General features: G+C 43.7%; 45 protein-coding genes and 2 pseudogenes (1 of these 47 running past the window's edge). 32 read left to right on the top strand and 15 right to left on the bottom strand.

Annotation, left to right across the window (positions count from 1 at the left end):
* Together hutH and hutG are read left to right on the top strand one after the other, a co-directional pair.
* A protein-coding gene (gene hutH / locus A0765_RS05330) for a histidine ammonia-lyase (RefSeq protein WP_062005144.1) crosses the window boundary here: on the top strand, positions 1-797 show its 3' portion. Its footprint begins 745 nt before the window's first position; 797 of the gene's 1,542 nt are visible here — the last part of the coding sequence; its start codon lies off the left edge, out of view; its stop codon occupies positions 795-797.
* Positions 798-938: 141 nt separating this feature from the next.
* Positions 939-1,928 (top strand): formimidoylglutamase, encoded by a 990-nt coding sequence (gene hutG, locus A0765_RS05325; RefSeq protein ID WP_062005115.1) that lies wholly within the window; start codon positions 939-941, stop codon positions 1,926-1,928.
* A 78-nt stretch (positions 1,929-2,006) separates the two neighbouring features.
* On the opposite strand, the gene A0765_RS05320 is transcribed toward hutG, so the two are convergent.
* The 9 genes and pseudogenes from A0765_RS05320 to A0765_RS05285 all read right to left on the bottom strand — a co-directional run bounded on the left by A0765_RS05320 (position 2,007) and on the right by A0765_RS05285 (position 15,393).
* Positions 2,007-5,036: an ATP-binding protein gene (locus A0765_RS05320; protein WP_062005113.1), complete on the bottom strand. Its 3,030-nt coding sequence runs from the start codon at positions 5,034-5,036 to the stop codon at positions 2,007-2,009.
* Between the two features lie 165 nt (positions 5,037-5,201).
* On the bottom strand, positions 5,202-6,080 hold the full coding sequence (gene metF, locus A0765_RS05315) for a methylenetetrahydrofolate reductase [NAD(P)H] (protein ID WP_045497984.1): 879 nt from the start codon (positions 6,078-6,080) through the stop codon (positions 5,202-5,204).
* A 103-nt stretch (positions 6,081-6,183) separates the two neighbouring features.
* Positions 6,184-8,436 carry a 5-methyltetrahydropteroyltriglutamate--homocysteine S-methyltransferase gene (gene metE, locus A0765_RS05310; RefSeq protein WP_062005111.1) on the bottom strand — a complete coding sequence of 751 codons (2,253 nt, stop codon included), beginning with the start codon at positions 8,434-8,436 and terminating at the stop codon, positions 6,184-6,186.
* Between the two features lie 377 nt (positions 8,437-8,813).
* Complete coding sequence (locus A0765_RS05305) at positions 8,814-9,899, bottom strand: HigA family addiction module antitoxin (protein ID WP_062005109.1); 1,086 nt, start codon at positions 9,897-9,899, stop codon at positions 8,814-8,816.
* Positions 9,892-10,002 (bottom strand): annotated as a pseudogene (locus A0765_RS09970) (addiction module toxin RelE); the annotation flags it as partial. The pseudogene A0765_RS09970 and the gene A0765_RS05305, both read right to left, overlap by 8 nt.
* A gap of 61 nt (positions 10,003-10,063) precedes the next feature.
* A complete protein-coding gene (locus tag A0765_RS05300) occupies positions 10,064-10,768 on the bottom strand; it encodes a DUF2290 domain-containing protein (RefSeq protein ID WP_062005107.1) in 705 nt (234 codons plus the stop codon).
* Entirely contained in the window at positions 10,761-12,782 is a 2,022-nt protein-coding gene (locus A0765_RS10630; protein ID WP_062005105.1) for a DEAD/DEAH box helicase, read from the bottom strand. Before A0765_RS10630 ends, A0765_RS05300 begins: the two co-directional genes overlap by 8 nt.
* Positions 12,783-13,836: 1,054 nt before the next feature.
* Complete coding sequence (locus A0765_RS05290; protein ID WP_062005103.1) at positions 13,837-14,934, bottom strand: AI-2E family transporter; 1,098 nt, start codon at positions 14,932-14,934, stop codon at positions 13,837-13,839.
* A gap of 87 nt (positions 14,935-15,021) precedes the next feature.
* Positions 15,022-15,393 (bottom strand): hypothetical protein, encoded by a 372-nt coding sequence (locus A0765_RS05285; protein ID WP_062005101.1) that lies wholly within the window; start codon positions 15,391-15,393, stop codon positions 15,022-15,024.
* Positions 15,394-15,524: 131 nt separating this feature from the next.
* Between A0765_RS05285 and pabB the strand changes: the two genes are divergently transcribed.
* The 4 genes from pabB (at position 15,525) to A0765_RS05265 (ending at position 26,941) form a co-directional block, all read left to right on the top strand.
* Positions 15,525-17,246 carry an aminodeoxychorismate synthase component I gene (pabB, locus tag A0765_RS05280; protein WP_062005099.1) on the top strand — a complete coding sequence of 574 codons (1,722 nt, stop codon included), beginning with the start codon at positions 15,525-15,527 and terminating at the stop codon, positions 17,244-17,246.
* Between the two features lie 383 nt (positions 17,247-17,629).
* Entirely contained in the window at positions 17,630-22,390 is a 4,761-nt protein-coding gene (locus A0765_RS05275) for an endo-beta-N-acetylglucosaminidase (RefSeq protein WP_081108123.1), read from the top strand.
* A gap of 411 nt (positions 22,391-22,801) precedes the next feature.
* Positions 22,802-26,398 (top strand): LPXTG-anchored beta-N-acetylhexosaminidase StrH, encoded by a 3,597-nt coding sequence (gene strH, locus A0765_RS05270; RefSeq protein WP_062005143.1) that lies wholly within the window; start codon positions 22,802-22,804, stop codon positions 26,396-26,398.
* Between the two features lie 138 nt (positions 26,399-26,536).
* A complete protein-coding gene (locus tag A0765_RS05265; protein WP_062005095.1) occupies positions 26,537-26,941 on the top strand; it encodes a GNAT family N-acetyltransferase in 405 nt (134 codons plus the stop codon).
* Positions 26,942-27,027: 86 nt separating this feature from the next.
* Here the strand turns inward: A0765_RS05265 and rnjA are convergent, their stop codons facing one another.
* The gene (gene rnjA, locus A0765_RS05260) at positions 27,028-28,710 is read right to left on the bottom strand and encodes a ribonuclease J1 (protein ID WP_048765385.1); all 1,683 of its coding nucleotides are present in this window, start codon (positions 28,708-28,710) and stop codon (positions 27,028-27,030) included.
* A gap of 3 nt (positions 28,711-28,713) precedes the next feature.
* Positions 28,714-28,944: a DNA-dependent RNA polymerase subunit epsilon gene (locus A0765_RS05255; protein ID WP_045497905.1), complete on the bottom strand. Its 231-nt coding sequence runs from the start codon at positions 28,942-28,944 to the stop codon at positions 28,714-28,716.
* A 287-nt stretch (positions 28,945-29,231) separates the two neighbouring features.
* On the opposite strand from A0765_RS05255, the gene tsaB reads away from it, so the two are divergent.
* From tsaB to A0765_RS05220, 7 genes are all read left to right on the top strand, one after another.
* Entirely contained in the window at positions 29,232-29,918 is a 687-nt protein-coding gene (tsaB, locus tag A0765_RS05250; RefSeq protein WP_062005093.1) for a tRNA (adenosine(37)-N6)-threonylcarbamoyltransferase complex dimerization subunit type 1 TsaB, read from the top strand.
* Complete coding sequence (gene rimI, locus A0765_RS05245) at positions 29,915-30,367, top strand: ribosomal protein S18-alanine N-acetyltransferase (RefSeq protein WP_062005091.1); 453 nt, start codon at positions 29,915-29,917, stop codon at positions 30,365-30,367. The genes tsaB and rimI overlap by 4 nt, the downstream gene beginning before the upstream one ends.
* Positions 30,357-31,367 carry a tRNA (adenosine(37)-N6)-threonylcarbamoyltransferase complex transferase subunit TsaD gene (gene tsaD / locus A0765_RS05240; RefSeq protein WP_062005089.1) on the top strand — a complete coding sequence of 337 codons (1,011 nt, stop codon included), beginning with the start codon at positions 30,357-30,359 and terminating at the stop codon, positions 31,365-31,367. Before rimI ends, tsaD begins: the two co-directional genes overlap by 11 nt.
* Before the next feature lie 9 nt (positions 31,368-31,376).
* A complete protein-coding gene (locus tag A0765_RS05235; RefSeq protein WP_062005087.1) occupies positions 31,377-32,072 on the top strand; it encodes an AzlC family ABC transporter permease in 696 nt (231 codons plus the stop codon).
* Complete coding sequence (locus tag A0765_RS05230; protein WP_062005085.1) at positions 32,062-32,400, top strand: AzlD domain-containing protein; 339 nt, start codon at positions 32,062-32,064, stop codon at positions 32,398-32,400. Before A0765_RS05235 ends, A0765_RS05230 begins: the two co-directional genes overlap by 11 nt.
* A gap of 123 nt (positions 32,401-32,523) precedes the next feature.
* Positions 32,524-33,270 carry a class I SAM-dependent methyltransferase gene (locus tag A0765_RS05225; RefSeq protein WP_062005083.1) on the top strand — a complete coding sequence of 249 codons (747 nt, stop codon included), beginning with the start codon at positions 32,524-32,526 and terminating at the stop codon, positions 33,268-33,270.
* Positions 33,271-33,373: 103 nt separating this feature from the next.
* Positions 33,374-34,114, top strand: a complete 741-nt coding sequence (locus A0765_RS05220) for a MerR family transcriptional regulator (RefSeq protein ID WP_062005082.1) — start codon at positions 33,374-33,376, stop codon at positions 34,112-34,114.
* 107 nt (positions 34,115-34,221) lie between these two features.
* Here A0765_RS05220 and aao read toward each other — a convergent pair whose 3' ends face one another.
* Entirely contained in the window at positions 34,222-35,397 is a 1,176-nt protein-coding gene (gene aao / locus A0765_RS05215) for an aminoacetone oxidase (RefSeq protein WP_062005080.1), read from the bottom strand.
* Between the two features lie 160 nt (positions 35,398-35,557).
* On the bottom strand, positions 35,558-36,484 hold the full coding sequence (locus A0765_RS05210; RefSeq protein ID WP_062005078.1) for an aldo/keto reductase: 927 nt from the start codon (positions 36,482-36,484) through the stop codon (positions 35,558-35,560).
* Positions 36,485-36,757: 273 nt separating this feature from the next.
* Between A0765_RS05210 and rpsO the strand changes: the two genes are divergently transcribed.
* The 10 genes from rpsO to A0765_RS05155 all read left to right on the top strand — a co-directional run bounded on the left by rpsO (position 36,758) and on the right by A0765_RS05155 (position 48,002).
* Entirely contained in the window at positions 36,758-37,027 is a 270-nt protein-coding gene (gene rpsO / locus A0765_RS05200; protein ID WP_001018251.1) for a 30S ribosomal protein S15, read from the top strand.
* A gap of 386 nt (positions 37,028-37,413) precedes the next feature.
* Positions 37,414-37,827: a YjdF family protein gene (locus A0765_RS05195; RefSeq protein ID WP_062005074.1), complete on the top strand. Its 414-nt coding sequence runs from the start codon at positions 37,414-37,416 to the stop codon at positions 37,825-37,827.
* A 221-nt stretch (positions 37,828-38,048) separates the two neighbouring features.
* A complete protein-coding gene (gene glmS / locus A0765_RS05190) occupies positions 38,049-39,860 on the top strand; it encodes a glutamine--fructose-6-phosphate transaminase (isomerizing) (protein WP_062005072.1) in 1,812 nt (603 codons plus the stop codon).
* Positions 39,861-40,073: 213 nt separating this feature from the next.
* Positions 40,074-41,123 (top strand): LLM class flavin-dependent oxidoreductase, encoded by a 1,050-nt coding sequence (locus tag A0765_RS05185; protein ID WP_062005071.1) that lies wholly within the window; start codon positions 40,074-40,076, stop codon positions 41,121-41,123.
* A 251-nt stretch (positions 41,124-41,374) separates the two neighbouring features.
* Positions 41,375-42,373 carry a uroporphyrinogen decarboxylase family protein gene (locus tag A0765_RS05180; RefSeq protein ID WP_062005069.1) on the top strand — a complete coding sequence of 333 codons (999 nt, stop codon included), beginning with the start codon at positions 41,375-41,377 and terminating at the stop codon, positions 42,371-42,373.
* 15 nt (positions 42,374-42,388) lie between these two features.
* Complete coding sequence (locus A0765_RS05175; protein ID WP_062005067.1) at positions 42,389-43,273, top strand: transporter substrate-binding domain-containing protein; 885 nt, start codon at positions 42,389-42,391, stop codon at positions 43,271-43,273.
* A 21-nt stretch (positions 43,274-43,294) separates the two neighbouring features.
* Positions 43,295-43,987 carry an amino acid ABC transporter permease gene (locus tag A0765_RS05170; protein WP_062005065.1) on the top strand — a complete coding sequence of 231 codons (693 nt, stop codon included), beginning with the start codon at positions 43,295-43,297 and terminating at the stop codon, positions 43,985-43,987.
* A 3-nt stretch (positions 43,988-43,990) separates the two neighbouring features.
* Positions 43,991-44,677, top strand: coding sequence for an amino acid ABC transporter permease (locus A0765_RS05165; protein ID WP_062005063.1), 687 nt, complete (start codon positions 43,991-43,993; stop codon positions 44,675-44,677).
* A gap of 12 nt (positions 44,678-44,689) precedes the next feature.
* Complete coding sequence (locus tag A0765_RS05160; protein WP_062005061.1) at positions 44,690-45,454, top strand: amino acid ABC transporter ATP-binding protein; 765 nt, start codon at positions 44,690-44,692, stop codon at positions 45,452-45,454.
* A gap of 436 nt (positions 45,455-45,890) precedes the next feature.
* Positions 45,891-48,002 (top strand): ATP-dependent Clp protease ATP-binding subunit, encoded by a 2,112-nt coding sequence (locus A0765_RS05155; protein ID WP_062005060.1) that lies wholly within the window; start codon positions 45,891-45,893, stop codon positions 48,000-48,002.
* A 111-nt stretch (positions 48,003-48,113) separates the two neighbouring features.
* Here the strand turns inward: A0765_RS05155 and A0765_RS05150 are convergent, their stop codons facing one another.
* A complete protein-coding gene (locus A0765_RS05150) occupies positions 48,114-48,986 on the bottom strand; it encodes an AraC family transcriptional regulator (RefSeq protein WP_142323174.1) in 873 nt (290 codons plus the stop codon).
* Positions 48,987-49,251: 265 nt separating this feature from the next.
* Entirely contained in the window at positions 49,252-49,602 is a 351-nt protein-coding gene (locus A0765_RS05145; protein ID WP_062005058.1) for a hypothetical protein, read from the bottom strand.
* Between the two features lie 288 nt (positions 49,603-49,890).
* Here A0765_RS05145 and A0765_RS05140 point away from each other — a divergent pair, with 288 nt between their 5' ends.
* The 9 genes and pseudogenes from A0765_RS05140 to A0765_RS05100 all read left to right on the top strand — a co-directional run.
* Positions 49,891-50,349: a CtsR family transcriptional regulator gene (locus tag A0765_RS05140; RefSeq protein ID WP_062005056.1), complete on the top strand. Its 459-nt coding sequence runs from the start codon at positions 49,891-49,893 to the stop codon at positions 50,347-50,349.
* Positions 50,350-50,353: 4 nt separating this feature from the next.
* Positions 50,354-52,783, top strand: a complete 2,430-nt coding sequence (locus A0765_RS05135; protein WP_062005055.1) for an ATP-dependent Clp protease ATP-binding subunit — start codon at positions 50,354-50,356, stop codon at positions 52,781-52,783.
* 14 nt (positions 52,784-52,797) lie between these two features.
* On the top strand, positions 52,798-53,238 hold the full coding sequence (locus tag A0765_RS05130) for a GNAT family N-acetyltransferase (RefSeq protein ID WP_062005053.1): 441 nt from the start codon (positions 52,798-52,800) through the stop codon (positions 53,236-53,238).
* 84 nt (positions 53,239-53,322) lie between these two features.
* Positions 53,323-53,805 (top strand): hypothetical protein, encoded by a 483-nt coding sequence (locus A0765_RS05125; RefSeq protein ID WP_048765315.1) that lies wholly within the window; start codon positions 53,323-53,325, stop codon positions 53,803-53,805.
* Positions 53,789-54,190: a DUF4430 domain-containing protein gene (locus tag A0765_RS05120; RefSeq protein WP_048765313.1), complete on the top strand. Its 402-nt coding sequence runs from the start codon at positions 53,789-53,791 to the stop codon at positions 54,188-54,190. The genes A0765_RS05125 and A0765_RS05120 overlap by 17 nt, the downstream gene beginning before the upstream one ends.
* 184 nt (positions 54,191-54,374) lie before the next feature.
* Positions 54,375-55,433: an AAA family ATPase gene (locus A0765_RS05115; RefSeq protein ID WP_062005051.1), complete on the top strand. Its 1,059-nt coding sequence runs from the start codon at positions 54,375-54,377 to the stop codon at positions 55,431-55,433.
* Positions 55,434-55,454: 21 nt separating this feature from the next.
* Complete coding sequence (gene pnuC, locus A0765_RS05110; RefSeq protein WP_062005049.1) at positions 55,455-56,270, top strand: nicotinamide riboside transporter PnuC; 816 nt, start codon at positions 55,455-55,457, stop codon at positions 56,268-56,270.
* Positions 56,271-56,325: 55 nt separating this feature from the next.
* Positions 56,326-57,114, top strand: coding sequence for an NUDIX domain-containing protein (locus A0765_RS05105; RefSeq protein ID WP_062005047.1), 789 nt, complete (start codon positions 56,326-56,328; stop codon positions 57,112-57,114).
* A 234-nt stretch (positions 57,115-57,348) separates the two neighbouring features.
* Positions 57,349-57,671, top strand: a pseudogene (locus tag A0765_RS05100) (hypothetical protein); the annotation flags it as partial.

Raw genomic sequence — 57,671 nt, 5'->3', positions numbered from 1 at the left:
GTGGACAGCTGGCTACAGCCCGCAATATCCGCAACCTTTTGGAAGGCAGTGGCAACACAACCGTAGCCACTCAACAACGGGTCCAAGACCCTTACACCCTGCGTTGTATCCCGCAAATTCATGGTGCCAGCAAGGACTCTATCGCTTATGTTAAGACCAAGGTTGAGATTGAAATCAACTCTGTTACAGACAACCCTATCATTACTAAGGAAGGTCATGTCATCTCAGGCGGTAACTTCCACGGAGAACCAATGGCACAGCCATTCGACTTCCTCGGCATCGCTATTTCTGAAATCGGCAATGTCTCCGAGCGTCGTGTAGAACGTCTGGTCAACAGCCAACTGAGCAAGCTTCCCTCCTTCTTGGTCAAACACCCAGGACTCAACTCTGGCTTTATGATTACCCAGTATGCTTGTGCTTCGCTTGCTTCTGAAAACAAGGTTCTAGCTCATCCTGCCAGCGTAGACTCTATCCCATCTTGTGAAAACCAAGAAGACTTTGTCAGCATGGGAACTACTGCAGCACGCAAGGCAGCTGAAATTCTCAAGAATTCCCGCCGCATCGTGGCAACAGAAATCATGGCAGCCTGCCAAGCTCTGGATCTGAAACCAGAAAACCATGAACTAGGTAAAGGAACTAAGCCAGCCTATGACCTCTTCCGTCAGCATGTCCGCTTTATCGAGTTTGATAAGGACATCGAGATCTATGAAGAACTCAACAAGGCTTCTGAGCTGATTGAGAGCGATGAATTCCTAGCAGCCGTTGAAAAGGCTGTGGACTTGAGCATTCAGTTCTAAAGCTGATGACTCTGTAAAAAACTAACCTAAGAAGCCCGCTCTCATGCAGTTGGGCTTCTTTTCCCGCCAAAAACCATTGACAGGCTTAGCGGAAACTCTTATAATAAAGTCGCAACTATCGTTATCAAAAAGGACAAAATTATGTTAGAAGATTACTATCAGCTAGACAACCGTTACTATCAGCGAGGTCCAGAAGACAATCTATATACTGCTAAGTGGGGCATGGTCATTGAGTTTCTGGACTTAAATGATCCTAGCCTAACCCCTTTTGAAGGGGTAAACTTTGCCCTGATTGGCTTCAAGAGCGACAAGGGTGTCTATATCAATAACGGCCGAGTGGGAGCAGTTGAAGGTCCTCAGACCATTCGAACTCAGCTGGCCAAGCTTCCTTGGCATCTAGGTAGAAACGTTCGCGTCTTTGATGTTGGCGATATTGACGGTCCTAACCGCTCTCTGGAACAACTGCAGCAAAGCTTGGCGCGAGCAGTCAAACGCCTGCGAGAGCTTAATCTCCGACCCATCGTTCTAGGGGGCGGCCATGAAACAGCCTACGGCAACTATCTAGGTCTCAAGTCGTCGCTAAATCCTGACCAAAACTTAGCTGTGATCAATATGGATGCCCATTTTGACCTACGCCCCTACGATCAGACGGGTCCCAACTCCGGTACCGGTTTTCGTCAAATGTTTGATGACACCTTAGCTCAGAAACAGATCTTTAACTACCTCATCCTAGGGATTCAGGAGCATAATAACAATCTCTTTCTCTTTGACTTTGTAGCAAAATCCAAGGCTATCCAGTTCCTGACTGGAATGGACATCTACCAAATGGGTTGCAAGGAAGTCTCCAAGGTGGTTGATGCTTTTCTAGCCGATAAAGAGCAGGTTTATTTAACCATTGATATGGACTGCTTTGCAGCTGGCGCCGCTCCTGGTGTCAGTGCCATCCAGTCGCTCGGTGTGGATCCCAATCTGGCTGTGCTGGTCTTCCAGCACATCGCTGCGTCAGGCAAGCTAATTGGCTTTGACATCGTCGAAGTCTCTCCCCCTCACGATATAGACAACCATACGGCTAATCTAGCGGCCAGTTTTGTCTTTTACCTAACCCAAGTCTGGGCACAAGTACATGACTGATGGGCATTTAAAAACTTCATTACAAACATCAAAAGAGGATGAACATTGCTTTCATCCTCTTTTATTTGTGTTCAATTCTTAAGACAAGGTCCGACGTAAGTTTTCTAATTCCTTGAGCTGGTGCCGGTCACGGTAGGGATTGAGCTGGCTTTTAGCCGTTTCATAGTAGGTCTCAAAGTCCTGATCTAGTAAATTTTCAAAACCAGCTTCCTGCAATCTACCAGCTAGCTGGCGATACTTGATCACAGCCATCAGATAGTAGATTAAGCCTTTGTCCCGCGGATTGCCATAGCGACTAATGAGACTATCCTTTTTCCGCAGCAGATCAAGCACCGGCTGGTAATCCCCCTTCTCGCAGCCAATCAAGGCCAAATAAACTTCCAGCTGGGTCTCCTTCCAAGGAAAGCTGAGCGACTTCAGGGCTGCTTTCGCTTTCAGCAAGATTCGCTCCGCCTGTTCATAATCTTTTAGCTGATAATAAGTCAGACCCAATCCTATGTAGAAAGCAGAAATCGAAGGCTCTGCTGTTTTATTTTCCGTCAGCTCAATCGCCTCTTTCTGATGAGCCAGCGCTGTCGTGAAATTCCCACGAATCTGCTCAATCTCTGCCAGATAATCTAGAGCCGCCGCAATCTGAATCGAATACTTTGAGCGCAACGAAGCCGTCAAACTAAAGCAATCGATAGACTGGTAAAGATGTCGGAGCGACTGCTCCTCATCTCCAATCATGAGATGATACAGTCCCTTAAGTCGAAGATTCATTGCAATAGCTTCGTGATTATTGGCCTGGACCGAAGCATCCAGAGCCAACTCCGTATAGTAGCGCATCTCAGGGATATTCTCCGTCTGGATGCAATAGTAGATCATCTGCCGATAGCCTTCTAGGAGAAAATCCATCTGCTGCAGCTCTTTAGCAGAAGCAATCACCTGCTGGATATTGTCCATCCCCTGCTGGTAATTCCCCGTCCGGATAGCATAGCGCCCTTCCAGATAGAGGAAGCGGAGAACCAATAGCTGAAAATCTTTGTGATTCTGGTGTTTTCTCTCTAAGTCCTCTATCTCCCGGCGGATACGATCAAACTGGTCCAAAACCGCTGACTGATCAGTATCATCCGTCTTTTCAATAAAGCCAAACTCCCGCGAATAAATCGGAAAGAGCTCATGATGAAACTGCAAGGTAGCCTCGAGATAATGCAACTCATACTCCATAGACTTAATCGGTTGTTTGGACATCTTATAATGATAGGCAATGTCATTGAGCAGCTGGGCATGATAAAGAGAGGCTCCCAGCTGGTCTTCCATGCCTTGGGCAATCTGGTGATGTAGCATTCGCTTCTTGGCAAGTGGTAATCGCTCATAAGCATAAATCCGCAAAAGTTCCTGGCTGAATCGTAAAACCAATTCCTCCTGCTCCTCTTCTATTAAAAGCTGTTTTTGCCCAAATCCTTCAGCAATTTCGACTACTTCTTCCACAGATAGGCCTAGCAACTGAGCTAAAAGCGCTACCGAAGCAGGGGAACTAAAGCAAGCCAGATAGTCAACCAATTCCTCCTCCTGGCTGCTCAAATAGTCCAATTTCAGAGATAGTTTTGCTTTAATAGCTGAGGTCAATGGCTGGAATTTCTCACCCCGAAGAAGCTGTTCCGCATACTCCGACAGAAAGAAAGGAATGCCCTGACTGACCCGATAAATAGCCTCAAGCCGTTCTTCAGATATAGCTAACTGTCCCGTCTGGGCCTGCAAATACGCCACACTAGACTTAAAATCCAGCGGCTGCAGTTCAATGCAGTCTAGCTGACTACGAAGCAACAAGTGATTGAAAAAACGGCCAAGATAAGGTGGCGTACTCAGATGCTTAGTCAACACAAAGGCTACTGGATAATCCCTCAAATGGTTCATAACCTGCTCTAAAACAGCCACACTAGCCTCATCCATCCAGTGACAGTCCTCAACCAAGATCACCAGAGCCTTTTTCTTGGAAATCTTTTGCAAAATATCCAGCACAAACCGAGCCAGACGATCCGTATTCAGCTCAAGATCCGAAGCTTCACTTGCCATCATCGGAAAATAACTATCCAAAATAACCTGCCACTGGCTAGTCGAAAGGATCTGATGCTGAATAACTAAGTCGCCCAATCCATCTAGCAGACTGCGCCAAGGCTGTAATCCAACCGTCATTTCTTCCTTGAAGCACTCTGCCATAACAATCTGGAAATACTTGGTCTGATTAGCCAGTACTTGTCGGGTCACTGTCCGTTTACCGATGCCAGTACCACCGACTAAGAGCAGCGCACGAGGCTCTTGCCTCTCTATAATCTTAGAAAAATAAGATTCCAAACGCTTGATTTCATCCACTCGGCCAAAGAAGTGGTCTGTATTACGTAGAAATTGCTTGATCTTACGCTCACTGCGATCCTTGGCCATCACTTCATGGTACAGCTGTTGAATTGCTTCATTCGGACTAATCCCCAATTCCTTGTCCAAGAGATTGACCAATTTATAATAAGTCTCAATCACCTTACCAGGTCGATCATTCTCCTGATAAAGCTTCATGAGCAGATGATAATTCTTTTCATCAAACTCATCAATACTGATCATACGACGCAGATTTCGCTCTGATTCCTCCAAATTCGACGGATCTTTTTCCAACTTTTGGTAGCAAGCCTGGATATAGAGCTGCTCATATCGCGTCCGCATCTTGGACACCCAATAATCAAAAGCCTCGCTGTCCTTGAGATAGAAGCCCTGCAGAAAATCGCCCTGATAGAGCGACAGATGCTCCGCTGGATGGTCCGTGAAAAGTTCTACATCGCTTTCAATCGCACACTCGAGATTAAGCGACAGCACAGTCCGGTTGGGAGCAATAATCCATTCTCCTCCCAATAGCTTGTTAGCCTGATAAATGGTATTCCGCAGATTCTTTTTGGCGGTCTGATTATCCTTATTTTCCCAGAGGATCCCTGCAATCTCCTCCCGATTGACTGTTCCATTGATATGGAGATAATAGAGCAAAGCATTGATTTTGGCAAAAGGAAAAAAGACCTCCTCTTGATTGAGAAAGACACTCGGACTTCCCAGCAATTTCAACTTCAAACGATTTCCGGTCATGTAAACGCCTCCAAGAAAGCTTATAAAACTAATATAAACAAAATAAGACATTTTAGCAAGCAAGAAAAAACGACTCTATCATTTATCAGCTTCTAAATGATCAAAATCTATAAACAAAAACCACTAAACAGCAAATGAATCTGATTAGTGGTTTCTTCATTCATCTTAAAAAGATTGAACGGATGGGGTATGGTTAAAGAGCGCATGGGTCGCCTTATAGATATGGTAAGCTGTTGCCGCGTTATTCATCGTATAGAGATGGATCCCTGCTACATCATGGGTCACCAAATCGACAATTTGATCCACCGCATAGGCTAAACCAGCTGTCCGCAGGGATTCTGGATCATGTTCATACTTATCCAGAATCGCCTTGAATTTGCGCGGAAGATGAATATTCTCACACGTTTTCAAAAGGCGAAGCGCTTGGTTTCGGTTAAGAATAGGCATGATCCCTGCATGAATCGGAACATCAATCCCTGCCAAGGTACACTTATCTTGGAAATCATAGAAACGTTCATTGTCAAAGAAGAGCTGAGTGACAAGACTAGAACAGCCCGCATCAACCTTTTTCTTTAGATTCTGAATATCTGAGATCTGGTTTGGTGAGTCTGGGTGACCTTCTGGATAGCAAGCACCGATGATGTCAAAATGTGGTGCTTCTGTCTTGATATACTCAATCAAGTCAGTCGCATATCTAAAATCATCCTTAGGAGCCACATCTGGAAAAATATCGCCTCGCAAAGCCAAAATCTGATTAACCCCAACACGATCCAAAGCCTGCAAGATATTGGATACCATTTCCTTGGTTAGATAAACAGCTGGCAAATGGGCAATCGTCGGAATCTCAAGGTCATTGGAGATGAACTCAGCCAAACGAACCGTTGTCTCCTCAATATCAAATTTATTATTGCTGGCAGTCACACTGATAAAGTGGGGAGCCAGATCTTGCATCTCCCTCAACGCCTGAAAAATCTTATCATTGCCTACTGCCGGATTAGGAGGAAATACTTCAAATGAGAGACTAGGAGTTTGGCGATTCACCATAGAGATAAAATTCCTTTCAATCTACTAACTATCAGCCTATAACAAACCTGCAAACAGCTTTGTTGCAGGTTTATCAGAGCTGAGTTTAAATGTAGAAATAATATTAATTCAGTTTTTGTCTAGCTGCTTTAGCCGCTTCTACAAGGCGGATCAAGCTTTCTTTTGTTTCTGGGATACCACGTGTTTTCAAACCACAGTCAGGGTTGATCCAAACCTTCTTGCTTGGTACTTTAGCAAGGATCGCTTCGATTGTGTGGTCGATTTCGCCTTCGTTTGGCACACGAGGAGAGTGGATATCGTAAACCCCAGGTCCCACTTCTGTTTGGAAGTTTTTCGCTTTGAGTTCGTCCAAGATTTCAAGGTTTGAACGGCTTGCTTCAAAGGAAATAACGTCCGCATCCATGTTGTCGATAGCTGGGATGATATCTGTAAATTCTGAGTAACACATGTGAGTGTGAATTTGAGTATCTGGCGCAACTGTAGAGTGTACCAAGCGGAAGGCAGGAATTGCCCAGTCAAGGTAGTCTTCGTACCAGTCGCTACGACGGAGTGGCAATTTCTCACGAAGGGCAGCCTCGTCGATTTGGATGATCTTCACGCCAGCAGCTTCAAGGTCAAGAACTTCATCTTTGATAGCAAGAGCGATTTGAAGTGTAGAATCCTTGATAGAGATGTCTTCACGTGGGAATGACCAGTTGAGGATTGTAACAGGTCCAGTCAACATACCCTTAACAGGTTTGTCAGTACGGCTTTGAGCATAGCTAGACCATTTGACAGTGATTGGGTTAAGACGAGTGACATCACCCCAGATAATTGGTGGTTTAACCCCACGCATACCGTATGATTGTACCCAACCATTCTTAGAGAAGAGGTAACCTGACAAGTTTTGACCGAAGTACTCAACCATGTCGTTACGCTCAAATTCACCGTGTACCAACACGTCAAATCCAACTTCTTCTTGCCATTTGATCCATTCATCAATCGTTTCAGCAAGAAAGGCATCGTATTCTTCTTGTGACAATTCGCCCTTACGGAAGGCCAAGCGTTTGGCACGAACTTCTTTTGTTTGAGGGAATGAACCAATCGTTGTTGTTGGAAGAGCTGGAAGTTTGAAGGCATCTTCTTGGATAGCTTCACGTTCTGCAAAGGCTGGCAAACGAGTGTAGTCAGCATCTGTCAAGCCAGCGATACGCGCACGAAGTTCCGCATTTTCACCAACACGTTCAGTCGCAAAGAGTTCTTTGTTAGCTGCAAGTGCTTCTGCGCCTTGACCGTTGCGGATAGCATCCAAGTCACGCAATTCACCCAATTTTTCAACCGCAAAGGCGAAGTGGTTCAAAATAGCTGGTTCAAAATCTTCGTTAGCAGTTGTAAATGGTACATGAAGAAGAGAGCAAGAAGTCGTCAAGACAACTTTTTCAGCTGGAACTTGATCCAAGATTTCCAAGCTCTTTTCATAGTTGTTACGCCAGATATTCTTACCATTGACAATACCCGCATAAAGAGTCTTGTCAGCTGGGAAGCCACCTTTAACCAATTCAAGAGTTTTCTTACCTTCTACAAAGTCAAGACCGATCGCATCTACTGGCAAGTTCACAAGGTCGGAGTAGACGTCACGAACGTCACCAAAATAAGTTTGAAGCAAAACTTCAAGACCTTTTTTGTCAGCCAAGAGTTTGTTGTAGAGATTCAAGAAGAGAGCTTTTTCTTCAGCAGTCAAGTCTTTGACAAGAGCCGCTTCGTCGAGTTGAATACGAGTCGCACCAAGTTCAGCTAATTTAGCAAAGACTTCTTGGTAAGCAGCTACAAAGCTATCTACGAAGTCTTCTGCTTTCACACCTTCTTCAAAGTCTGACAATTGAAGGAAGGTGAATGGACCCACAAGGACAGGACGAGTGTTCAATCCAAGTTCTTTGGCTTCTTGGAACTCATCAAAAATCTTGTGACCTGCAAGTTTAACTTGAGTATCTTTTTCAAACTTAGGAACGATGTAGTGGTAGTTGGTGTTGAACCACTTCTTCATCGGAAGAGCACGCACATCCCCTTTTTCTCCTTGGTAACCACGCGCCAAGGCAAAGTAGCGCTCAAGGTCAGTCAAGTCCAAGTTTTGAACAGAAGCAGGAACCACGTTGAAAAGGAAGGCTGCATCTAGGAAGTTGTCATAGTGAGAAAAGTCATTTGATGGGATTTCAGTGATACCCTTTTCTTTGACAATGTTCCAGTGTTTGGCACGCAAGTCTTTCGCTGCTGCCAAGAGTTCGTCTGCTGATATTTCATTTCTAAAGTATTTTTCAGTTGTAAATTTTAATTCGCGGAATTCACCCAAACGAGGGAAACCAATGATAGTCGTTGACATAAACGTCCTCCAAAAATTGTTGTTGAATCTATCTTAACAGAAAATCTGCCCTCTGTATAATTGGAATTTCCCAGAGTTTGATATAGTTTAAAACTATATCACTATTATATACAAAAGAAAAAGATTTGAGACACGTGTCTCAAATCCCTTTTTTTGCTTGTTTTTAAGTTACATACTAGTTTATAGATTAAAACAGGCTATCGCTAATTCTTATAAACAACTATGACTTGTTATTAGAAAAGACTATAGGTTATCTAAATTTTGATATTTTTGATTTCTCTTATCGCTTTTTAATAAAATGAGCGAATCAATTGGAGTCCTCTGCTAACTATACTAAACTTTAAGCATCTTTTCATCTTCTAAAAATTTCCTGACACTTAAGATACAAAGTAATAATTTTCTTTTAGTTCTCGGAAGCGATCAAAACTGAGAATGCCCTCATTTTGTAATCTTCCTAGAACAATACTCGGGTGAATATTTATTTCTTCAGCAAATTGAAGGATGTCTGACTTATCAAAGTTTCCTTTTTCTACAAAAGTTTGATAGTCTTCAGGGTTTATCAAAAGATCTTTTGCAAACTGGTCTGCCTGTTCCTCAGAACGTCGGTATGAGTCACTGTTTCCGTCTTCAGATGAAAAATCGTTCTGTAAAATGTGCCCAATCTCATGGAAAAGTGAGAACCAGAAAATATCGGATGCCTTGTTTCGGTCTGTCAATAATAGCAAGGCACTACCATTGCTGAATTTTTTTGTAGCACCATTCAGATTAGCATTTGCCAAAGCAGGTAGACCTACTAGGACAACACCACAGTCTAGCAAGATATCATACAAGCGTTGAGGAAAAACTTCTGGGTCTTGTCTCGTCAACTTTCTCAAAGCTGGCAAGCTTCTCTCTAGCTTTCTACGATTGAGCTTGGTAGTTGTTGTATCACGTGCTTTTTTAGATGCCAACTCCAGCATGATATTGGAGTTGACTATACTTTTAGGCGTAAACTCACGTGTATTCCGATAACTCACTAGATGATTGAAAGTTAAGAGGTTTTCTAAACTTGCCACACCTAAAATCTTGCGAAGCTCGACAATCTTTTCTTTCAAAGTATAGCGTTTGTCTGGAACGTAACCTTCTTCCTTAAAATACTTGAAATCAATCATCTCACAGATTTCTTTCTCGCTACCTTCTTCTAGCTCTCTTTGTTCTGCAATCTCTGCAACCTTTACATCGTAAGTATTCTGAAGATTGAGCCAGGTTTGCATGGAAACTCCGCTTAGCTTGGCTAACTTATGAGCCGTATCCTTACTAATAGACTCCTCAGCATTGACTATTTTGCTGACAGTCTTTGCCGAAACTCCCAAACGTTCCGCAAATTCTTTCTGCGTTACGTTATAATCTTCAATCAACTCTTCAACATACTGACCTGGATGAAAAGCAATCAGGTCTTTATATTCAACAATTTTATTACTCATAGTGATTGCTGACCTCCTCTATTTTTAGGATTTCGATTTCAACGGGACTTGGAAATACCTTTCCAAGATCCTCCTCACGAAATTCCACAATCAACCGATAGGAAATATAATCTGTTAATCGACAAATTGCTCTCTAAATTATATCTTCAATAATATTGAACTTTTCAATTACTATAAACATTATCAATAGAAAAATTCTGAGCTGTTTCATTAATGACAATTCTCTTATTGACACATGGATTTATACTAACACAATCTATACTTTCATGATATACATACTCTAAGATAAATTGAACAAAATCATTTGGAAAAAAAATTCTCTTAACTGGCAATCTAATTTCATTTATAAAAGTTTCTAAATCTGATTGTCCCGAGTAACTTTCATCTGTTCCATTTTTTTTATTCCTTAGATTCAATCCTTTGTGCATATGTTGTAGCTCGTGTACTCGTTCTTCATATCCTGTTTCATCAAAATCGATTCTTATATAATTCATGAAACAATATAGTAAAGCTTCATATCTATCTGACTTAGAAGGTCTACCTGCTAATGCATCATCATTAATAGATGGAATATAAGATAAACTACATTTTACGACACTACCCTGACTATCAAAACAATAATAAAAGCTAATAAATGAATCATCTAACAATTTCAACTGCCAGTTTCCATTGTTTTTTATTTCTCTATACATTTCATCATAGTTTTCATAAGTAAATTTACCTGTTTTTTTCCCAATTATATAATTATTATTTATTAGAGTCTGACGATTAATATTTTCATACTTTTGAAATTCTAAAATATAAGAAGAAACAGGTTTTAGATTAGATAAACACTCTAATTGTTGCCTAATTAATTCTAATTCAGTCATTTTTTGAACCCAATTTTTGTTTTAATAATTGTTCTAGAATTTCAATCGGTAGTTCCTGAGCAGCAATAATATTATTTTCCAATTTCTCATCGCTATCTCCCATAATCCTAATTGATTCTTTTTGTTGCTCTGTAGGATAAATGAATTCAAGTTTATAATCATGATCTCTAGTTGCTTCAATTTCTTCTTTCAGAAAATCAACTGTTCCTCCATATAACCATACTTTAACTTTGGCCCTTGTCATAGCTGTGAAAATTTCATTTCTATATGTACTATTTCTATTCGACGTTTGAATTTTATTACAGTTTATTAAATACACTAAATTTGCTTCATTGCCTTTTGCTCTGAAGACAGTAGTATAAATAATAGAATTTTCTGATTTTGTCATTGAAGGTGTTTTGCCACTTACAAGTTTTATATGAACATTTTTATTTAATTCGGTATTATATAATAATGCATCAAATTTTAAGCTAAATTGATTATAATTCCTTGTTAAATTATTTCCATCCATATCAATTAACATAATATCACTTGGTTTTACATCCTCTTCTAGAAGCAAACGAATTATTTCTTCAGCAACTATACTATTTTGTTTTGCCATATCAGATACATAAATTGGTGCATCTATCTCTATTTCAGTATTATTCTCTTTAGTTCTTTCCAATACAATATGATTTCCTGCTTTGAAATCTTGTCCGATATTTTTATATCCCATATCCAGTAGTGTAGTTTCATCTACAAAATTTACCAAGGGAGTTTCTGACGAATCAACAACTCTCCTATAAACCCCTAAACCTATTGCATGAGCTGTAGTAAGTATTTCTTTTGGTGCCCTATAACTAATATCCAGATTAATATCCTTACATCTAGAACTTTCTCCAAATATATCAACTTTCGAAGGTATAGAAACTTGTGCTCTCAATGATTGTAGTTCGTCATAAGCATAAATTAAGTACCCCGTACGAACATCTCTTTTAAGTGTTTCTAATGCCAAATGGAAAAAATTAATCCCAAAATCTTGTGCCTCATCAATAAAAATATAATCATAAGTTCCCTTATAATCTATCTGCTTCCTTAGTTCTTCATGTAAATTTTTACATACAAACTCAAAAGGATCCTCTCCGCTAGCCTTTTCTACAGCTTCGCTATAATTAAAATACTCACTATCAGTTTGTTCACAAATATCAGAATAAAATCCTCTACTTCCTTTCCCTCCCCAAGAATGAAAAATTTTAATATGTTCAAAATTTGGCTCGTTATACCTATCATAATCTTTATAAAAATCTGTAAACATTTTTATCATACTACTTCGTAAAGAAGTTGTATAGAAAACAAATGCAATCTTTAAATCTGGCTCTTGAAAATGTAAATAAGCCATTTTTTTTAGCATGAGAATAGTTTTCCCACTTCCAGCAAGTCCTCTAATTCTCTGATGAGAATCAATTGTACTATGAACCATATTGAACTGTGTTTCATCATATTTTCCAATATAATTATTTCTTTTTTTAATTAAACTACCTAAAGTTGCTTCCGAACTTATTTCTCGCTCATCAGTTTTTGTTAAATTAAATGATTGCTGAATTGCTCGATTAACTTTTAATAACGTTTCCTCAGATAAGATATCATTACCTTCAAATGTCTCAACACTTAATTCTGTAGAGGTATTTAGTAATTTTACATAATCTCTAAAGTTTAAAGTGATATCTACTAAACTAGAATCTTGTGATAGATAAGAAATAAGACTATTTGAAAATACTTTTTCTTCAATATCATTCTCATAAAGAAGATAGATCCCTGATTTTAACAATATAATTGCTTTTAAAAAATCTTTTCTACCATTTTCATTTATAATTGGATAACCACAATATATATCTCCATAGTATCCACTGCTTTCTAAAATCATTATGATATTTTCTATCACTGACTGAGTTTTTTTACTCAATCTCGAAGTTTCACCAAATTTACTAATCATTTTTTCCTCTATTTTTTTATAAACCTGTCCATTCATCACCATTGGCAAAAGCCAATCTCGAATTTGGGTGAGTTGTTCATTTTCTTACTGTTTTTTAGCTATCTCTTTAATGATATTATTAGAAAAACAATAATATATATAAAATATCATTTGAAGTGATAGTTGCTTTTACATTTTTAATCATATCTTGTGAAAGATTATCACTTGCAGAACCAATACTTAACTTAACAAGATACTGAATGCAAGTACTCAATTACATTTTTGATATAATACTGCACACTAATATCTAATAATATAATTGCACATATTACGTAGTTTATTAACGCTTCAAAAGTCAGAAAATTAACTTTTCTCGCTGTAGTTCCGTACATAGCAACTAAAATTGTCCCACTTGGAAATAGTTTTGCACTAGAATTATATAATTTTTCTTCTGTAATAAAATTAGAAGTACTTGTAATAACTGTTTGACTTCGTTCACCTCTATTTATCCATGGTACTCTCCTTCTACATAGTATGAACTATTTGTAGTTTCGGTATTCCTCTAAGACCTGTAAGATCAATATCTGCTTTCTTCTCCACTCCCCACCCCTCAGGGATTTCGCATTTGAGTTTTTTGCTATAGAGCACCTTTCCGCCTAACGTTTTGTAGGGTTTGCCATTCTGGTCAGGGAAAGCAAATTGCACAAATCAGTAGTCATAGAGGTACTTAGCCATAGCTTACAACTCTTAGGTAATTGGTTATTTATAAGAATCTTTCTATCAATTGAAGATAACAATTCAACTATCCTAATATTTCTCATGAACCTTGATTTTCATTTTTGATAAAAAGTCAATATTCATATTATCAATAGATTACTTTTGTAACCGATTTTATTTTATCATAATCTACATACTTTTTAAATATAGCTAAGCAGAAATCACCAGATAAAGGAAAGTAAACTTCAGAGATACTATCAAAGATAATTTCTTTTACAACTACTTAATAGTTGATGGACTTTGGAACAAACGGTTTCTATGACACTTTCTTTGAGAGGATCTTTTGGCAGGATCAGGAACAAAAACAGGCATCAAAATGAAGCCACTAAACTTCATTTTTTCATCTACTTGTGTCCCCTTCGACTTCCTTCTCCTTCTCCACAACAAACTCTCTGACCAAGCGGTAGATAACTGCAAAGATAGGCGTGAAGAAAATCATGCCGACCAAGCCAAAGAGGTTACCCCCAATCAGGGCGGCGGCAAGGGTAAAGAGAGTTGGGAGACCGACGGACTGGCCGACCACGCGCGGATAGATGATATTGCCCTCAATCAGCTGCACCAGCTGAAAGACTGCAATCGAGAGAAGGGCTTTCCAAGGGCTGTCGGTAAAGATAAAGATAGCACCCAGAGCACAAGCAGAGAAAGGCCCAATGTAGGGGATGAAAGAGAGTACTCCAGCCAAAACTCCTGTCAGAGCCGCATAAGGTAGACCTGTCAAAGAATAGGCGATAAAGACCAAAACACCAACAATGACGGCCTCTATCATCTGCCCCATCAGGAACTTATCATAGGTCTCAACAATGACAGAACCCACATAGGATAGGCGTTTCACAGCTTTCTCAGGAAGCAGAACCTGTAAGAGACGACTAGTGATCGTCTGCAAATGCTCCTTGCTGCTCAAGAAGGCAAACATGAGAAAGATTGACATAATAACGGAGAAGAAATTTCCAAAGATGGCAGAAATATTGCCTGTCAGACTGCCCAGAAGAGAGATGGCTCTGTTGACAATACCACTGTTTTGCAGCTGCTTGGTCAAATCTTTCAACTGGCTAGAGGAAAGCAAGCCAGACTGCTGCAGCCACTTGGCTACCTGAGGTGCTACTTTGCCGATTGTTGCGCTCAGCTGATTGACCGCTGTGGTCAGAGTCGGCACGACGATAGAGACAATCCCTGTCATAATGAGAGCTAAAATCAGCACCTCCAAAACCAAGGCCAGACTGCGCTGCAACTTCTGAGGGACTCGGCATTTGTCCAAGAGGTCTTCCAGCTTTTTCATCGGGACATTGAAGATAAAGGCCAATACTCCGCCCAGTATAATAGGTGAAAATACCGACGTCAGGCTTTGCAGGCCAGACCAGATGTTTCCGATATAGAGAACCAGAGCCAGAGCAAGCGCCGCAAAGACGATGAGTTTATAGGATTCATTGATTTTTTTCATAAGACTTCCTTTACAGTTTTGTCATTTCCTTATTTTATCATAATTTTCAAGGCCTTTCGAGCAGGAGAAAGTCAGCTGCCACACTTGTCAATCAACTTTTTCGTCGTTCTTAAATTTTGACAAATCTAGAAGATATAGAATTCCTGAGATGATAGATAGAAGTCCTGAAAAAGTAAACAGAAAAGAGATAAAGCCCATGATGGAGGCGCAGAATAGAAGCTCATGACTCGTCTTATTGACTCTTGGGTCGTTGCTATAATGATACATTCCAACTATAGAAAGCCCCAAAAGTAGCCAGCTGGTCAGTATAACAACCTTGCCCCAGCCAGGGTTTTCAACCAGTGTGGGAACCAAATAAATAATTTCCCAGTGCCATCTATTAGAAGAAGCGTAAATGATCTGAAGGCCTCCTAAAATGCCAACAATTCCATTTATCCACAGCAATTTGTTTGATTTCATAAGCATCTCACTATTTTTTTTTTAAAATAGTATACCGAGCCACTCTCTAATCTGTCAACTATTACAAAAGAATGAGTGTCTCATCCGATAAATCCGTTTTCATTCAAATTATCTTATGGTACAATAAACTCATGCACAAGAAAACAGTTATTGATTTTAAAGAACTGGGTCGGCGCTTGATTTTCAGCCAGCCCATCAAAGAGCTCAAAACACGCGAGTTGTCCGAAGTCAGAGCGATTCTGCACGAGATAGAGGACTGGCAGAAAAAGGGATTTTATGCAGTCGGCTATGTCAGCTACGAAGCTGCCCCCGCTTTTGAGGAAAAACTACAGGTCCACAAAGCCCCTCTGCTGGGCGAGTACCTGATTTACTTTACCATTCATGACAGAGCTGATGAAGCCCCATTCCCTTTGGCTTACGACGAGGTAGAAATGCCAGCGCAATGGCAGAGCCTGACGACAGAGCAAGAGTACGAAAAGGCCATTGGAACCATTCACCACCATATCCGTCAGGGCGATACCTATCAGGTCAACTACACGGTGCAACTAGGCGCAGAGCTTAATCCACAGGACAGCTGGGCTATTTACAACCGTCTAGTCGTTGAGCAAAACGCCGCCTACAATGCCTACGTAGAGCACGATCATCAGGCAGTCTTATCCATCAGTCCTGAGCTCTTTTTCGAGGAGCACCGAGGTGAGCTGACAACGCGGCCGATGAAAGGGACTACCAATCGCGGTCTGACGGTCGCTGCGGACTTAGAACAGGCTAACTGGCTGAGCCAGGATCCTAAAAATCGAGCGGAAAATATGATGATCGTTGATCTGCTGCGCAACGACATGAACCGCATTTCAGAGATTGGCAGTGAACGGGTCGAACAGCTGTGTCAGGTCGAGCAGTATTCCACTGTCTGGCAAATGACCTCCACCATCAAAAGCCAACTGCAGCCCGATATTGGTCTAGGAGAAATTTTTGATGCCCTCTTTCCATGCGGCTCTATCACAGGCGCTCCAAAGATTTCGACCATGGCTATCATCAAGGTGACTGAAAAAGCCGCACGCGGTGTCTATTGTGGTACAGTTGGCATCTGTTTGCCAGACCAGAGACGGATTTTCAATGTGGCCATCCGCACCATTCAGCTTGAGGCTGGCAAAGCTATCTATGGTGTTGGCGGTGGCATCACTTGGGATAGCACTTGGGAAGCCGAGTATATCGAAACCCAGCAAAAATCCGCTGTTCTTTATCGGAAAAATCCGCAATTTGACCTGATTACGACAGGGAAGATTGAGCAAGGTCAACTGACCTTCCAAGACCAACATCTGAAGCGTCTACGAGAATCCGCCCGTTACTTTGCTTATCCATTTGATGAGGAAAAACTGAAGGTAGAGTTAAACCAAAGCCTAGCAGAACTGGATCCAAGTACGGACTACCGCTTGCGGATCTCCATCGCAAAATCTGGAAAAGTGACCTGCAAGCTAGATAAGCTACAGGCACTCCCAGAAGCTTTCTGCAAGGCTATTCTCGTTCCACAAAATGCCGATTTGCAGCAGCCTTTCACCTACTTTAAAACCAGCTATCGGCCACATTTAAACCTAGGTCAGCAGGAGCAGATTTACTACAATTCCCAAGGGCAGCTGCTAGAAAGCTCCATCGGTAACCTAGTTCTCCAATTAGACGGCCACCTCTACACGCCACCAGTCGAGCTAGGCCTTTTGAATGGCATCTATCGCCAGCATCTCTTGGCAACAGGTCAGGCCACAGAAAAAATCCTCAGCTTAGACGACTTGACATCAGCAGAAAAAATCTACGCCTGCAACGCAGTACGAGGCCTTTATGAATTGGAAATAGATGATTGAGGCTGGGACAAAAGTCCTAGCCTCTCAATTGTCTTTGGATTGTCGAGCAAGACGCAGTGGTTGAGTGGGCTCTACTACGCTGATTTTATCAGCTTTTACAGCCCTACTCAACTGTGCGGAGGTGGGACGACGAAATCGAATTCTAACGAATTACCGATTTCTGTCCCACTCTCTTTTCTTGTACTATTTTTAGAGATTTAATCTCTATTTATAGGACAAGATAGAATGAATTGACAAGGCAAGCTCGTGCAAGGTAGAATGATTTTAAGTGAATCTTTCTTTTTTTATGCAAAAATGTAAGCGATTACCTTTTGAAAGGAGCGACTAGGGAGGAGGCAGCAAGTGCACGAAAAAAGAAAAGAAGAGAAGGAGTTAAGGTAAAAATGCAATTTGATAAGAAACAAAGATTTAGTATCCGTAAGTTGAGTTTAGGCGTTTGCTCTGTTTTGGTAGGGATAGCGCTGTTTGGGGCTGGTCATGCTTTAGCAGAAGAAAATAGCCCAGCAGCATCACAAACTACTACTAGCGTCCTTGCCAAGGAGGAAGCTCGGACGGAAGCAGCAGCTGAAGAGACGAAAGTCAGTGAAGCACCTGTCGAGGCTGTCCAAGGTCTAGCGACAGAAACTGAAAAGCAGGCTCTTGCCTCCGAAGCTCCAGTAGCTGAGAGCAAGGAAGTGACGGCTGGCAAGGAAAAAGAAGTCAAGGAAGAAGCGCCTACCAGCAGAGAGACAAAAGTCGTAGAGGACTTACCAAGTCAGGAAGATAAAAAGCTCAAACCGAAAGAAATCAAGTTTGATACTTGGCAAGAACTGCTTGACTGGAAGCCGGGAGCTCGTGAAGATGACGAAATCAACCGGGCTAGCGTGCCTCTGGCTGAGCGTTATCAGGGGCACCAAATCAACCAGCAAGCCAATCCAGAGGCGAAAGTACAGGCTCTGTCCAATATGAACTCTAAAGCCAAGGATCATGCTTCCATTGGGGGCGAGGAATTCAAGGCCTATGCTTTCGATTACTGGCAATATTTGCATTCTATGGTGTACTGGGATGGTTTAGTGCCGACACCAGATGTTATTGATGCGGCCCATAGAAATGGTGTGCCAATCTACGGGACCCTCTTCTTCAATTGGTCGTCAAGCGCTAAGGATCAAGAACGCTTCGCAGAAGCCTTGAAAGAAGATTCTGAAGGCTCAAAGACCTTCCCAATTGCTCGTAAATTAGTCGAGTTGGCTAAATATTATGGCTATGATGGCTACTTTATCAACCAGGAAACGACAGGTAGCCAAGTAGAGCCACTCGGTCCCAAAATGCGTGACTTCTTGCTCTATACAAAAGAGTATGCACGTTCTTTGAATTACCCCGTTAAATATTCTTGGTATGATGCCATGACCTATGAATATGGTCGTTACCATGAAAATGCCCTTGGCGAATATAATTATCAATTTATGCAGCCCAAAGATGGAGAAAACCCAGTGGACACCTTCTTTGCCAACTTTAACTGGGGCAAGGCAGAGACAGACTACTCCATCAGTACGGCAAAATGGATCAAACGGGATCCTTACGATGTTTTGGCGGGGATAGAGCTGCAAAAGGGTGGCTCTTACAAGACTAATGTGGACTGGGATGCGATTTTGGACGAAAATGGCAAACTTCGTCTGTCTTTAGGTCTGTATGCGCCTGATACGATTACCGGTTTAGGTAAGACAGGTGAGGGCTATCATACTCATGAAAACTATTTCTGGACAGGCTTCCAAGGCGATCCTAGTAAGGGTAAACCAGCAGACCAATCTTGGTATGGAATGTCCAACTTGGTGGTTGATAAAACAGCTATCACCAAACCCGATTTTAATACTTCCTTTAATACTGGACACGGGAAACGTTGGTTTGTAGATGGAAAAGTTTCTAAAGATGGAGAATGGAACTATCGTTCTGTGTCTGGTTTCTTGCCGACCTGGCGTTGGTGGATTCAGCACTCAGAAGGTAGTGCGCCGCTCAAAGGACGCTATGACTTTGACGAAGCGTACAACGGCGGAAATTCACTGGCTTTTGAGGGCGACTTGGCTGCAAATAGCAACCAGAATGTCATGCTCTACTCGACCAAGATTCCAGTTAGTGATAAGACCAAGCTGACCCTGACGCATAAGGGCGGCCAAGGAACAAGCACTTGGGTAGCTCTTGCGACGAAGCCAGACTATTCTGAGTACGAGTGGAAAGAGCTCAGTCCGAGCAAGGACTGGAGGACAGAGACCTTTGACTTATCTTCATTAGCTGGTAAAACTATTTACGGCGTGAAAATGTACTTCGACCATGACCAGGATGTCAAGGACTATAAGTTTAACCTAGGTCAATTGTCCATCTATTCTAATCAAGAGAAGCCAGCTGCACCAAAAGATGTGGTGGTCAAGGCCAAGCGTCTTCAAAATGCGCAGGAAGCAGAAGCCTTGTTGCAGTTTAAAGGTAGTGCAGATGCGGATTACTACGAAATCTACGAGAAAGACGGCGACCAATGGCGTCTAGTGACAGGAACCTCTAACACATCAGCTTATTTGGCTAAGGTGAGTCGTTCAGCTAATGCCAAGGGCAGCAAGCAAGAGTTGAAAGTCGTTGCAGTAGGAAAGAATGGTTTGCGTTCAGATGCTGGGACAGTTGACTTTGACTGGGGTATGCAGGTTTCTGATACAAGCTTGCCAAAACCTTTGGCAGAAAACGTGGTGTTGGGTGCAAAAGTAATTGGTACAACTTTCTCTGATGCGGATGGTAGCGAAGGCGTCGAAGGAATGCTGAATGGCACCATTACCAGTTTGTCAGACAAGTGGTCTTCTGCCCAACTCAGTGGTACGGTAGATATTCGTTTGACTCAGCCTCGGACAGTGACTCGCTGGGTTATGGAGCATGCTGGGGCAGGCGGAGAGTCTGTCGATGATGGCAAGATGAATACACGCGACTTTGACTTGTATTATAAGGATGAGGCGGGCGAGTGGAAACTAGCCAAGGCCGTTCGTGGCAATAAAGACCATGTGTCAGATATCGTCCTAGATAAGCCAATTCGAGCACAAGACTGGCGTTTGGATGTCATTACAGCCGACAATGGAACTCCATGGCGGGCAATCCGGATCTACAACTGGAAGATGTATGAAAGCTTGGATACGGAAACAGCTAACGTGCCGATGAAAGATGCTGCTGCGCGGGTTCTTGGAAATGGACATGTCCAAGTAGGCTTCAAAGATGTGCCAGCTAAGACGACGGTATCCCTCTATGACAGCAGCGATGCGACAAAACCGATTGCAACTATGACGGCGGATAAAGACGGCAATCTCATCTTCAAACCACTTGCTTTTGCTAAACTCCCTAGCCTCTTGTATTACCGCTCACAAGTAGCTGGTAAGGATATTAGTAATGTCTTAGCTATTGAAGTACCTAAAGAAGATAAGGAAATTTCGAAGGTTGAGCTTGAAACAGCACCAGAAAGAAAAGTCTATCGTCAAGGAGATGCTCTGTCTCTGAAAGGTGGTACAATTCGTGTCAGCTTTAAGGATGGCCAGCCAGACCAATTGGTTCAACTTTCAAACAGTGGGGTGGAAGTGACGGGCTATGATCCATCTAAGCTAGGAGAGCAGCATTTGCAACTGTCCTATCTGGGACAAAAACTGGATCAAGTGCTGACAGTCTTTGTCGTTAGTCATAGCGAAGCAGGCGAGAAGACTCCGGTAGGCCTAGAAGTAATCGAAAAACCTAAAACAGAATATATCGTGGGAGAAAGCCTTGAGACTACAGGAGGACGTTTCCGTCTGGTCTTTGATGATGAAACAACCGAAGAGCATACTTTTGATGAAGCAGGTGTGCAAGTCTCAGGCTATGATAGTCACAAAGAAGGCCGTCAAACTATTTCGGTCAACTATCGTGGTGTGACGACAACGTACGATGTCTTTGTATCACCAAAACCAGCCTTAAACGATGAATATCTGAAGCAAAAGCTAGCAGAAACAGCGAGTGTTCAAAATAAGGTCGACTTCAGCTTTGCGACTCCAGAAGTCAAAGAAGCCTTGCTCAAGGAAATTGCATCTGCTGAGCAGATTATAAAAGATCACGATACAAGTACACAAGACCAAGTCGATGAAAGTCTAGCAAAACTGATTCAGGCATTTAAGGCTTTGGACGGACGCAAGAATTTTTCGGACAAGACAGCTGAATTGGATACTTTGACCAAAGAAGCGCAAGCCTTGCTGGAACAAAAACCAAATCATCCGTCAGGCGATGCCCTCCTCAGCTTGTTGAGCAAGAATAAAGACTTGTTGGCTTCAGCTGAAGTGACACCAGCTTCACTTGAAACCGCCAAGGCCTCTCTGCAAGCCCTCATTGCCCAGCTTCAGGAAGATAAGCCAGCTGTATTTGTGGATGAATCTACGGGTGTGGAAGTTCAATTCTCAAACAAGGAGTCAACTCCAATCAAGGGCTTGAAAGTAGCAGTTGTTGAGCCAAATGCTGCCGAAAAAGAAGCCTTGGGTGGCAGACTTGGTAAGGTTTATGATGTGGCAGGAGTGGATAAAGACGGGCACGACGTTGCTACTCAGCACACTAGTCTGGTTAAAATACCTGTAGAAGCTAGCAAAGAAGTCGAGCAAGTTCTTTCCTTCGTAGACAATCAGCCAGGCCAGCCTCTTGACTTTGAGCGTGTCGGTGATACAGTTGTCTTCACAGCGTCTCACCTTGCTCACTATGCTGTGATTTACAAGGCTGAAAAGAGTGATTTGCCAGGACAAGATAATCCAGCAGAAACTCCAAAACCAAGTCAACCACAGGGACCAGAAACTACTCAGCCAGCAGGGGAAAATAAACCAGCAACTGAAGGACAAAAATCAGAGCTAGGTCAGACAAAACCAAGTGTTGAAGTCGAAAAAGCAGATCTGGGTCAAGGAAAACCAAGCGCTGAAGCTGAAAAATCTGAAAGAGGTCAGAAAGCGCAAGAACTACTGGCACATTCTAAGGAGTCAGGCTTGGCAACAGCTTCACCAGAGCGGGCAGAGGCTCCTAAGGCACCTCAACTTCCGAAGACAGGTACATCTACTAGCCTTTTGGTTGCTGCATCAGGACTTTTAGCCCTTGTTGCTAGCTGGCTTCTATTCATACGAAAAAAAGAGGACCAATAATTTAGCGCTTTTGTCTAGTTTAGAAAAGTAAGCTTGACAAATCGTTAATCTTAGATTAAGTGAAATGCTCTCTCTGAAAGGCAGCTAGAATTTCCTCTTAGCAGCAGTAGGACAATTTAATCAAAAACTCGGAGAAGACTATTTAGTCTTCTCTTTTTTGATTTTGGTGGCTTATCTAGCTTGCCTCAGGCTTTCAGACGAGATGAATAGAGCAAAATAGCTCGACGATTCTGATATCTGTTTTAGTAACAATTTGCCTTATAAAAATATGGCTCTAGATTTAATCTATTTGTCATTTAACTATAGAATCTTGCGGAGACAATATTGATGAAAGGAGGGGGATAAACTATAATAGAAGAAAAAGAAATCGCTTACATAACAAAGCGGAACATTTTAAAAGGAGATTTTATGATGATCTTTAATAGAAAGCAACGTTTTTCTATTCGGAAACTTTCAATCGGAGCAGCATCTGTCCTAGTCGGATTTTGTTTAGCAGGACAAGTCGTTTCAGCTGATGAGGTACAAGCAGCGCCTACAAGTATTGTAGCTACGACAGGACCGGCTGTAGCCAGTGCAGGAGAAGGAGTGCAGGAAGTTGCTCCTGTGGAAGCCCAGACTAGCAGCGAGTCCTTGCCAGAAGCAGTTGCTAAAAATAGTGAGGAAGTTAAGCCTCAAGCTGTGGCAGCAGAGGCCCCAGCAGAAAAACCAGTAACAGAGGAGCCAAAACTAGATACAGTCGCTGAAAGATCAGTGACTGCAGCAGAAAGTGCTTCTACGAATTCTGATGAGTCAAAGGCAACTCTACCTAGTGAAACTCCTAAAACGGAGAAAGCTAGTCAGGTCGATGAAAAGCTGGCTATGCGGAAAATGGTTTCGATTGATGCTGGCCGTAAGTATTTTAGCCCTGAGCAACTGAAGGAAATCGTAGACAAGGCGAAACGCTTTGGCTTCACGGACATGCATTTGCTGGTGGGGAATGATGGTCTACGCTTCCAATTGGATGATATGTCCTTGACTGTTGGTGATAAGACTTATGCCAGCGAGGATGTCAAGAAAGCCATTGAAAAAGGAACCAATGCTTATTACAATGATCCAAATGGTAATCACTTGACACAAGCTCAAATGACGGACTTGATTGACTATGCTAAAAAGCAAGGTATCGGTCTCGTTCCGACCATCAATAGCCCTGGTCACATGGATGCTATCTTGCATGCTATGAAGGAGTTGGGCATTCAAAATCCAAACTTTAACTATTTTGGCAAGGAATCTGCACGGACAGTTGACCTAAACAATCAGACTGCTATTGATTTCACCAAGGCTTTGATTGACAAGTATGCAGGCTATTTTGCAGGGAAAACGGACATTTTCAATATTGGTTTGGACGAGTATGCCAATGATGCGACCAATGCTAAAGGTTGGCAGGTTCTGCAGGCAGACAAGTACTATCCAGGAGAAGGTTATCCAGAAAAGGGCTACGAAAAATTCATCGCTTATGCCAATGACCTAGCTAAAATTGTTAAGAGTCATGGCTTGAAGCCAATGGCCTTTAATGACGGTATTTACTATAATTCTGACCAAACTTTTGGCGAGTTTGACAAGGATATTATTGTTTCTTACTGGACTGGTGGCTGGGGCGGCTATGATGTAGCTTCTTCTAAACTTTTGTCTGAAAAAGGCCATCAAATCTTGAATACCAATGATGCTTGGTATTATGTCTTGGGACGCAATGCGGATGGCCAAGGCTGGTACAATTTGGATCAAGGCTTGAAAGGAATTGCCTCCACTCCAATTACCAGCGTTCCTAAATCAGAAGGGGCAGATATTCCGATTATGGGAGGCATGGTAGCTGCTTGGGCTGATGAGCCTTCTGCTCGTTTTTCTGCATCTCGACTTTATAAATTGATGCGCCGTTTTGCGGATCGCAATGCAGAATATTTTGCAGCTAATTACCAAGATGCAGCTGCAGAGTTAGAAGCTATTCCAAGTGACTTGGCAGCTAAATATACAGAGGAAAGTATTGCTCGACTCAAGGAAGCTGAAAAAGCGGTTAGAGCCTTGGATGAAAACCTGAGCCGCGCGCAACAAGGCACCATCAATCAGGCTGTTGCTGAGCTAAAAGCAGCCCGTGAAAATCTAAAACCAACAGAAGCTTATCAAAAGATTTTGGACAAGCAAGCAGAACGTGAAAAAGTAGCTAAGAGCAAGGTCATTTCCATTGATGCAGGCCGTAAATACTTCTCGCTAGATCAGCTCAAGAGAATTGTCGACAAGGCTAGTGAGTTGGGCTACTCTGATGTGCACTTGCTGGTCGGAAATGACGGTATGCGCTTCATGCTGGATGATATGACTATTAAAGCCAATGGGAAGACTTACCAGAGTGACCAAGTCAAGGAAGCTATCACTGAAGGTACTAAATCCTACTACGATGATCCAAATGGAAATGCTCTGAGCCAGAAAGAAATGGATGAGTTGATCAGCTATGCCAAACAAAAGGGCATCGGGGTGATTCCAGCGCTCAATAGTCCTGGTCACATGGACGCTCTACTGGTGGCTATGGAAAAATTAGGCATTCAGAACCCGCAGGCTTATTTTGACAATCTTTCTAAGACCACTATGGACTTGGAAAATGAAGAGGCAAAAGCCTTCACCAAGGCCTTGATTGGCAAGTACATGGACTACTTTGCAGGAAAATCAAAGATTTTCAACTATGGTACAGATGAGTATGCCAACGACGCGACCAATGCTCAGGGTTGGTATTATCTGAAATACTATAACCTCTATGGCAAGTTTGCAGAATATGCCAACACGCTTGCTGCTATGGCTAAAGAGCGAGGCCTTCAGCCAATGGCCTTCAACGATGGCTTCTACTATGAAGCCAAGGATGATGTTGAGTTTGACAAGGATGTCTTGATCTCTTACTGGTCTAAGGGATGGTGGGGTTATAACCTCGCATCACCTCAGTATCTAGCAAGCAAGGGCTATAAATTCCTCAATACCAATGGGGACTGGTACTATATCTTAGGACAAAAACCGGAAGATGGTGGTGGTTTCTTACAGAAAGCACTTGAAAATACTGAAAAGACACCATTTAACCAACTAGCCTCTACCAAGTATCCAGAAGTATCTCTCCCAACAGTCGGTAGCATGCTTGCTATCTGGGCAGATAGACCACAGGCTGAGTACAAGGAAGAAGAGATTTTCAAATTGATGACAGCATTTGCTGATCACAATAAAGACTACTTCAAGGCCAACTATGAGTCTGTCCGAGATGAATTGGCCAAGGTTCCTAGCGATTTTAGCATCTATACGCCAGAGTCTGTTGCTAGTCTGAAGGCTGCCCAAGCTGATATCGACTGGGAATTGAATCGGAATAAACAGGCTGAGGTAGATAAACTGGTCGCTAAACTTCAAGCTGCGCGTGAAAATCTGAAGCCACTTAGCCACAATGGTAGCACAGCCCAGGATGAGAAAGCTGCTTTAGTTGAGGATAAGCCATATCTGGATATCCAAACAGAAGAGCTTGATTTTGAGACAAAAGAAATATTGAATCCAGATCTTGAAAAAGGCCAACGAAAAGTTGTTCAGACAGGAAGCAAGGGCGAAAAAATGAATCTTGTGGAAGTATCTGCACTAGATGGCAGCCGAAAGGTTGTTGAGTCTTCCGTTTCTAAAGCACCAGTGGATGAGCTAGTAGAAGTGGGCACTAAGGAAACGAAACCTAGTCTTGGTCAAATCGAAGTGCCAATCGTTCAGCCTGCTCCATCAGTGACTCCTCTTGTCAAAGATAAGACAGCTGAGCGCCCAGTAACCCCAGCAGCTTCAACTATTTCAGCACCTTCAGCAGAGCAGAAAGTAGCTGAGACAAAGGTTGCTAAATCTTCAGAGGCAGCTGTTTCTAAAGCCGCTAAACTTCCTCAAACTGGAACATCATCAGCTTGGACGATGACTTTACTAGGCACTGTCTTGGCCTTCCTTGGCTTAGCTGGAAGCAAGAAAAAGGAACAATAATCCTTCTGACGGATTATCTATGATCTATCATTCGGGCTTGGCGTGTTAATAGCTGAGCCCGATTGTCCTTGGTTTAGCAAGCAGGATTTCTCTATATCAGTGTAGGGAAATGCGATAAGGATTCTGAAAGGAGCAAAAATGATAGAATTTCAAGACTTTATCGAGCAAGTTTTCAAGGAGCAATATGAGGCTTCTTTTGGTCCAGATATGCTTGAAAAACTTGAGCCCAAGGATTATTATCTGACACGGGAAGAGGAAGGGCGCTTAATCGCCTTGCTCCATGCCCATCAAGTGTTGGAAAATATCCATATCAAGGCTTTAGTGGTAGATGAGGGATACCAGAAAAAGGGCTTGGGAGCTAGTCTGCTGGCAGAATTAGAAGAAAAGGCTGAGAAAGCGGGAGTCAGCAGCATCACCTTGTCCACCAAATCTTATCAGGCCAGGGATTTTTACATCAAGCAAGGCTATGAAATCTATGCCAGTCTGTCAGATGTCCCGCAAAAGGGTATTACCAAATATCATTTTATCAAGTGGTTAAAGTGAGCCATTCTCAATAGATGGAAGTCAATTGCCAATTACCATTAAAGTTTACAGAAAATAAGCCTTGCTAGTCTAGCAAAGCTTATTTTTTAGTTGTCTTCGTCTGGTGTAAGCACCATTGGAATGATAATAGGTTCGCGCTCGGTACTTTCGTAGAGGAAAGGACGCAAGGCGTTGACGATAGCGCCGCTGACAGATTGGACGCTGGCATCTTTATTCTTAAGGGCAATGCGAATGGCATTGAAGAGGATGCGCTGGCTTTGGCGAATGAGATCACCTGATTCGCGCATGTAGATAAAGCCACGGCTGAGAATATCTGGACCGGCTAAAATCATCTTGGACTCAAAGTCAACGGTTGCGACAGCCAGTACCACACCGTCCTCTGACAGGTCTTTGCGGTCGCGCAGGACTGCAGCTCCGATTTCACCAATGCGGTTCCCATCAACATAAATATCTTGAGCGTTGAAGCTGCCGGCAATACGAGCTGAGTCAGCTGTCAGAGCCAGCACATCACCATTGCTCATGATGAAGATATTGTCTTTTGGTACTCCAGTATCAACGGCTAGACCTGCATGGACTTTCTGCATACGGTATTCACCATGGACTGGCATGAAATATTTAGGCTTGATCAAGCGGAGCATGAGTTTCTGCTCTTGCTGACCACCGTGTCCAGAGGTGTGGATGTTGTTAATCTTACCGTGAATCACTTCTACACCAGCTTCGGAAATGATGTTAATCAGCTTGTTCACGCTGGTCGTATTACCAGGGATAGGGCTAGATGAGAAGATGACTGTATCTCCAGGCTGGAGCTGAACCTGACGGTGGGTACCATTGGCAATCCGAGACAGGGCTGCCATCGGCTCACCCTGACTTCCGGTACACATAATCAGCACTTCGCCAGCTGGATAGTCCTTGAGTTCATTTGGCTCGATGAAGGTATCTTTGGGAACCTTGATATAGCCCAGCTCAATCCCGTTGACAATAGCCTTTTCCATGGAGCGACCAAAGACCGCAATCTTACGCCCTGTCTTGACAGCAGCTTCAGCAGCTTGCTGGAGGCGGAAGATGTTTGAAGCAAAGGAAGCGAAAATAATCCGTCCATGAATGCCTTCGATAATCTTCATGATAGACTGTCCAACCACTTTTTCGGAATTAGTAAAGGTCGGAACTTCAGCATTGGTCGAGTCAGACAGGAGGCAGAGGACGCCTTCCTCGCCCAGAGCGGCCATGCGGTGCAAATCAGCTGGCTCACCGACTGGTGTAAAGTCAAATTTGAAGTCACCGGTACAGACAATCTTACCTTGCGGCGTATGGATGACAATCCCCAAAGGTTCTGGAATCGAGTGGGTTGTGCGGAAGAAAGTTGCCTTCAGATTTTTAAAGGTCAACTCTGTATTTTGATTGATTTCATAGAGCTTGGCATCCCGCAAAAGTCCATGCTCTTCTAGCTTGCCACGGATGAGAGCCAGAGCCAAAGGACCAGCATAGATGGGAACATTGGCTTGCTTGAGCAGGAAAGGAATGCCGCCGATATGGTCCTCGTGCCCGTGGGTGATGAGGACAGCTTTTACGCGGTCAATATTTTCTACGATATAAGAGTAGTCAGGAATGACATAGTCAATTCCTAGCAGGTCGTCTTCTGGGAATTTGATACCAGCATCCACAATGATAATCTCGTCTTGATACTCAATTCCGTAGGTGTTTTTGCCGATTTCGCCCAGACCACCGATGGCGAAAACACCAACTTCTTCTTTCTTTAAGTTATATGCCATAGGTTACAACTCCGTCAATTCGAAGGCGCCTGACTCTTTTTCGTATTCCAAATGTTTGTCAGACAAGAGTTCGATAAATTCAATATTGTAAGGAGTCTTTTCTTCGACCAATTTGCGGGCTTTGATGCGACCTTCTAATTCATCGGTTGCTTCTATATCTAAGTAGAGAGCACGTGTTTGTTCACGGCGTGGGCTGCGTTCTTTTGTTTCTTGATAAAAAACTTTGTAAATCATTTTATTTCCTTCCATTTTTCACGATCAAGCTACAGAAAACGACAGCTAATCAGCTGTTTTCTTTTATTTAGTTTTATGAGTAGTAGATTGACCTTGATTCGATATAATTCTAACCAATTATATCATAAAACCAGCTTTTAGTAAAAGACATAGCCGAGAAAATCTTGTGGAGATTTTCAGAAAAGCTTTTGAGGACAATCTGGGTCATCAAATGACTGCCTCTCTCTACCCTTGTCGCTTCTTTTGTAGTATAATAAGGAGCAAACACTCGAGTAAGGAAGAAAATGATGAACATTTTAGCGATGGATACGTCAAATAAGGCTCTATCTCTAGCGATTTTAGAGAATAAGGAGCTCTTGGGGCAGGTGACGCTCAATATCAAGAAAAATCATAGCATTACCCTTATGCCGGCTATCGATTTTCTGATGAATAGTTTGGATATGAAACCGGCCGATTTGGATCGGATTGCGGTGGCGCAGGGACCGGGCAGCTACACAGGCCTGAGAATTGCGGTGGCGACAGCCAAGACTCTAGCCCATACCCTCAAGATTGAGCTGGTCGGTGTATCTAGTCTGCTGGCTTTAGTCCCAGAGCAGGTGGAAGGCTTGGTCATTCCCATCATGGATGCCCGCCGCAACAATGTCTATGCTGGCTTTTACCAGTCGGGTCAGGCTGTGCGGTCGGAAGCTCACCTGCCTTTGGCAGAGGTTTTGGAAATGGCTGGCGCTACTAATCAGCCAGTTACTTTTGTCGGAGAGACAGTAGCTTTTGCGGAGCAGATTGAAGCGACTCTTCCTCAGGCTGCCATTCAGCCGACTTTACCAGAGGCAGCAACTATTGGTCGTCTCGGTTTAGACTTGCCAGCCCAGTCTATTCATGACTTTGTTCCTAACTATCTCAAGCGGGTAGAAGCCGAGGAAAATTGGCTCAAGAACCACCAAGAATCCAGCGATTCTTACATTCAGCGCCTATGATTGAGATGAGAAAATGGAGCGCTAACTCGGATGTGGACGCGGCAGTTCTGGCAGAAGAGCTGGAACAGCTCTTACTTGCAGTCTATGAGGTCAGCCCTTGGACCGCAGGCCAAGTGGAAGAAGTTCTGCGCTCGAATGTAAATAGCTGTGCGCTAGCAGAAGACGAGAGTCAGCTGGTCGGCTTTTTAGTCTGGCAGGAGACCGACTTTGAAGCAGAAGTCCTGCAGATTGCTGTATTGCCTAGCTATCAGGGACAGAAAATCGGGACAGCCTTATTTGACTTTTTGCCAGCAGACAAAGAAATTTTCCACGAAGTGAGGGAGTCCAACAAGCCAGCTCTGCTATTTTACAAAAAAGAAAAATTCGAAGAAATCGCGCGGCGGAAGTCCTACTACCATGCGCCAGTGGAAGATGCGATTGTTATGAAAAGAGAGATTCATGAAAGATAGATATATTTTAGCTTTTGAGACGTCTTGTGACGAGACCAGTGTGGCGGTTCTGAAAAATGAAACCGAGCTTTTGAGTAATGTCATTGCCAGCCAGATTGAGAGCCACAAGCGTTTTGGCGGAGTGGTACCGGAAGTGGCCAGCCGTCACCATGTGGAAGTCATTACGGTTTGTATTGAGGAAGCCTTGGCAGAAGCGGGAATTAGCGAGGAGCAGGTCACAGCAGTGGCCGTTACCTATGGTCCTGGTCTGGTTGGGGCGCTTTTGGTCGGCTTGGCAGCGGCCAAGTCCTTTGCCTGGGCTCATGATATTCCCTTGATTCCAGTCAATCATATGGCTGGACACCTGATGGCAGCCCAGAGCGTGGAGCCCTTGGAGTTTCCCTTGCTGGCTCTCTTGGTCAGCGGCGGCCATACTGAACTGGTCTATGTCAGTCAGGCTGGTGACTATAAGATTGTGGGGGAGACCCGCGATGATGCGGTCGGTGAAGCCTATGATAAGGTCGGTCGCGTCATGGGGCTGACCTATCCAGCAGGCCGGGAGATTGATCAGCTGGCTCATGAGGGACAGGATATTTATGATTTTCCGCGAGCTATGATCAAGGAGGACAATCTGGAATTTTCTTTTTCCGGTCTCAAGTCGGCCTTTATCAACCTGCATCACAATGCCCAGCAAAAAGGAGAAGCCTTGTCTAATCAAGACTTGTCAGCAAGCTTTCAGGCAGCGGTCATGGATATTCTCATGGCCAAGACTAAGAAAGCGCTGGAAAAATATCCAGTCAAAACTCTGGTTGTGGCGGGAGGCGTTGCGGCCAATCAAGGTCTGAGAGAGCGCTTGGCAGCTGAGATTCAGGATGTTAAGGTGATCATTCCGCCACTGCGCCTCTGCGGTGACAATGCTGGTATGATTGCCTATGCCAGTGTCAGTGAGTGGAATAAGGAAAATTTTGCCGGTTTGGACCTCAATGCGAAGCCAAGTCTGGCTTTTGAAACGATGGAGTAAAGGAGAAGAATGCGCGGACAGACATTTAAACAAGGGGCACAAGCGGCAGTGCCAACAGCTCTGGGCTATATTGGGATTGGCCTAGCCTGCGGCATCATGGCAGCGCCTTATATGAATCCCTTGGAGATGGGGTTGATGAGTATTCTGGTTTATGCCGGCAGTGCCCAGTTTGTCATGATTGGCTTATTTGCCCAGCAGGCACCGGTTTTGGCCATCGCACTGACTGTTTTTCTGATAAATATTCGGCATCTTTTGCTCTGTCTGCATGCCTCAACCCTTTTTCGTAAGTCTAGCTTGGCTCAGAATATTGTCATTGGCTCTTTTTTGACAGATGAATCTTATGGGGTCTTGATGGGAGAGCAGGTGTATACAGAAGAGATTGCTGCTAGCTGGATGATGGGTAACAATTTCATGAGTTATGCTTCTTGGATTTTAGGTACTGTTTTAGGAACTGCCCTCGGCGCCCTTCTGCCCAATCCTGAGAGCTTTGGCCTAGACTTTGCTCTAGTCGCCATGTTTATTGGTATTTTCTCCTCTCAATTTACAATCATGCTGCGACGGGTCAAGATAAAGAAGCTCTTTTTAGTCTTAGGTGTAGTGGGCCTTGCCTACTTGCTCCTGACCATGCTGCTTCAAAATTCGCTGGCGGTGCTTTTTGCAACCTTGTTAGGATGTACAGTGGGGGTGATCTTGGATGATAAGTAAGTATATTTTGCTGGCCATTCTTTTGTCAGCCCTGGTCACTTGGATGCCACGGGTTTTGCCCTTTATCCTAGTCAAGTACAAGGGGCTTCCGCCCATGGTAGAGCGTTTCCTCAAATATCTGCCAGTTTCCATCATCTCTGCCCTCATCCTGTCCAGTGTCACCGATGCTAAAACAGGTCAGCTGCCGAGTTTTAAATGGCTGGATTTGCTGGCCGTTTTTCCGACGACTTATGTGGCTTTTAAGTATAAAAACTTAATTGCAACTGTTGTATTTGGCGTAGTCTTGGTGGCCGTACTGCGCTATTTGGCGGGATCTCTTGGACTTTAAAGAAGATACAGGACAGATTGAATCAGTCGATTCGGTCTGTTTTTTTGTCAAATTCTAAGAATTGTCTGAAAATATAATATTTTATGCTATAATGGAAGCAATCAAAATTATGGAGGTTCGGAAATGGCAGAAGCAGGGCATAAATTTTTAGCAAAATTAGGAAAGAAACATCTTCGTCCCGGTGGTAAGCTGGCAACCGACTGGCTGATTGAGCAGGGACAGTTTTCCAGCGATAAGAAAGTTCTAGAGGTTGCCTGCAATATGGGGACTACAACAATCGAGCTGGCTAAAACATATGGCTGCCAGATTACTGCAGTTGATTTGGATAAGGCTGCGTTGGCTCAGGCTAAGCTTAATGGAGACAAGGCTGGTGTTAGTGAACTCGTCACATTTGAACTCGCAAATGCCATGAAGCTACCTTATGAGGACAATTCTTTTGATATTGTTATCAATGAAGCCATGCTGACCATGCAGACGGATAAGGGGAAGGCCAAATGTATGGATGAGTACTACCGGGTGCTGAAGCCAGGCGGAGTGCTCCTCACACATGACGTCATGCTCAAGCAAAAAGATGAGAATGTCCGAGAAGAGCTATCTCGTGCGATTAACGTCAATGTTGGTCCGCTGACAGAAGGCTCTTGGATTCAGCTGGCGCGTTCTCACGCTTTTGACCGTGTGGACACCTTTGTCGGCGAAATGACCTTGATGAGCCTTCGAGGGATGATATATGACGAAGGACTGGGCGGCACACTGAAAATCTGCTTTAATGCCCTCAAGAAAGAAAATTACGGCCAATTTATGAAGATGTTTAAGATGTTCCAAAAGAATCAAGAAAAACTGGGCTTTATTGCCATGGTTTCTCGCAAATAATACTATCTACTTTGGAAAATTTAAAGTGATTAAAAAAATTTCATAAAAAGCTTGACTCTGCCCTAAGGTCAGGGCTTATACTATAAGGGCAAGGAGGTTTTTTATGTATCATATCAAAGAAGCTGCGCAGCTTTCGGGTGTCTCTGTCAAAACCCTGCATCACTATGACAAAATTGGTCTTTTGGTTCCTCAAAAATCAGAAAATGGCTACCGAACGTATAGTCAAGCTGATCTAGAGCGGCTACAGGTCATCCTTTACTATAAGTATCTGGGCTTTTCTTTGGAGAAAATAGCAGAGCTGCTGAGTCAGGACGATCAGGCCTTATTGCCGCATCTGGTGAGGCAGTTAGAGTATTTGCAGCAGGAAAGAGACCGCTTGGATACCTTGATTTCTACCTTGCGAAAAACCATCCAAGAGGAAAAAGGAGAAAGAAAGATGACAATGAAAGAAAAATTCGCAGGTTTTGCCTACGAAGACAATCAAAAATACCACCAAAAAGCTGTCGAAGAATACGGTCAAGAAGTCATGTCGGAAGCACTGACTCGTCAAAATGGACGGGAAGAAGAATCTGCCGCAGCCTTCAATCAAGTTTTTCAAAGTCTGGCAGAAAATATGCAGCAAGACTTGCCAGTTGAGGCAGCAGAAAATCAAGAACAGGCAGCTCAACTCTTGCAAGCCATCCGTACTTATGGTTTTGACTGCTCTATAGAAGTATTCGGTCATATCGGTAAAGGCTATGTCTATAACCCAGAGTTTAAGAAAAATATCGACAAATTTGGTCCAGGCACAGCTCAGTACACATCAGATGTCATTGCAGCTTACGTTCGGACAAATGCAGAATAAAAACTGGTGAGAATATTCTGCACTGCACCCCAAAAGTTAGTTAACTTTTGGGGTGCAGTGCAGTTCCTCGACCAGTTTTTTTCAATTGCTTTAAAATATTTTCCCTATCACTCATAATGCAAGCTCCCTGCCACCCAGCCGGTACAGAGGGCAGATGTGATGTTGAAACCGCCCGTGTGGGCATTGATGTCTAAAACTTCGCCAGCAAAGTGGAGTCCGGGAACCAGTTTGCTTTCCAGAGTTTTAGGATTGATCTCCTTGAGGCAGACGCCTCCTTTTGTAACAAAGGACTTGGCAAGAGACATTTTGCCAGTGACAGGGATTTCGAGTGCTTTGATAGACTGGACGAGCTGGTCGCGTTCTTTCTCAGTTAGTTGTTTGACTTTTTCAGGATATCCTTGAACAAAAAATTCTGCCAAGCGTTCTGGTAACAAGGTTTTTAAAGCATTTTTTAAAGATTTTTCCCGATGTTCTTCTAGAAATGCCACCAAGTCGCTCTCAGAAAGTTGTGGCAAGACATCCAAAGAAAGGACTTCCCCGCCCTTGACAAAACTAGACATACGCAGGGCAGCAGGACCTGACAAACCAAAGTGGGTAAAGAGCAGATCATGAGTGATAACATGCTTGCCATAACTTAAAGTCACATCGTCCAGCGAAATCCCCTGAAGCGCTTTGTGAGGGAAGTCAGTTAGAAGAGGACTTTCAGCTGCTTCCAAGTCAGTCACAGTGTGCTTGAAGTGTCGGGCAATATCGTGACCGAAGCCTGTCGAGCCAGTTGAAGGGTAGGACTTGCCACCAGTTGTGACAATCAGTTTCTGGCAGGTCCAAGCCTGGTCGCTGGATCTGACAGTGAAAAGCTCATCAGTTTTTTTGACGGAGACGACTTCAGTATTGGTGATGACAGTGCCACCCAGCTCTGCAATTTTCTTTTCCAAAGCTTCGATAATGGTGCGGGATTTGTCTGTCGCTGGGAAAACACGACCGTGATCTTCGACCTTGAGTTTGACACCATTCTCGGTAAAAAAGTTAATGATATCATGGTTGTTAAACTGGGAAAAGACGCTGTAAAGAAAGCGTCCGTTACCGGGAATGCCAGCCATGAGGTCATCTAGGTTTCCGTTATTGGTCACATTGCAGCGGCCACCACCCGTTCCGGCTAGTTTCTTGCCCAGTCGTTTATTTTTCTCAAGGAGCAGGGTCTTCTGTCCGTAGAAAGAACTGGAAATGGCAGCCATCATACCAGCCGGTCCTCCGCCGATGATGATTGTATCGAAATGGTTCATATATCTTTTCCTTTCGTGAAATAGGAATTTTATGTGATAGCTAATCTTGTGCAAGATGATTTGCCCTTTAAGCTATACAGTGGACATGCTCTGGTCAGCTTTTCTGTCAGTCCTTTAGCTAGCATCTTGGTAGAAAATTAATCGGATTTTAGGCTCATTTTTAAGGAAGATCTTTTCCAGAGGCCCAATAGATTTCGTACCATTCTTTTCTAGTCAGTTTAATATCTGCTGCCTTGGCTGATTCGATGATGCGGCTAGTCTTGGTCGTGCCGATGACCGCCTGCATGTGGGCTGGATAGCGTAGTACCCAAGCAATAGCCACTGCGGATGGTGATATTTGGTATTTGTCGGCCAGTCGGTTCAGGACGGCATTGAGTTTGGCGTATTTATCCGAACCGACAAAAACGCCTTCGAAATAGCCGTGCTGGAGGACAGACCAGGCCTGAATCACGACGTCGTTCAGGTGGCAGTATTCAAAGATACTACCGTCGCGCATATTTGCGTCTGTGCCCTCCATGTTGACGTGAAAGCCGGATTCAAAGGCAGGTGAAAAAGCTGCACTCAGTTGGAGCTGATTTGCCACCAAAGGCTGCTTGACCTCTTTTTTGAGTAGCTCCATCATCATGGGATTCTGGTTGGATACTCCAAAATCAAGGACCTTTCCTTGAAATTTGAGCAGATCGAAAGCTTCAGCGATTTCACTGGGCTCCATCAGGGCATCTGGTCGATGCAAGAGCAGAGAATCCAGATGATCCACGCCCAAGCGCTGTAAAATACCGTTTGTTGCCTCTAGGATATGGTCTTTGGAAAAGTCAAAGTAGGTGAATTCTTCTATGCGGATCCCCACTTTGGACTGAATCCACATCTTAGCTCGCAGGTCAGGTCGATTTTTGAGCACTTGTCCCAGAATTTCTTCGCACTTGCCTCCACCGTAGATATCGGCTAAGTCAAAAGCATTGATTCCGACTGACAAGGCTGTTTCGACCAGTTCTTCCACCTCTTTGGGTGTCATTTGGGCAATTCGCATCAGTCCTATAATAATCTGGGAAATTTCTCGTTTACTTTCTCCAAACTCAAGATATTTCATAAACTCTTCTCCTCGTGTCATCTTACTCCCAGTATAAGCTAAACCTGCTCCAAAGTCAAAAACGACCGGCTAGATCGAGCCTTGGAGTAAATATGTAGAAAATCCTCGTTTTGGCTAATGAAATTTGGCTGACTTTGTCGGAAAAGTAGAAGATTTGACAAAAACTTGGCTTCCTGATAGAATAAGAATGTCTTAAAGACAAATAACTTCTTCTTGGTTGCAGGAATTGCCAAGCCTGTCACTCGGATGAAGCGTAAAGAAAAGGAGCTTATCATGGCAATCTCAAAAGAGAAAAAAAATGAAATCATTGCACAATATGCACGTCACGAAGGTGATACAGGTTCAGTAGAGGTTCAAGTTGCTGTCCTTACTTGGGAAATCAACCACCTTAACGAACACATCAAACAACACAAAAAAGACCACGCTACTTACCGTGGATTGATGAAGAAAATCGGTCGCCGTCGTAACTTGCTTGCATACTTGCGTAAAAACGACGTTAACCGTTACCGTGAGTTGATCAACTCTCTTGGACTTCGTCGTTAATCTTGCGTCTAAAACGTTTCTATACTTCGTTGACTTCGTCTTGATGTACCATTAGTACAATCTTCGCCTCGTCGCCTTGTCTAGAAACATTTTATCCAGCAAGAATAAAGCTCTCTGATCTCAGAGGGCTTTTTTGTTTTCACTAGGATTTTAGCCCGAGCTCAAATTAGCTCTCTGACTTTATAGGTTTTTCGTTATCCTTACTTTGTCTTCTATCAGTACAATTTTTAGCTCTTCTTGAATTTTTAAGAAAATCTTGCTAGACTGTAGCTACTAAGATAAAAACACAGTTCTGGTTGGTAGTCCAGACGCAAAAAATCTATTTTTTGTCAGTAACCTTCCTCCTTGGTTGTCCATTCTTAGGGATTTTTAAAGGAGGTGCTGTCATGGACACGATTTCAATGACGCTGACAGTTTATTTTGAAGAGGGATTTTGGCACGGTCTTTTCGAGCAGGAACATGCTCAATCTTATAGAGTTTGCCGAGTCACCTTTGGTGCAGAGCCAAGTACGCAGGAATTGCTGGATTTTCTAAACCGTTATTATCATAGGTTGCAGTTTAGTCCTAGCATCAGGGTGAAGGAGAAGACTAAGTCGCTCAGTCCTAAACGCCTGCAGAGACAGACTAAAAAAGAGCAGATGGCTTCACTTTCTTCAAAGTCTCAGGAAGCGCTGAAGCTGCAATTTGAAGAGCAAAAACAAATCGCTCGAATCAAGCACAAGCAACAAAAAGAACTGGCTCAGCAAAGGAAATTCGAACTCAAACAGCAAAAACGATTGGAAAAGCACAAGGGGCATTGAACCTGGTTTTTCTGATTGCTATGAAAAGTCTTCTGTCGGGAGGCTTTTTTGTTTCTTAAACAAATTTTTCTTGTCTCGAAACTATACCAATTTTTTGTTGACAAATGTCAAATTGCTGTGTATAATGTTTTCGTCTCTTAATAAAAAGATAAATAAGACTATACCAATTTTTAATAAAGGAGGAAATAGCTTTTTGCCAGTAAAAGGCTAGAAATAAATCTATGTGTGGAATCGTCGGAGTTGTGGGAAACCGCAATGCAACAGATATTTTGATGCAAGGACTTGAAAAGTTAGAATACCGAGGCTATGATTCGGCTGGAATTTTTGTGACAACAGGAGAAAAATCCAGTCTGGTCAAGTCTGTAGGTCGGATTGCAGATCTTCGTGCCAAGATTGGCATGGATGTAGCGGGTTCAACAGGTATTGGGCATACGCGCTGGGCAACCCACGGAAAACCAAGTGAGAATAACGCCCATCCTCACACTTCTCAGACAGGCCGTTTTGTTTTGGTTCACAACGGTGTGATTGAAAATTACCTGGATATCAAAAATAACTATCTTGCTGGCCATGATTTTAAAGGGCAGACAGATACAGAAATTACAGTTCATTTGATTGGGAAATTCGTGGAAGAAGACGGACTCTCTGTTCTTGACGCCTTCCGAAAGGCCCTTCACATTATCGAAGGTTCCTACGCTTTTGCCTTGGTAGATGCCCAAGATCCTTCTACGATCTACGTTGCCAAAAACAAATCTCCGCTTTTGATCGGCTTGGGGGACGGCTACAACATGGTCTGCTCCGATGCCATGGCTATGATTCGTGAGACCAGCGAATACATGGAAATCCATGATAAAGAGCTGGTTATCGTGACGGCTAATAGCGTAGAAGTGCAAGACTACGAAGGCAATGTTCTTGAACGTGGTAGTTATACTGCTGAACTGGACTTGTCCGATATCGGCAAAGGCACTTATCCTTACTACATGCTGAAGGAAATTGACGAGCAGCCGACCGTGATGCGGAAGCTGATCAGCACCTATGTGGATGAAAATAATAAGATGCTGATTGATCCAGCCATCATCAACACAGTCCAAGAAGCGGATCGCATTTATATCATTGCTGCTGGAACTTCTTATCATGCGGGTTATGCTTCTAAACGAATGCTGGAAGAACTGACGGATACGCCAGTTGAACTGGGAATTTCTTCTGAATGGGGCTATGCTATGCCACTTCTGAGCAAGAAACCACTTTTCATCTTTATCAGCCAATCTGGTGAGACAGCTGATAGCCGCCAAGTCTTGGTCAAGGCTAATGAGCTGGGCATTCCTAGTCTGACAGTGACCAATGTGCCAGGCTCAACCTTGTCTCGTGAAGCCAAGCATACCCTGCTTCTCCATGCTGGACCAGAAATCGCTGTGGCTTCAACCAAAGCCTACACTGCACAAATCGCTGCCCTAGCTTTCTTGGCTAAGGCGGTTGGTGATGCCAATGGCAACGAAAAAGCCAAGAAGTTTGATTTGGTTCATGAGCTGTCTATCGTGGCTCAGTCTATCGAGTCTACCCTTTCTGAGAAAGAATTGATCGAAAGCAAGGTTCGTGACTTGTTGGCGGAAACTCGCAGCGCCTTTTATATCGGTCGTGGTCAGGACTATTATGTGGCAATGGAAGCCAGCCTTAAGCTTAAGGAGATTTCCTACATTCAGTGTGAAGGCTTTGCGGCAGGAGAGCTCAAGCATGGTACTATTTCTCTGATTGAAGAGGGAACACCTGTTTTAGCTCTGCTTTCAGACGAAGTCTTGGCTAGCCATACTCGCGGCAATGTTTCTGAAGTTGTGGCGCGCGGAGCCAAGGTGTTGACCATTGCGGAGGAAAATGTGGCTAAGGATGGAGACGATATTGTCCTGAGCCAAGTTCACCCTTACCTGTCACCAATCTCTATGGTGGTTCCAACTCAATTGATTGCTTACTTTGCAACACTCCACCGTGGTCTTGATGTGGACAAACCACGTAACCTCGCTAAATCTGTAACGGTAGAATAAGCGTCTTAATGAATCTCGATAAGAATACTAAGCCTCAGATTTTTCTGGGGCTTTTGGTATGGTATTTGGTGATGGTGCTCTTTGGAAGTCTATTTCTATCATGACAAAACCATGTTATTTTATGCAGATGGACAATGGAGTGAGCATCATTTTTGCATATATCACTAATTAGCGATAAAATGCTTTTATCTTAAATATCAGGAGGACAAAAACATGGTGGAATTAGGTATTTCTACTTTTGGAGAGACAACGCCACTGGAGGGTACAGGGCAGACCTATACTCATGACGAACGGATTCGGCAGCTGGTAGCAGAGATTGAGCTGGCAGACAAGGTAGGGCTGGACGTGTATGGTATTGGAGAGCATCACCGAGAGGACTTTGCCGTCTCTGCGCCGGAGATTGTGCTGGCGGCTGGTGCGGTCAAGACAGAAAAGATTCGCTTGACCAGTGCTGTCAGTGTCCTGTCGAGCTTGGATCCTATCCGAGTCTACCAGCAGTATGCGACGATTGATGCATTGTCAAATGGCAGAGCAGAGGTCATGGCTGGCCGTGGATCTTTTATCGAGTCCTTTCCGCTCTTTGGCTATGACTTGAAGGATTATGAAGAGCTTTTTGATGAAAAGCTGGATCTGCTCCTCTATGCCAGTGCTGAGACTCGGCTAAATTGGAAGGGCAAGCTGACGCAGACTATTGATAATCGAGAAGTCTACCCACGGGCGGTGCAAGAAACATTGCCAGTTTGGGTAGCGACGGGGGGCAATGTCGAGTCCACCATTAAGGTCGCCCAGAAAGGCCTGCCAATTGCGTATGCCATTATCGGTGGACAGCCTAAGCGCTTCAAGCCCCTGCTGGATGCGTATCGCCGAATTGGGCAGGAAAGTGGGCACTCAGATGAAAAGTTGAAAATCGCTGCCCACTCTTGGGGCTGGGTCATGGAGGACAATGAGGAGGCGGTCCGGACTTACTTCCATCCGACCAAGCAGGTAGTGGACGCTATCTCCAAGGACCGCCCTCACTGGCGGGAGATGACCTATGAGCAATACCTAGATCAGGTAGGACCAGAGGGAGCCATGTTTGTCGGCAGTCCTGAAAAGGTCGCTCAGAAATTGATCAAGATGATAGAGGAGCTGGGACTGGACCGCTTCATGCTGCATCTACCGCTGGGATCGCTTCCGCATGAGCAGGTCCTCCAGTCTATCGAACTCTTTGGCACCAAGGTTGCACCGCTTGTGCGGGAGTATTTTGCAGCTAAGGGTAAGTAAGATCGAAGTAGAGGTCTTTTGATAAAGATTGCCTATCTCTCCCATAGAAAATATATATCTTGTCTTTCTAAAAATAGTAAGAAAAACAGGTTTTTCATCGAAAGCTGAAAAACCTTGGTAAAGCTAGCTCGAGCTAGCTTTTTTAATATACTCTTATAAATATTTTTAATCGGGCTGATAGGAAATATATATTTGGAAAGCTCACTTTTCAGTGATATGATAATAGCAATCAAATTGAAAAGGAGCAAGATATGTCTAAAAGAGAGTTGGTTTTAAAAGCCTTTAAGGGGGAAAAAGTTGACCGAGTGCCAGTTGGTTTCTGGCATCATTTTACCAGCGAGGATGAGTGGCTGGCTGGTTTTGGCAATCAGACTATTATTGATAAAAATTTGGCAGGCCATCAAGCATTTCTATCAGAAGTCAAGCCAGACTTTGTCAAACTGATGAGCGATGGTTATTTTGCCTATCCGAATGAGCGCTTGAAAAAAGTTCAATCTATCAAGGACTTGGCAGATATCGAGCCTTTAGGCGCTGACCATCCTTGGATCAGTGAGCAGGTGGAGCTGGTTCAAAAGATTAGGGCTGGCTTCACAGAGGATTTGGTTGCTATTTACAATATTTTTGCGCCGGTGACCTACTTCAAATGGTTGGTTGGCAAGGTTGCTGGAGGAGATGACATCATTGCAGACTTTCTAGCAGAGGATGCGGAAGTGACAAAGCGGGTGCTGGATGTGATTGCTCAAGATATTGAGGCTCTGACAGAACGCATTATCAAGGAAGCTGGTGCAGATGGAATTTACCTCAGCGTTCAGAGCATTCAGGATGCGAGAGTGTCGGCCGAAGATTACAAGGCTTACATTGCTCCTAGTGAATTAGCGGTGCTGGAAGCAGCCAATGCAGCTGGCGGAGTAAATATTCTGCATATTTGTGGCTACGAAGGCGCGCGAAATGACGTTCATCTTTTCACAGATTATCCAGCTCAGGTCATCAACTGGGCAGTGGGACCAGAAGGTATCAGTTTGGCAGAAGGTCGCAAATTATTTGGCGGTCGCACTGTTCTCGGTGGTTTTGAAAATGGCAAGACTGGTTTGCTCTACACAGGTAGCCAAGAAGCTATTCAAAATGAGACTAAGCGCTTGATAGCAGAGGCTGGCAAGGATGCTTTGATTATCGGGGCTGACTGCACCATCCCAAGCGATATTGATCCGGAGCGGATTGAGTGGGTTCGCCAAGCAGCGAGTTTAGCATAAAAAGGAGACAAAAGAATGAGTAAGAAAAAATGGATTATCGGTGGAGTAGCTGTGATTGCTATTGTTGCCGGAACTTATTTGGGACGGACCTTGACGGGAGCTTCATCCAGCAAGGCGAGCAGTGCGGCATCAGGCAGTGACAAGGTCACGACTTTAAAAGTAGCTCATACTCAAAACTACGTTCCTTACGACTTTTTGGACGAAAAAGGCAAGTCAGATGGCTATGAGGTGGCTGTACTCAAGGCTATTGATGAAAAATTGCCAGATTATCAGTTCGAATATACTGGCACCAGTGACGAAGATCTTTTGATTGGTTTGGAATCTGGGAAATATGATATCGGAACCAAGGGAGCTTGGTACACTGAAGAGCGGGCGAAGAAGTTCATCATTCCAGAAAGTCCTATCGGAGCTAGTATCATCGGCTTCACCATTCGAAAAGCAGATGCAAATAAATTTAAAAATATTGATGATTTTGCCAAAGAAAAAGGGAAATTGGTGCCGATTTCACCACAGAATGCTCAATGGACGGTGATTGAAGAGTACAACAAAAAGCACAGTGCTAGTCCAATTGAGTTGACCGCAGCAGAGTCTTTTCAGATAGCGGATGCCTATGCTTGGGTCTTGGAAGGACGCTATGATGCCTTCTTTGATATTAAATTGTCCTTTGAAAAAGCTGTCACAGACAAGGCAGGTTCCTATCATCAGTATGCGGACCAGTTGAGTTGGTTCCCTTATAAGGGTATCCCTACCTATCCACTCATTCATAAAGATAAAAAGAATGAGGAGTTTGCCAAAGCCTATGAAAAGGCTATTAAAGAGCTAGAAAAAGATGGGACACTCTCTAAATTATCGGAAAAATACTTTGGTGAAGATGTCTTTTCTTATGTAGATAAAGACTAAAAGATGGAGAAAGGAGACCGTATGGTCGCTTATGATTTGTCCCGTGTTTTTGTCCTACTGCCTGGTTTGTTACAGGCCTTGCCAACTACTTTATGGATTATGTTCGTGACGGTTTTGATTGGCTCCTTGCTAGGTGGTCTGTTGGCCTGGGCTCAAGTTGCGGAGGAGCCGACTTTTGCTGGTCTGGCTAGAGGATATATATTTATCCTTAGGTGTACACCGCCTATTGTCTTGCTCTTCTTGGTCTTCTATGGCATTCCAGAGTTTTTAAAATGGTGGTTGGGACTGGATATCAACAATTGGTCACGGACCGTATTTGTCATTATTACCATGATTCTGCTCTTTGCGGCCATGATTGCAGAAGTCTTCAAGGCGGCCTATCTGGCTGTTCCCAAGGGACAGACTGAGGCAGGTCTTAGTATTGGTTTGACACCCTTGCAGACATTTCTGCGGATCATTCTGCCACAAGCTTTTCGTATTGCCCTGCCCAATTTGACTACCGCCTTTCTTAATCTCATGCGGGATGCTGCGCTGGCCTATACGATTGGGGCAGTTGATGTCATGGGAGCGGGACAAAATCTCATCAGCCGGAATCTGGGCAATTATTCCCTCGAAACCTATACAGCGGTGGCCTTGATTTACTGGGGGATTGCTCTAGTGGTTTCGCTGGCTTCCCAGCTTCTGGAAAAAAGTCTGACAGTCAAGGAGAGGTAAAGCATGGATTTGAATTATATTGTAAATACCTTTCTGGTAACGTTGAAAGGCATACCGGTAACCCTGATCATTATGGTGGTAGCTATTCTGCTCAGCTTTATTCCGGCTCTGCTCTTGGCTCTAGGTCAGATTTATAAAGTACGTGGCGTTCGAACTTTTTCGGTTGTTTATCTAGCCTTCATTCGGGCGACTCCGCCCATTTTACTTATCCTCTTTTTCTACAGTCTATTTCCTAGCTTACTGAATCAATTTTTCAAAAGTCTAGGCAGTCAGGTAGATGTCTTTAAGTTCAATCCGCTTTACTATGCTTTCATCATCTATAGCTTGATGACAACAGGGAGTTTATCGGAAATCTTGCGCTCTGCTATTTTGACAGTGGATAAAGGACAGTTAGAAGCAGCTCAGGCGATTGGTTTAACGAATTTTCAAGCCTATCGGAGGATTGTTTTTCCTCAGGCTCTACGCTCTGCTCTGCCCAATCTGGCCAATCTGGTTATCAATTTGGTTAAGGGGACCTCACTGGTGTTTGTTATGACAGTGAAAGATATCACAGCTCTGGCTAAGGTCGAAGCCTCCCATTCTTACCAGTATTCAGAGTCTTACTTGGTGATTTTTGTTATTTATCTCATTATTTGTGGCTTGATTCAGTGGATTTTTAGGGGCTTGGAAAAGCGCTACGCTCTTACTTAGGAAGGAAAGATTATGTTAGAAGTAAAACATATCTCCAAACGATTTGGAGAGCACCAGGTGCTGGCAGATGTCAGTCTCAGGGTCAATCAAGGCGACGTTGTGGTAATTCTTGGTCCTTCAGGCTCTGGGAAAACAACATTTCTGCGCTGTCTGAATCACTTAGAAAAAGCGGATGGCGGCCAGCTGACTTTGGCTGGTAAGGACTATGATTTAGCTAAACTTAGCAAAAAGGAAATTTTGGAAATTCGCAGAAAGACAGCCTTTGTCTTCCAACATTATAATCTCTTTGCCAATAAAACAGCCCTTGAAAATATCTTAGAAGGCTTAGTGGTAGCTCGTAAGATACCGCGAGAAGAAGCGCTTGAGATTGCGGAAGATGCCTTGAAGCGCGTGGGCCTCTTGGCCTACAAGGACTATTATCCTTCGCAGCTATCAGGCGGCCAGCAGCAGCGGATTGGGATTGCCCGCGCCATTGCTGTTAAGCCAGACGTTATCCTGCTGGATGAGCCAACTTCGGCTCTAGATCCGGAACTGGTCGGCGAAGTGCTCAGCGTCATGAAACAGCTGGCTCAGGAGGGAGTGACCATGGTCGTTGTGACCCACGAGATGAGCTTTGCCCGTGATGTGGCCAACCATGTCATCTTTATGGATGGAGGTCATATCATCGAAGAAAATCCTCCACAGGAGTTCTTCTCTAGCCCGAAGGAAGAGCGGACCAAGCAGTTTCTATCCCGCATTTTGTCGGATGCCAGCTATAGTGTAGAATATATGATTTAACTTGTATCAAAATAGAGAAGCTTTCTCCATATTTCTATGTGGAGAAAGTTTTTTGGTTTTTAAAAAATTATGTAATTTTTTTATTAAAACCTATTGACAAGGGATAAAAAAGGATGTATAATTACAACTGTAAACAAAAAGTTTACACAGAATTTATTCAGAAGATGAGGATATAGCCAATAGGCGATTATTTTTGGGAGGATTAAAAATTATGTAACATCATATTCTTCTGAAATAGATCCAACTCATCCATAAAGTAAGAGACTGAAGGAGTCTTAATTTTTGGAAATAGAATAAGTTATGTAAAATAATAGATAGGAGAAGATCTCCGATATGAACATAAATGTATAGTAAGTAAGAAAGAGATTTCTTATCTGAAACTCTGGTAAAATCAAAAATTATGTAAAGCAAAATATGAAAAAAGCGAGGTAATGCTATGAACAACAATTACAACAATTTTAACAGTATGGACGACCTTTTCAACCAACTCATGGGGCGCATGGGTGGCTACAACAGCGAACATCGACGCTACTTGATCAATGGTAGAGAGGTCACACCGGAAGAGTTTGCTCAGTACCGAGCTACTGGCAAGCTCCCTGGTCAGGTGGTTGGCGAACAGGATGTGCAAGCTGGAGCGCATGGGCCTAAGCAAGATGGCATTCTGGCTAAGCTAGGTCGCAATTTGACTCAAGAAGCGCGTGATGGTAAGTTAGATCCGGTCATTGGACGCAATAAGGAAATCCAAGAAACAGCTGAAATTCTTTCTCGCCGGACTAAGAATAATCCAGTTCTGGTCGGTGATGCCGGAGTCGGTAAGACAGCTGTCGTAGAAGGCTTGGCTCAGGCTATCGTTAATGGCGATGTGCCAGCGGCTATCAAGAACAAGGAAATTATTTCTGTTGATATTTCCGGTCTGGAAGCTGGTACCCAATATCGTGGTAGCTTTGAAGAAAATATCCAAAACTTAGTCAATGAAGTCAAGGAAGCCGGCAATGTTATCCTCTTCTTTGATGAAATCCATCAAATCCTAGGAGCAGGAAGCACGGGAGGAGACAGCGGTTCTAAGGGCTTGGCGGATATTCTCAAACCAGCGCTTTCTCGTGGAGAGTTGACCGTCATTGGGGCAACTACACAGGATGAGTACCGCAATACTATCCTTAAAAATGCAGCTTTGGCTCGCCGTTTCAATGAAGTAAAAGTTAATGCGCCGTCTGCCGAAGATACCTATCAGATCCTTCGAGGCATTCGGGACTTGTACGAAAAGCACCATAATGTCATCCTGCCGGATGAAGTATTGAAAGCGGCTGTGGACTACTCAGTTCAGTATATTCCACAACGGAGCCTGCCAGACAAGGCGATTGACCTGGTCGATGTGACTGCTGCCCACTTGGCAGCCCAACATCCAGTGACTGATGTTCATGCAGTTGAGCATGAGATTGCTGAGCAGAAGGCTAAGCAGGAAACAGCTGTTGAAAAAGAAGATTATGAAGCAGCTTTGAATGCTAAGACCCGCATCGAAGAGCTGGAAAAGAAAATTCAAAACCACACCGAGGATATGAAGGTAACGGCGACAGTCAATGATGTGGCAGAATCTGTTGAACGGATGACGGGTGTGCCCGTATCTCAAATGGGCGCAAGCGACATTGAGCGCCTCAAGGGCATGAATGATCGTCTTAAAGCCAAGGTGATTGGCCAAGACAAGGCTGTAGAAGCTGTGGCTCGTGCTATCCGCCGTAATCGTGCAGGCTTTGACGAAGGCAATCGTCCGATCGGAAGCTTCCTATTCGTTGGTCCGACAGGGGTTGGTAAGACTGAGTTGGCTAAGCAACTGGCTCTGGATATGTTCGGTACCAAGGATGCTATCATCCGTCTGGATATGTCAGAATACTCCGACCGGACTGCGGTTTCCAAGCTGATTGGTACGACTGCTGGTTATGTCGGCTATGATGATAACAACAATACTCTGACAGAGCGCGTGCGCCGCAATCCTTACTCTATCATTCTCTTGGATGAGATTGAAAAGGCGGATCCACAAGTGATTACCCTTCTCCTTCAAGTTCTGGATGACGGTCGCTTGACAGATGGTCAAGGCAACACAGTCAACTTTAAGAACACGGTTATCATTGCAACTTCCAACGCTGGATTTGGCTATGAAGCTGGCTTGGAAGAGGATGCAGAAAAGCCTGAGCTGATGGATCGACTCAAAGCTTATTTCCGCCCAGAGTTCCTTAATCGTTTCAATGCGGTGATCGAGTTCTCTCATCTCAAGAAAGAAGACCTGATGGAAATTGTGAATCTCATGCTGGTTGAAGTAAATCAAACCTTGAGCAAGAAGGAAATTGATTTGGCTGTATCTGATGCAGCTAAGGAATTCCTGCGCGACGCTGGATATGATCAAGTCATGGGTGTTCGTCCGCTCCGCCGGGTCATCGAGCAGCAAATCCGTGACAAGGTGACTGACTTCCACTTGGATAATCTAGATGCTAAGCACTTGACTGCAGATATGGAAGATGGAACCTTGGTGATTCGTGAAAAATCAGCAGAATAACTACCTATAACTTTCAAAATCCCGTAAAACGAACAGATATCTAGTCTGTTCGTTTTTTTTATTAATCATGTTCAGATAAAAAAACCTCCAATCAGCTGACTGGAGATTTCCTTACTTTCTTCGATATTGACTGGGTGTCATTTGATAGTATTTTTTAAATTGCCGATTAAAATTAGAAAGGTTATTAAAACCAGACTGGCTTGAGATTTCCAGAACTGACAGAGTGGAGTGCTGGAGGAGCTCAGCAGCCTTGCGCAGGCGGAATTGAATCAGATATTCAATGCAAGAAACACCCAGATGTTTTTTGAAGAAATTCATGAAGTGCGTCGGGCTGTAGCCGCAGATGCCAGACAGCTGATCAATAGAGAGTTCTTCCTGATAATGCTCATTGATATAGTCGATGATAGACCGAATTTTCTCTTCCTTGCGGTAGCCCTCGGCAGATAGCTCCTTAGAAACGATATAGTCGTTCTCAAAGAGTAAGTAGAAGAGCTGATTGAGCTGGGCCTTGAGCTGAAATTCATAGTATTTCTTTTGGCAATAACCCGTTTCCATAGTAGCTAGCAGGCATTGACGAATTTCCTCATAGGCTTGATCAGTCGGCTTGATGACATGGACAAAGTCCAGTTGGCCATTATAGAGAGGTTGTAGGTAGTGGATACTAGCATGGTCCATGGCTGAATAGCCCATTAAATCCAAGTGAAAGTTAATGGCATCCATGTAGTGGCGCTGCTGCTCAATCGGATGAATGGAGTGGAGGGCATTGGGACGAATCAGGACAATATCGCCCTTGTGACTGTTAAAATAATGATCGTCGATATGAAATTGGGCACTTCCTTCGTGGACGTAAATGATTTCAACATCTGTGTGCCAGTGGAAAAGGATGTCAGGCTGGCCGTTTTCCGTAATGGTCCGCGTCAGAGAATAGGGGGTCCCTTGATTCTTATATTCAGTAGTTTTGTGCAATTGGCCCAAATCCATCATAACGTCCTCCTTCGTAGAATACTATCATTTTTTAAAGTAATTAGATTGGAAAATGTGTTTGTCAACTATTATAATATAATTAAAAAGAAAATGAAAGTAGGAAAATAAAGAGAAGAAAATTTTCTGAAAGTCTAGTTTAGGCTGGCAGCGTGGGCGAATCATTTAAGAATTTTTAGCTACCATCCAGCTCCTTATAGAATAATAAAAGTGTGGAATCCATGGCTCTTTCGAGCTCATGTTGCTTCCACACTTTTATTGGGTGGCTTTATCTAGCGGCCTTTTGTTCTTTATGTTTGTGAAGGATAAAGGAGTTTGAAAAACTCAGGCTTGCTAGTACAAAAAGAAGAAGGGTTGTTGCTGGATAGCTAAGGGAGATATGATTGGTTTTAATGATAAAGAGAAGGGCAAAGGCAAGAATGGCAAAGAAGATGCTAAGACTCCAAGTCATTCGGCGACTGAATAAATGCTGCTCAAAGAGCAGAGGAATGAGGAGACAGCCTAGAAGAAGGCTCGTTGGGAAAACGACATACTCTGCGGAAAAAATTGTCAAGATACTCAGAGTGACAAACAGGCAGCTAAGTACATGATGGGTATAGTTGAGCCAATTTATTTTCATTGGAAAACCTCCTTTTGATGATGATTATTTGGATACGGTTGATGGTGTAAACACCACACTTTCACACCTTTATTATAAGTCTTTAAAAGTAAAAAGCAAGCGATTACAATCGTATTTACTTAGCCTGTCAATCTTTTTCATTACTCTGAATTATCAGATATTTTCAAGTTTTCTGGTACTTCTTTTTCTTTCAAAAAATAGATTTTTTCGGTATAATAGTCAAAGATAGTCAATGTTAGAGAAGACTTGAATGCTTATTTTTAGATATAACAGATAGAAAGGTATATCATGGGCATCAAAAATACCTCGGATAGTATAGAAGAATATATCAAAACAATTTTAGCGCAGGCGGGTATGGTCGAGCTGAAGCGCAGTGAGTTAGCCGATGTTTTTCAGGTGGTTCCAAGTCAGATCAATTATGTGATTAAGACACGCTTTACGGAGAGTCGGGGTTATATCGTGGAGAGCAAGCGCGGTGGCGGTGGCTATATCAGGATTGGTAAGATTGAATTTTCCGATCGGCACCAGATGCTGTCTGATTTGTTGACCAATGTCGGTGAGTCGCTCAGCCAGCCGGTTTTTTCAGATATCTTGCAGCTGCTCTTTGATGAAAAAATTATCAGTCAGCGTGAGGGGGATCTGCTCATAGCGAGTGCCAGCGATGCTGTCTTAGGGACAGAGGCTCCGAGGACTCGAGCCAGAATGTTACGGAAAATTTTGCAGCAATTAGATAGAAAAGGAAATTAAGAATATGAACTATTCAAAAGCTTTAGTAGAAAGCTTAGAAGCGGCTCAGCTTTTAGCTGGTCATTTTGCTACTGATTATTTAGAATCGTGGCAGGTGCTGATGGCTCTGGCTAATAATCCCTACAGCGTGGCAGGCTCGGCTCTAAATGAATTCCCTATTGGAGTGGATAAACTGGAAGAAGCAGCCTTTGACATTACTGGAAAAGAGTATCAAAAACAAGGCGGTTTTGACTTATTGCCTTTCTCTCACCGTTTGGAGGAGCTCTTTACTCAAGCAGGGCAGATTGCGGAAGCCGTCCACGCTAAAAGCCTAGGAACAGAGCACCTGCTCCTAGCCATGCTATTTGATCGTGGGACCTTGGCAGCCCGTGTGTTAGAAGCTGCAGGCTTCGGCTATGATGATAAAAGTTCAGTCCCTCGATTTAGTGATTTGCGAAAGGTTTTAGAGCAGCGTGCTGGCTGGGGCAGAGAGGAAATTAAGTCGATCCGCTCGCTAAATAAAAACACGGCCTCTGCTAAACAAACCATGGCGAATATGATGGGCATGCCTCCTTCAACTAGCGGCGGTCTGGAAGACTATACTCGGGATTTGACAGAATTGGCTCGGGCTGGTCGTCTGGAACCAGTTATCGGTCGGGACGAGGAAATTTCTCGGATGCTTCAGATTCTTAGTCGCAAGACCAAGAATAATCCCGTTTTAGTCGGTGATGCGGGGGTCGGTAAAACGGCTCTGGCACTAGGCTTGGCTCAACGCGTGGCAGCTGGTCAAGTTCCAGCAGAACTTGCCAAGATGCGCGTCTTGGAACTAGACTTGATGAATGTTGTCGCTGGGACTCGTTTCCGCGGAGACTTTGAAGAACGGATGAACAACATCATCAATGACATCGAAGAAGACGGTCATGTTATCCTTTTTATCGATGAGCTGCATACCATCATGGGCTCTGGCAGCGGGATTGATTCGACCTTGGATGCGGCCAATATCCTGAAACCGGCTCTGGCTCGGGGAACCTTGCGGACAGTTGGAGCTACGACGCAGGAAGAGTATCAGAAACATATCGAAAAAGATGCGGCTCTTTCTCGGCGTTTTGCCAAGGTCACTATTGAAGAGCCTACTGTGGCCGACAGCATTGCTATTCTGCAGGGTTTGAGAAAGAGTTATGAGGATCACCACAAGGTGCAGATTAGTGATCAGGCCATTGAAACAGCGGTCAAGTATGCTCATCGCTATCTGACCAGCAAGCATTTGCCAGACTCTGCCATTGACCTTTTGGATGAAGCTAGTGCAACGGTGCAGAATAAAGGACCGCAGGATTATAAACAGTCGGATTTGACGCCTGTGGATCAGGCTTTGATGGCTGGAAAACTGAAAAAAGTTAGCCAGCTATTGGCAAAAGAGCAGGAGTCAACTGTTTACAAGCTGAAGGTGGAAGCAGGGGATATCCTAGAGACTCTCAGTCGCTTGTCTGGTATTCCTGTGCAGAAATTAACTCAGACAGATGCCAAAAAATATCTCAACTTGGAAAAAGAACTGCACAAGCGGGTTATCGGACAGGATGCAGCAGTTTCGGCTGTCAGCCGAGCTATTCGTCGCAATCAATCGGGCATTCGCACTGGTAAACGCCCAATTGGTTCCTTTATGTTCCTAGGGCCAACGGGTGTCGGGAAGACAGAGTTGGCTAAGGCCTTGGCAGAAGTTCTCTTTGATGATGAATCAGCCCTGATTCGCTTCGACATGAGTGAATATATGGAGAAATTCGCAGCCAGTCGTCTCAATGGGGCGCCTCCGGGCTATGTAGGCTATGAAGAAGGCGGCGAGTTGACGGAGAAGGTTCGCAACCGTCCATATTCAGTTCTTCTCTTTGACGAGGTAGAAAAGGCTCATCCAGATATTTTCAATGTCCTCTTGCAGGTCTTGGATGATGGTCAGCTGACCGATAGCAAGGGCCGCAAGGTGGACTTCTCCAATACCATCATTATCATGACCAGCAATCTGGGGGCAACGGCCCTGCGGGATGATAAGACGGTTGGTTTTGGGGCGCGTGATATCCGCTTTGATCAGGCCAATATGGAAAAACGAATTCTGGAAGAATTGAAAAAGACCTACCGGCCTGAATTTATCAATCGAATTGATGAAAAGGTGGTCTTCCAAAGTCTGTCTGCTGAGGATATGCAGGAAGTGGTCAAGATTATGGTGCAACCGTTGATTAGGAGTCTGGCAGAGCAAGGCATCGTGCTTAAATTCCAAGCTAGTGCTCTGAAACTACTGGCTCAGGAAGGCTACGATCCAGAAATGGGGGCGCGGCCGCTGCGCCGTACCCTGCAGACGCAGGTGGAAGACAAGCTATCTGAGTTGCTCCTGACTGGAGATTTAGCAGCTGGTCAAACGCTCAAAGTTGGTGTCAAAGGTGGCCAACTCAAATTTGAAATGGCTTAGGGAGGATGTGTGCAATGGAAATTCGTGTGATGACAGAAAAGGATTATGTCTCTGTTTACCAGCTGTGGGTCTCTTACCCTGACATGGTACTCGATAGTCTAGATAACTCTGAAGAAGAGATCGTCCGTTTTTTGAAGCGCAATCCTGGAACCTGTCTAGTTGCCTTAGAGGATGAGAGCTTTATCGGCACTATTTTGATCGGAACGGATGGCTACCGAGCTTATATCTATCATGTGGCTGTCCATCCATATTTTCGCAGAAAAGGAGTAGGAAAGGCTCTGGTCGAACAGGCCTTGTCAGCAGTGAAAAAGCTTGGCATCCATAAAGTATCATTAGTCGGTTTTGAAAAAAATCAACAGGCCAACCTCTTTTGGGAAAAGATGGGATTTTCAGCTAGAAATGATCGACTCTACCAAAATCAGGAACGGGCGGAGATGATTCGGCAGGATACATAAAAAGCTGATTCACTTGGCATTCTTGCTAGGCTAATCAGAACCGTGTTATCCTACTGAAGAATATCGTTTAGAAAGGCAGAAACTGTGTCTCTTCGTTATCTTGCTCGAATAGCTCTTCTGGCGGCTGTCTGCGTCGTGCTTCGCTATGCTTTTGCTGGTCTGCCCAATATCAAGCCGATTACAGCGCTGTATTTTCTCTTGGTGGATTTTGAGGACTTGAAGGGCTCTCTTCTAGTCATGTCTATCAGTATCTTTGTATCTTCTTTCCTCTTTGGAATGGGACCATGGGTTCTTTTCCAGATCTTATCCTTTACGGTGGTTATTTGCCTATGGTACCTACTGTATCGGCGACTAGGCTTGTTTGGCCAGAGTATGTTGGCCTTGCTTTTAGCCTTTAGCTATGGTCTTGTGATTGATGGTATCACAGCCTTGCTGTATCAAATGCCTTGGTGGACCTATGTGGCAGCGGGAGCAGGCTTCAATCTAGCTCATGCCTGCTCAACCATGCTCTTCTATCCTATTTTGTATTTTATTTTAAGGAGACTTTATCATGAAAAAAATCTTTAGCTTACTTACGCTTGCCTTTGCTCTCTTCTTAGTGGGTTGTAGCAATAGCCAAACAAAAACTGATACTAGCTCTAGTTCGGCTGCTTCTTCTGTCAAAAAGGAACTGAAAATCAGCATCAGTATTGCACCAGAAGGTCAGGAGAAGAGCGAGAAAACGGTGGCTGTTGAAGAAGGAAAGACAGCGATGGACGCTTTGAAGAAGGCCCACAAGGTCGAAGAAAAAGAAGGTTTTATCACTTCTATTGACGGTCATGCTCAAGATGAAGCAAAGGGCCTCTACTGGATGTTTAAGGTCAATGGAGAAATGGCTCCTAAGGCAGCCAATCAAATCACTGTCAAGGATGGAGACAAGCTGGAATTCTACCAAGAAGTCTATCAGCAATAAATCTTGTAGAAAAAGAATCTGATGCTAAGACATTAGATTCTTTTTTTTGTCTTTGAAGCAGTTTTAAAGTGTCTGAAAAATATTTTTATAAATTTTTATAAAAAACTATTGACAAAAGAAAAATATAGTTTATAATAAAATCATAGAAAGAATAAATTATAAAAAATAATAAAAAGGTGAAATTATGAAAAAACAAATTGCAATCGTCTTTGGAACCTTTGCTCCCTTGCATCAGGGGCATATCGATTTGATTCAGAAGGCGAAGCGTTCTTACGACAAGGTGCGCGTGGTGGTTTCAGGCTATCAGGGAGACCGTGGCGAGGAAGTAGGCCTATCTCTGCAGAAGCGATTCCGTTATACGCGTGAGACATTCGCCGATGATGAATTGACTCAGGTTTACAAACTGGATGAAACTTCCTTTCCCCGCTATCCTCTAGGTTGGGATAAGTGGCTGTCGTCTTTATTAGAGTTGGTGGGCTATGATACAGAAGGCGAGGAACTGATTTTCTTTGTTGGTGAGGCTGACTATCAGGCGGAGTTAGAAAAGCGTGGCTTCAAAACTTCTTTTGAGGAGCGGCAGTTTGGGATTTCAGCTACGATGATTCGGGAGAATCCTAGTCGTTATTGGAAATATATCGCCCAACCTTTCCGCCGTCACTTTACCAAGAAAGTGCTGATTATGGGTAGCGCTAGTAATGGTAAAACGACCTTGGCTAAGGATTTGGCTCGCTTTTATGATGCTCCGGTTAGTCTGGAATATGCTCGAGAATACCAGATTCAAAATAACGTGAGAGACGATGAGTTGACCCCTAAAGACTACTATTATCTGCTCTTGGGGCAGTATGCTCAGACTTCCCGCTTGATTGACAGTAGCGCCAACCGTGGTCTGGTCGTGGCTGATACAAATTCGCTAGTAACCAAGGCCTACTATGATTATTATCTGAAAGAATGTCCAGTTCAGGACGAAGAAACAGATACCTTTGACAATCTCTTTGCCAGTATTTTGTCCAAGGAAAAATGGGATTTGATTCTCTTTGCTGAGCCGGTCGGAGCCTATGTCAACGATGGCTTTCGCGATATGAGTATGGCAGACGAGGCTATTCGCAGTGATTTTTCTAGCTATTTGAAAAAGCTGAAAGAGGAGTGTTTAGCTCATATTCCGACGGTCTATCTGGCTGGCAGTTATTTGGACAATTATCAGGCGGCTAAAGAAGCGATCGACATGATTTATCAAGCAGATTAAAAAAGAAAGTGGTAAAATAGAATGGTAGTAAAAAATCAAAACCTCTCACCTGCAGCTCTCTCCGCAGGACTAAAACAAAAATCTCAAACCTTTGCTCGGAATTTCCAGAATGTCTGTGCAGCAGCAAAAGAACAGGGCTTTAGCGGTATTGCTAAATTGCTCTGGCAGGATTTATTTGGCGGGCGTAGCTTGTCTCAATGGCTCTACTTGATCGCTCTTTCCAGTCTGCCTTTCATTCTGGAGTTTACCAGTGGGCAGGAGCAGCATGACTGGTTGGGACTCTTTGCTTCCTGGACAGGCATCGTCTGCGTCATCCTAGTAGCTGAGGGTCGGGCCAGCAATTACCTCTTTGGAGCTGTTAATTCGGCAATTTATCTCATCTTGTCCTTTCAAGCTAGCTTTTATGGAGAAGTGCTGACTACGGTTTACTTCTTTATCATGCAGCCAATCGGTCTCTACACTTGGTTGTCCAACCGAGTCAATGAACAAGATAAGACAGAGCCTTCTCATTTTGAAGCTAAGAAGTTAGACTGGCGTGGCTGGCTTAAATATTTGGCCTTGACTGCTCTGATTTGGATTGGTATGGGCTTTGCCTATAAGAGTATTCACAGTCACCGGCCTTTCCGTGATAGCGTGACAGATGCGACCAATGGCATCGGCCAGCTTCTCATGACGGGTCTCTACCGCGAGCAGTGGATTTTCTGGATTGCAACCAATCTCTTCAGTATCTATCTCTGGTGGGGTAGCAACCTTCATATCCAGGCCATGTACTGGGTCTATACCCTCAATAGTATCGTTGGCTGGTATCAGTGGACCAAGGCAGTGAAGAAAGCTTAGACTAAGATTTGAGATTTTTTGATAGAAAAATAGCTTAGGAAAGGAAGAAAAATTCATGACCAAACAGGATATCCCAGCGGGAATGTCGGAAAAAGAGTACTATGAAACCATGGCGGATGAGTCCGCCTTTTTGGCATGGTACAAGACACAGGATTTGCCCAAGTATGAGACACCCAGCGTAACAGCAGACATGGTGGCCTACTGCTTCGTAGAAGGCCAGTTGAAACTCTTGGTCATCAAGCGCAAGGCCCACCCCTATCAGAATAAATATGCCTTGGTTGGAGGCTTTGTGGACAAAAATGAGGATGCCTATCAAGCCTGCATTCGCGAGGTCAAGGAAGAAGTGGACCTCGAGATACCGCTGGAAAAGGTGGAGCAGCTGCTGACAGTCTCCACTCCAGGACGCGATCCGCGTGGTTGGGTCATTACCATTGCCCATTTGGTTTATCTGCCGGCGATTGCTATCAACCAAGTCAAGGCTGGTGATGATGCTAAGGAAGTCACCTTCCTTAATGTGGACTTTAAGACAAGGAGTTTTAGAGATGGCGAGCGGCTTCTAACAGCAGAGGACTTTGCCTTTGACCACTACCAAATCCTGCTGGAGTCTATCAAGCGGATTCAGGGGCGACTGGACTGGAATCCAACTTTTCTCCATCTGCTGGAATCACCGTTTACTGTCTATGAAGGGACTGAGTTGGTCAATCTCATCACGCCTAGACGCCCCATCGTCAGCAATAATTTTCTCGTAAAATTTGGAGAATACTTGGAGGAGGCTGGCGTTAAGCGCGTGCCAAAGAAGAAGCCGAGAAAAGTTTATAAACTGAAGACAGAAAAATCGGATTAAAAGAAAATTGATGATATAGTTTACTTGCAGGACAAAATGTTCTGCTTTTTTTATTTTTATTACGAATATAAAAGTAGCTACATATCTGCTGAAGAAGAGAGGAGGCCTAAGTTCTGGATGTTATTTGCTTCAAAAATTTTTGAAAAATTCCATTTATCTAGTTGACATACTTTATTACGAGTGTTACAATAATATTACAAAAAGATTTCCGAATGTTACGAAGGAGAAGAAAAAATGAAAACTAAGACTTATACAAAATTGATGGCTGCTACTGTTCTAGCTTCTAGCTTGCTTTTAGGGGCTTGTGGTCACAAAGAAGAAACCAAGCCTAGTGCAAGTTCTAGCAAGACGGTTCTAGCTTCTTCTAGCTCTAAAGTTGCCTCATCTAGTAAGGCTAGCAGCGCTCCAAAAGCCAGCAGCAATGCTTCTTCAAATAAAACAGTAGGGCAAGCAGAACAAGTACAGAAAGCTGTGGAATCTGTTCAACCTTCACAAAACCAAACACAACAAGGGGTGGATCAGCAAGTTCAATCTCAACAAAATACACAGGCTCAACC

It is taken from the genome of Streptococcus cristatus (assembly GCF_001588905.1).
In the GTDB taxonomy this organism is placed as follows: Bacteria; Bacillota; Bacilli; order Lactobacillales; family Streptococcaceae; genus Streptococcus; species Streptococcus cristatus_N.
The sequence above is the reverse complement of the archived record's forward strand: the minus strand, read 5'-3'. Positions and strand labels throughout refer to the sequence as shown.

Coding starts and splice junctions, on each gene's coding strand:
- hutG (WP_062005115.1), top strand. CDS start 939: ATGTTAGAAGATTACTATCAGCTAGACAACCGTTACTATCAGCGAGGT.
- A0765_RS05320 (WP_062005113.1), bottom strand. CDS start 5,036: ATGACCGGAAATCGTTTGAAGTTGAAATTGCTGGGAAGTCCGAGTGTC.
- metF (WP_045497984.1), bottom strand. CDS start 6,080: ATGGTGAATCGCCAAACTCCTAGTCTCTCATTTGAAGTATTTCCTCCT.
- metE (WP_062005111.1), bottom strand. CDS start 8,436: ATGTCAACGACTATCATTGGTTTCCCTCGTTTGGGTGAATTCCGCGAA.
- A0765_RS05305 (WP_062005109.1), bottom strand. CDS start 9,899: ATGAGTAATAAAATTGTTGAATATAAAGACCTGATTGCTTTTCATCCA.
- A0765_RS05300 (WP_062005107.1), bottom strand. CDS start 10,768: ATGACTGAATTAGAATTAATTAGGCAACAATTAGAGTGTTTATCTAAT.
- A0765_RS10630 (WP_062005105.1), bottom strand. CDS start 12,782: ATGGTGATGAATGGACAGGTTTATAAAAAAATAGAGGAAAAAATGATT.
- A0765_RS05290 (WP_062005103.1), bottom strand. CDS start 14,934: ATGAAAAAAATCAATGAATCCTATAAACTCATCGTCTTTGCGGCGCTT.
- A0765_RS05285 (WP_062005101.1), bottom strand. CDS start 15,393: ATGAAATCAAACAAATTGCTGTGGATAAATGGAATTGTTGGCATTTTA.
- pabB (WP_062005099.1), top strand. CDS start 15,525: ATGCACAAGAAAACAGTTATTGATTTTAAAGAACTGGGTCGGCGCTTG.
- A0765_RS05275 (WP_081108123.1), top strand. CDS start 17,630: ATGCAATTTGATAAGAAACAAAGATTTAGTATCCGTAAGTTGAGTTTA.
- strH (WP_062005143.1), top strand. CDS start 22,802: ATGATCTTTAATAGAAAGCAACGTTTTTCTATTCGGAAACTTTCAATC.
- A0765_RS05265 (WP_062005095.1), top strand. CDS start 26,537: ATGATAGAATTTCAAGACTTTATCGAGCAAGTTTTCAAGGAGCAATAT.
- rnjA (WP_048765385.1), bottom strand. CDS start 28,710: ATGGCATATAACTTAAAGAAAGAAGAAGTTGGTGTTTTCGCCATCGGT.
- A0765_RS05255 (WP_045497905.1), bottom strand. CDS start 28,944: ATGATTTACAAAGTTTTTTATCAAGAAACAAAAGAACGCAGCCCACGC.
- tsaB (WP_062005093.1), top strand. CDS start 29,232: ATGAACATTTTAGCGATGGATACGTCAAATAAGGCTCTATCTCTAGCG.
- rimI (WP_062005091.1), top strand. CDS start 29,915: ATGATTGAGATGAGAAAATGGAGCGCTAACTCGGATGTGGACGCGGCA.
- tsaD (WP_062005089.1), top strand. CDS start 30,357: ATGAAAGATAGATATATTTTAGCTTTTGAGACGTCTTGTGACGAGACC.
- A0765_RS05235 (WP_062005087.1), top strand. CDS start 31,377: ATGCGCGGACAGACATTTAAACAAGGGGCACAAGCGGCAGTGCCAACA.
- A0765_RS05230 (WP_062005085.1), top strand. CDS start 32,062: ATGATAAGTAAGTATATTTTGCTGGCCATTCTTTTGTCAGCCCTGGTC.
- A0765_RS05225 (WP_062005083.1), top strand. CDS start 32,524: ATGGCAGAAGCAGGGCATAAATTTTTAGCAAAATTAGGAAAGAAACAT.
- A0765_RS05220 (WP_062005082.1), top strand. CDS start 33,374: ATGTATCATATCAAAGAAGCTGCGCAGCTTTCGGGTGTCTCTGTCAAA.
- aao (WP_062005080.1), bottom strand. CDS start 35,397: ATGAACCATTTCGATACAATCATCATCGGCGGAGGACCGGCTGGTATG.
- A0765_RS05210 (WP_062005078.1), bottom strand. CDS start 36,484: ATGAAATATCTTGAGTTTGGAGAAAGTAAACGAGAAATTTCCCAGATT.
- rpsO (WP_001018251.1), top strand. CDS start 36,758: ATGGCAATCTCAAAAGAGAAAAAAAATGAAATCATTGCACAATATGCA.
- A0765_RS05195 (WP_062005074.1), top strand. CDS start 37,414: ATGGACACGATTTCAATGACGCTGACAGTTTATTTTGAAGAGGGATTT.
- glmS (WP_062005072.1), top strand. CDS start 38,049: ATGTGTGGAATCGTCGGAGTTGTGGGAAACCGCAATGCAACAGATATT.
- A0765_RS05185 (WP_062005071.1), top strand. CDS start 40,074: ATGGTGGAATTAGGTATTTCTACTTTTGGAGAGACAACGCCACTGGAG.
- A0765_RS05180 (WP_062005069.1), top strand. CDS start 41,375: ATGTCTAAAAGAGAGTTGGTTTTAAAAGCCTTTAAGGGGGAAAAAGTT.
- A0765_RS05175 (WP_062005067.1), top strand. CDS start 42,389: ATGAGTAAGAAAAAATGGATTATCGGTGGAGTAGCTGTGATTGCTATT.
- A0765_RS05170 (WP_062005065.1), top strand. CDS start 43,295: ATGGTCGCTTATGATTTGTCCCGTGTTTTTGTCCTACTGCCTGGTTTG.
- A0765_RS05165 (WP_062005063.1), top strand. CDS start 43,991: ATGGATTTGAATTATATTGTAAATACCTTTCTGGTAACGTTGAAAGGC.
- A0765_RS05160 (WP_062005061.1), top strand. CDS start 44,690: ATGTTAGAAGTAAAACATATCTCCAAACGATTTGGAGAGCACCAGGTG.
- A0765_RS05155 (WP_062005060.1), top strand. CDS start 45,891: ATGAACAACAATTACAACAATTTTAACAGTATGGACGACCTTTTCAAC.
- A0765_RS05150 (WP_142323174.1), bottom strand. CDS start 48,986: ATGATGGATTTGGGCCAATTGCACAAAACTACTGAATATAAGAATCAA.
- A0765_RS05145 (WP_062005058.1), bottom strand. CDS start 49,602: ATGAAAATAAATTGGCTCAACTATACCCATCATGTACTTAGCTGCCTG.
- A0765_RS05140 (WP_062005056.1), top strand. CDS start 49,891: ATGGGCATCAAAAATACCTCGGATAGTATAGAAGAATATATCAAAACA.
- A0765_RS05135 (WP_062005055.1), top strand. CDS start 50,354: ATGAACTATTCAAAAGCTTTAGTAGAAAGCTTAGAAGCGGCTCAGCTT.
- A0765_RS05130 (WP_062005053.1), top strand. CDS start 52,798: ATGGAAATTCGTGTGATGACAGAAAAGGATTATGTCTCTGTTTACCAG.
- A0765_RS05120 (WP_048765313.1), top strand. CDS start 53,789: ATGAAAAAAATCTTTAGCTTACTTACGCTTGCCTTTGCTCTCTTCTTA.
- A0765_RS05115 (WP_062005051.1), top strand. CDS start 54,375: ATGAAAAAACAAATTGCAATCGTCTTTGGAACCTTTGCTCCCTTGCAT.
- pnuC (WP_062005049.1), top strand. CDS start 55,455: ATGGTAGTAAAAAATCAAAACCTCTCACCTGCAGCTCTCTCCGCAGGA.
- A0765_RS05105 (WP_062005047.1), top strand. CDS start 56,326: ATGACCAAACAGGATATCCCAGCGGGAATGTCGGAAAAAGAGTACTAT.